At 67.6% G+C, this 55,111-nt stretch carries 58 protein-coding genes (1 of these 58 cut by a window edge); 29 read left to right on the top strand and 29 right to left on the bottom strand.

Annotation, left to right across the window (positions count from 1 at the left end; translation table 11 throughout):
• A protein-coding gene (locus QZ588_RS06065; RefSeq protein ID WP_295540881.1) for a bifunctional (p)ppGpp synthetase/guanosine-3',5'-bis(diphosphate) 3'-pyrophosphohydrolase crosses the window boundary here: on the top strand, window positions 1–899 show its end. It extends 1,402 nt beyond the left edge of the window; 899 of the gene's 2,301 nt are visible here — the last part of the coding sequence; its start codon lies beyond the left edge, outside the window; its stop codon occupies window positions 897–899.
• Between the two features lie 156 nt (window positions 900–1,055).
• Here the strand turns inward: QZ588_RS06065 and QZ588_RS06060 are convergent, their stop codons facing one another.
• Complete coding sequence (locus tag QZ588_RS06060) at window positions 1,056–1,910, bottom strand: pentapeptide repeat-containing protein (protein WP_295540879.1); 855 nt, start codon at window positions 1,908–1,910, stop codon at window positions 1,056–1,058.
• Between the two features lie 204 nt (window positions 1,911–2,114).
• On the opposite strand from QZ588_RS06060, the gene QZ588_RS06055 reads away from it, so the two are divergent.
• The 20 genes from QZ588_RS06055 (at window position 2,115) to sctU (ending at window position 20,357) form a co-directional block, all read left to right on the top strand.
• Window positions 2,115–3,392 (top strand): aminotransferase class I/II-fold pyridoxal phosphate-dependent enzyme, encoded by a 1,278-nt coding sequence (locus QZ588_RS06055; protein WP_295540877.1) that lies wholly within the window; start codon window positions 2,115–2,117, stop codon window positions 3,390–3,392.
• 133 nt (window positions 3,393–3,525) lie between these two features.
• Entirely contained in the window at window positions 3,526–4,218 is a 693-nt protein-coding gene (locus QZ588_RS06050; protein ID WP_295540875.1) for a type 1 glutamine amidotransferase, read from the top strand.
• Window positions 4,219–4,518: 300 nt separating this feature from the next.
• Entirely contained in the window at window positions 4,519–5,460 is a 942-nt protein-coding gene (locus QZ588_RS06045) for a PDZ domain-containing protein (protein ID WP_295540873.1), read from the top strand.
• A gap of 249 nt (window positions 5,461–5,709) precedes the next feature.
• The gene (locus QZ588_RS06040) at window positions 5,710–6,129 is read left to right on the top strand and encodes a DUF2384 domain-containing protein (RefSeq protein ID WP_295540871.1); all 420 of its coding nucleotides are present in this window, start codon (window positions 5,710–5,712) and stop codon (window positions 6,127–6,129) included.
• Window positions 6,130–6,230: 101 nt separating this feature from the next.
• Window positions 6,231–6,704, top strand: a complete 474-nt coding sequence (locus QZ588_RS06035; RefSeq protein ID WP_295540869.1) for a hypothetical protein — start codon at window positions 6,231–6,233, stop codon at window positions 6,702–6,704.
• 259 nt (window positions 6,705–6,963) lie between these two features.
• Complete coding sequence (locus QZ588_RS06030; RefSeq protein ID WP_295540867.1) at window positions 6,964–7,446, top strand: type III secretion system chaperone; 483 nt, start codon at window positions 6,964–6,966, stop codon at window positions 7,444–7,446.
• Window positions 7,447–7,461: 15 nt separating this feature from the next.
• The gene (locus QZ588_RS06025; RefSeq protein WP_295540865.1) at window positions 7,462–9,042 is read left to right on the top strand and encodes a hypothetical protein; all 1,581 of its coding nucleotides are present in this window, start codon (window positions 7,462–7,464) and stop codon (window positions 9,040–9,042) included.
• 122 nt (window positions 9,043–9,164) lie between these two features.
• On the top strand, window positions 9,165–10,178 hold the full coding sequence (locus QZ588_RS06020) for a TyeA family type III secretion system gatekeeper subunit (RefSeq protein WP_295540863.1): 1,014 nt from the start codon (window positions 9,165–9,167) through the stop codon (window positions 10,176–10,178).
• A gap of 9 nt (window positions 10,179–10,187) precedes the next feature.
• The gene (locus tag QZ588_RS06015) at window positions 10,188–10,586 is read left to right on the top strand and encodes a hypothetical protein (RefSeq protein WP_295540861.1); all 399 of its coding nucleotides are present in this window, start codon (window positions 10,188–10,190) and stop codon (window positions 10,584–10,586) included.
• A gap of 71 nt (window positions 10,587–10,657) precedes the next feature.
• Entirely contained in the window at window positions 10,658–11,050 is a 393-nt protein-coding gene (locus tag QZ588_RS06010; protein WP_295540860.1) for a hypothetical protein, read from the top strand.
• Between the two features lie 7 nt (window positions 11,051–11,057).
• On the top strand, window positions 11,058–11,384 hold the full coding sequence (locus QZ588_RS06005; protein ID WP_295540859.1) for a tetratricopeptide repeat protein: 327 nt from the start codon (window positions 11,058–11,060) through the stop codon (window positions 11,382–11,384).
• Between the two features lie 17 nt (window positions 11,385–11,401).
• Entirely contained in the window at window positions 11,402–13,501 is a 2,100-nt protein-coding gene (gene sctV, locus QZ588_RS06000) for a type III secretion system export apparatus subunit SctV (RefSeq protein WP_295540857.1), read from the top strand.
• Window positions 13,498–14,844: a type III secretion system ATPase SctN gene (gene sctN, locus QZ588_RS05995; RefSeq protein ID WP_295540855.1), complete on the top strand. Its 1,347-nt coding sequence runs from the start codon at window positions 13,498–13,500 to the stop codon at window positions 14,842–14,844. Before sctV ends, sctN begins: the two co-directional genes overlap by 4 nt.
• 33 nt (window positions 14,845–14,877) lie before the next feature.
• Window positions 14,878–15,399: a YscO family type III secretion system apparatus protein gene (locus tag QZ588_RS05990; protein WP_295540852.1), complete on the top strand. Its 522-nt coding sequence runs from the start codon at window positions 14,878–14,880 to the stop codon at window positions 15,397–15,399.
• Window positions 15,380–16,645: a hypothetical protein gene (locus tag QZ588_RS05985; RefSeq protein WP_295540851.1), complete on the top strand. Its 1,266-nt coding sequence runs from the start codon at window positions 15,380–15,382 to the stop codon at window positions 16,643–16,645. The genes QZ588_RS05990 and QZ588_RS05985 overlap by 20 nt, the downstream gene beginning before the upstream one ends.
• Complete coding sequence (locus QZ588_RS05980) at window positions 16,642–17,586, top strand: hypothetical protein (protein WP_295540849.1); 945 nt, start codon at window positions 16,642–16,644, stop codon at window positions 17,584–17,586. Before QZ588_RS05985 ends, QZ588_RS05980 begins: the two co-directional genes overlap by 4 nt.
• Entirely contained in the window at window positions 17,579–18,235 is a 657-nt protein-coding gene (gene sctR, locus QZ588_RS05975) for a type III secretion system export apparatus subunit SctR (protein ID WP_295540847.1), read from the top strand. Before QZ588_RS05980 ends, sctR begins: the two co-directional genes overlap by 8 nt.
• A gap of 17 nt (window positions 18,236–18,252) precedes the next feature.
• Window positions 18,253–18,516, top strand: coding sequence for a type III secretion system export apparatus subunit SctS (gene sctS, locus QZ588_RS05970; RefSeq protein ID WP_295540845.1), 264 nt, complete (start codon window positions 18,253–18,255; stop codon window positions 18,514–18,516).
• A 15-nt stretch (window positions 18,517–18,531) separates the two neighbouring features.
• Window positions 18,532–19,314, top strand: coding sequence for a type III secretion system export apparatus subunit SctT (gene sctT, locus QZ588_RS05965; RefSeq protein ID WP_295540843.1), 783 nt, complete (start codon window positions 18,532–18,534; stop codon window positions 19,312–19,314).
• Window positions 19,311–20,357 carry a type III secretion system export apparatus subunit SctU gene (sctU, locus tag QZ588_RS05960; protein WP_295540841.1) on the top strand — a complete coding sequence of 349 codons (1,047 nt, stop codon included), beginning with the start codon at window positions 19,311–19,313 and terminating at the stop codon, window positions 20,355–20,357. Before sctT ends, sctU begins: the two co-directional genes overlap by 4 nt.
• A 55-nt stretch (window positions 20,358–20,412) precedes the next feature.
• Here the strand turns inward: sctU and QZ588_RS05955 are convergent, their stop codons facing one another.
• The 17 genes from QZ588_RS05955 to fusA all read right to left on the bottom strand — a co-directional run bounded on the left by QZ588_RS05955 (window position 20,413) and on the right by fusA (window position 33,271).
• Window positions 20,413–21,036, bottom strand: coding sequence for an HrpE/YscL family type III secretion apparatus protein (locus QZ588_RS05955; protein ID WP_295540839.1), 624 nt, complete (start codon window positions 21,034–21,036; stop codon window positions 20,413–20,415).
• Window positions 20,934–21,665: a SctK family type III secretion system sorting platform protein gene (locus QZ588_RS05950; RefSeq protein ID WP_295540837.1), complete on the bottom strand. Its 732-nt coding sequence runs from the start codon at window positions 21,663–21,665 to the stop codon at window positions 20,934–20,936. The genes QZ588_RS05955 and QZ588_RS05950 overlap by 103 nt, the downstream gene beginning before the upstream one ends.
• 4 nt (window positions 21,666–21,669) lie before the next feature.
• Window positions 21,670–22,434 (bottom strand): type III secretion system inner membrane ring lipoprotein SctJ, encoded by a 765-nt coding sequence (gene sctJ / locus QZ588_RS05945; protein WP_295540835.1) that lies wholly within the window; start codon window positions 22,432–22,434, stop codon window positions 21,670–21,672.
• Window positions 22,431–22,922, bottom strand: coding sequence for a hypothetical protein (locus QZ588_RS05940; RefSeq protein WP_295540834.1), 492 nt, complete (start codon window positions 22,920–22,922; stop codon window positions 22,431–22,433). The genes sctJ and QZ588_RS05940 overlap by 4 nt, the downstream gene beginning before the upstream one ends.
• 35 nt (window positions 22,923–22,957) lie before the next feature.
• Window positions 22,958–23,338, bottom strand: coding sequence for an HrpB1 family type III secretion system apparatus protein (locus tag QZ588_RS05935; RefSeq protein ID WP_295540831.1), 381 nt, complete (start codon window positions 23,336–23,338; stop codon window positions 22,958–22,960).
• Window positions 23,339–23,365: 27 nt separating this feature from the next.
• Window positions 23,366–23,581 (bottom strand): EscF/YscF/HrpA family type III secretion system needle major subunit, encoded by a 216-nt coding sequence (locus tag QZ588_RS05930; protein WP_295540829.1) that lies wholly within the window; start codon window positions 23,579–23,581, stop codon window positions 23,366–23,368.
• 21 nt (window positions 23,582–23,602) lie between these two features.
• Entirely contained in the window at window positions 23,603–23,851 is a 249-nt protein-coding gene (locus QZ588_RS05925; protein ID WP_295540827.1) for a hypothetical protein, read from the bottom strand.
• 4 nt (window positions 23,852–23,855) lie between these two features.
• Complete coding sequence (locus QZ588_RS05920) at window positions 23,856–25,127, bottom strand: FHA domain-containing protein (protein WP_295540825.1); 1,272 nt, start codon at window positions 25,125–25,127, stop codon at window positions 23,856–23,858.
• Entirely contained in the window at window positions 25,124–25,810 is a 687-nt protein-coding gene (locus QZ588_RS05915; protein WP_295540823.1) for a DUF4124 domain-containing protein, read from the bottom strand. Before QZ588_RS05915 ends, QZ588_RS05920 begins: the two co-directional genes overlap by 4 nt.
• A complete protein-coding gene (locus tag QZ588_RS05910; RefSeq protein WP_295540821.1) occupies window positions 25,807–26,238 on the bottom strand; it encodes a CesT family type III secretion system chaperone in 432 nt (143 codons plus the stop codon). Before QZ588_RS05910 ends, QZ588_RS05915 begins: the two co-directional genes overlap by 4 nt.
• A 74-nt stretch (window positions 26,239–26,312) precedes the next feature.
• Window positions 26,313–27,473 carry a type III secretion system translocon subunit SctE gene (sctE, locus tag QZ588_RS05905; protein WP_295540819.1) on the bottom strand — a complete coding sequence of 387 codons (1,161 nt, stop codon included), beginning with the start codon at window positions 27,471–27,473 and terminating at the stop codon, window positions 26,313–26,315.
• Entirely contained in the window at window positions 27,470–27,997 is a 528-nt protein-coding gene (locus tag QZ588_RS05900; protein ID WP_295540817.1) for a SycD/LcrH family type III secretion system chaperone, read from the bottom strand. Before QZ588_RS05900 ends, sctE begins: the two co-directional genes overlap by 4 nt.
• Before the next feature lie 13 nt (window positions 27,998–28,010).
• Complete coding sequence (gene sctB / locus QZ588_RS05895; RefSeq protein ID WP_295540815.1) at window positions 28,011–28,898, bottom strand: type III secretion system translocon subunit SctB; 888 nt, start codon at window positions 28,896–28,898, stop codon at window positions 28,011–28,013.
• Window positions 28,899–29,060: 162 nt separating this feature from the next.
• Entirely contained in the window at window positions 29,061–29,591 is a 531-nt protein-coding gene (locus QZ588_RS05890) for a hypothetical protein (protein ID WP_295540813.1), read from the bottom strand.
• Between the two features lie 55 nt (window positions 29,592–29,646).
• Window positions 29,647–30,357 (bottom strand): hypothetical protein, encoded by a 711-nt coding sequence (locus QZ588_RS05885; RefSeq protein WP_295540811.1) that lies wholly within the window; start codon window positions 30,355–30,357, stop codon window positions 29,647–29,649.
• A gap of 54 nt (window positions 30,358–30,411) precedes the next feature.
• Window positions 30,412–30,726, bottom strand: coding sequence for a hypothetical protein (locus QZ588_RS05880; protein ID WP_295540809.1), 315 nt, complete (start codon window positions 30,724–30,726; stop codon window positions 30,412–30,414).
• A gap of 496 nt (window positions 30,727–31,222) precedes the next feature.
• On the bottom strand, window positions 31,223–33,271 hold the full coding sequence (gene fusA / locus QZ588_RS05875) for an elongation factor G (protein ID WP_295540807.1): 2,049 nt from the start codon (window positions 33,269–33,271) through the stop codon (window positions 31,223–31,225).
• A 230-nt stretch (window positions 33,272–33,501) separates the two neighbouring features.
• Between fusA and QZ588_RS05870 the strand changes: the two genes are divergently transcribed.
• Complete coding sequence (locus QZ588_RS05870; protein ID WP_295540806.1) at window positions 33,502–35,121, top strand: cation:proton antiporter family protein; 1,620 nt, start codon at window positions 33,502–33,504, stop codon at window positions 35,119–35,121.
• 806 nt (window positions 35,122–35,927) lie between these two features.
• On the top strand, window positions 35,928–36,335 hold the full coding sequence (locus QZ588_RS05865) for a hypothetical protein (RefSeq protein ID WP_295540805.1): 408 nt from the start codon (window positions 35,928–35,930) through the stop codon (window positions 36,333–36,335).
• A gap of 67 nt (window positions 36,336–36,402) precedes the next feature.
• On the opposite strand, the gene fdxB is transcribed toward QZ588_RS05865, so the two are convergent.
• The 7 genes from fdxB to nifE all read right to left on the bottom strand — a co-directional run bounded on the left by fdxB (window position 36,403) and on the right by nifE (window position 41,767).
• Complete coding sequence (gene fdxB / locus QZ588_RS05860) at window positions 36,403–36,711, bottom strand: ferredoxin III, nif-specific (RefSeq protein ID WP_295540803.1); 309 nt, start codon at window positions 36,709–36,711, stop codon at window positions 36,403–36,405.
• A gap of 69 nt (window positions 36,712–36,780) precedes the next feature.
• Window positions 36,781–36,993 carry a CCE_0567 family metalloprotein gene (locus QZ588_RS05855; RefSeq protein ID WP_295540801.1) on the bottom strand — a complete coding sequence of 71 codons (213 nt, stop codon included), beginning with the start codon at window positions 36,991–36,993 and terminating at the stop codon, window positions 36,781–36,783.
• Between the two features lie 120 nt (window positions 36,994–37,113).
• The gene (locus tag QZ588_RS05850) at window positions 37,114–37,590 is read right to left on the bottom strand and encodes a NifX-associated nitrogen fixation protein (RefSeq protein ID WP_295540800.1); all 477 of its coding nucleotides are present in this window, start codon (window positions 37,588–37,590) and stop codon (window positions 37,114–37,116) included.
• A 168-nt stretch (window positions 37,591–37,758) separates the two neighbouring features.
• Window positions 37,759–38,241 (bottom strand): SoxR reducing system RseC family protein, encoded by a 483-nt coding sequence (locus QZ588_RS05845; protein WP_295540799.1) that lies wholly within the window; start codon window positions 38,239–38,241, stop codon window positions 37,759–37,761.
• Window positions 38,242–38,344: 103 nt separating this feature from the next.
• Window positions 38,345–38,851, bottom strand: a complete 507-nt coding sequence (locus tag QZ588_RS05840; protein WP_295540798.1) for a NifB/NifX family molybdenum-iron cluster-binding protein — start codon at window positions 38,849–38,851, stop codon at window positions 38,345–38,347.
• A gap of 53 nt (window positions 38,852–38,904) precedes the next feature.
• Window positions 38,905–40,308 (bottom strand): nitrogenase iron-molybdenum cofactor biosynthesis protein NifN, encoded by a 1,404-nt coding sequence (gene nifN, locus QZ588_RS05835; protein ID WP_295540797.1) that lies wholly within the window; start codon window positions 40,306–40,308, stop codon window positions 38,905–38,907.
• Window positions 40,301–41,767, bottom strand: a complete 1,467-nt coding sequence (gene nifE / locus QZ588_RS05830) for a nitrogenase iron-molybdenum cofactor biosynthesis protein NifE (protein ID WP_295540796.1) — start codon at window positions 41,765–41,767, stop codon at window positions 40,301–40,303. Before nifE ends, nifN begins: the two co-directional genes overlap by 8 nt.
• Before the next feature lie 384 nt (window positions 41,768–42,151).
• On the opposite strand from nifE, the gene QZ588_RS05825 reads away from it, so the two are divergent.
• The 3 genes from QZ588_RS05825 (at window position 42,152) to moaB (ending at window position 44,479) form a co-directional block, all read left to right on the top strand.
• Window positions 42,152–43,030 (top strand): SIR2 family protein, encoded by an 879-nt coding sequence (locus tag QZ588_RS05825; protein ID WP_295540795.1) that lies wholly within the window; start codon window positions 42,152–42,154, stop codon window positions 43,028–43,030.
• A 592-nt stretch (window positions 43,031–43,622) separates the two neighbouring features.
• Entirely contained in the window at window positions 43,623–43,964 is a 342-nt protein-coding gene (locus QZ588_RS05820; RefSeq protein ID WP_295540794.1) for a hypothetical protein, read from the top strand.
• A complete protein-coding gene (gene moaB / locus QZ588_RS05815) occupies window positions 43,961–44,479 on the top strand; it encodes a molybdenum cofactor biosynthesis protein B (protein WP_295540792.1) in 519 nt (172 codons plus the stop codon). Before QZ588_RS05820 ends, moaB begins: the two co-directional genes overlap by 4 nt.
• Before the next feature lie 19 nt (window positions 44,480–44,498).
• Here moaB and QZ588_RS05810 read toward each other — a convergent pair whose 3' ends face one another.
• Together QZ588_RS05810 and QZ588_RS05805 are read right to left on the bottom strand one after the other, a co-directional pair.
• Window positions 44,499–46,718 (bottom strand): molybdopterin biosynthesis protein, encoded by a 2,220-nt coding sequence (locus tag QZ588_RS05810; protein ID WP_295540790.1) that lies wholly within the window; start codon window positions 46,716–46,718, stop codon window positions 44,499–44,501.
• A gap of 45 nt (window positions 46,719–46,763) precedes the next feature.
• Complete coding sequence (locus tag QZ588_RS05805; RefSeq protein WP_295540788.1) at window positions 46,764–47,966, bottom strand: molybdopterin-binding protein; 1,203 nt, start codon at window positions 47,964–47,966, stop codon at window positions 46,764–46,766.
• 345 nt (window positions 47,967–48,311) lie between these two features.
• On the opposite strand from QZ588_RS05805, the gene glp reads away from it, so the two are divergent.
• Entirely contained in the window at window positions 48,312–49,559 is a 1,248-nt protein-coding gene (gene glp, locus QZ588_RS05800) for a gephyrin-like molybdotransferase Glp (RefSeq protein WP_295540785.1), read from the top strand.
• Between the two features lie 85 nt (window positions 49,560–49,644).
• Here the strand turns inward: glp and mobB are convergent, their stop codons facing one another.
• Window positions 49,645–50,196: a molybdopterin-guanine dinucleotide biosynthesis protein B gene (gene mobB / locus QZ588_RS05795; protein WP_295540783.1), complete on the bottom strand. Its 552-nt coding sequence runs from the start codon at window positions 50,194–50,196 to the stop codon at window positions 49,645–49,647.
• 34 nt (window positions 50,197–50,230) lie between these two features.
• On the bottom strand, window positions 50,231–50,839 hold the full coding sequence (gene mobA / locus QZ588_RS05790; RefSeq protein ID WP_295540781.1) for a molybdenum cofactor guanylyltransferase MobA: 609 nt from the start codon (window positions 50,837–50,839) through the stop codon (window positions 50,231–50,233).
• A 517-nt stretch (window positions 50,840–51,356) separates the two neighbouring features.
• On the opposite strand from mobA, the gene QZ588_RS05785 reads away from it, so the two are divergent.
• Together QZ588_RS05785 and QZ588_RS05780 are read left to right on the top strand one after the other, a co-directional pair.
• A complete protein-coding gene (locus QZ588_RS05785; protein WP_295540779.1) occupies window positions 51,357–52,793 on the top strand; it encodes a sigma-54 dependent transcriptional regulator in 1,437 nt (478 codons plus the stop codon).
• A 61-nt stretch (window positions 52,794–52,854) separates the two neighbouring features.
• Window positions 52,855–55,014 (top strand): cache domain-containing protein, encoded by a 2,160-nt coding sequence (locus QZ588_RS05780; RefSeq protein WP_295540777.1) that lies wholly within the window; start codon window positions 52,855–52,857, stop codon window positions 55,012–55,014.
• The last annotated feature ends 97 nt before the right edge of the window (window positions 55,015–55,111 follow it).

Below are 55,111 nucleotides of genomic sequence, written 5' to 3'. Positions count from 1 at the left end.
TCGCCTATGCCATCCACTCCGATGTGGGCAACACCTGTGTCGCCGCGCGCATCGATCGCCGGCTCTCCCCCCTGCGCACGCCCCTGCGCAGCGGCCAGACGGTGGAGATCATCAACGCGCCCGGTGCCAAGCCCAATGCCGCGTGGCTGAACTTCGTGGTGACCGGGAAGGCGCGGGCCAATGTGCGCAGCTACTTGAAGAATCTGCAGGCGCAGGAGGCCGAGGTGCTGGGCCGGCGCATGCTGAACGCCGAGCTGGCGCGCTTTGGACTGGACGTCGACGACGTCGGCGAATCCGTCATCGGTGTCTACGCCCGGGAGGTTCAGCTGGACTCGCCGGCGGCGCTGTTTACCGAGATCGGTCTCGGCAACCGCCTGCCCCTGTTGGTGGCGCGCCGTCTCGCCGGCGTCGATAACACCGGCGCCGAGACCGCAGTGTCCGAGGAGGGCAGTCCCCGACGGCTCGCCATCCGTGGCACCGAGGGCATGGTGGTGAACCTGGCGCGCTGCTGCCGGCCCATCCCCGGTGATGCCATCACTGGCTTGTTCAGCCCCGGCAAGGGCATCGTCATCCATCGCTGCGAATGCCGAAACCTCGGCGAGTTCCAGTCCAAGCGTGACAAATGGCTGGACGTGGAGTGGTCGGATGATCCCAAGGCGGAGTTCCAGACCGAAATCCGCGTGGAGGTCGGCAATCGCCGCGGCGCCTTGGCCACCATCGCCGCCGCCATCGCCGAGCAGGGCTCCAACATCGAGTACGTGAATTCCCGCGAAAAGGACGGTATAACCTCGACGCTGGATTTCACCATCAACGTCCATAGCCGCGCGCATCTCGCCAACATCATGCGCCGGCTGCGGCAAATCCCGCTGGTGGTGCGCATCTCGCGCCTCGCGCGCTGAGCCTTCATTTGTCCTGCGGGCCGAGCGCTTGCGGCTCGTCGTTGCCTGCAACAACGGCGCTCCCACCGGCCTGGGATCCCGCCTCAGGCGGGGTCGGCGGGCACACCGACCCGCGTTCGCCGGCTGCGGTGGCGCCCGGTCCGCCGCCCAACCGGTTCAGCGCAGGTGTTTCTTGTAACTTGGAATCGTCGCGTTGAGCGCCTTCGAGAAGTTCGCGAACTCCATGGTGACGCTCGCGAGCTCCACACCGCGGAAATCCGCCCCCGCCACGTTCGCCCCCCGCAGGATGGCACCACCGAGGACGGCACCGGTGAAGTCGACGTCGGTGAGATTGGCGTTGCGGAAGTTCGCGTCCTGCACAACGGCTTTACTGAAACGGGCATTGCGCAGATCCGCGCCCTCGAAATTGGCCAGATTGGCCACGGTGAAGCCGCCGGGCTGCACGCTGGTGAGGTCGGCGTCGTGCATGCTGGCGCGCACCAGGTTGGCATCGTTCAGGTGACATTCGCGCAGGTCGGCGCCGCACAGGTTGGCCTCGCGCAGACTGGCCTTGATGAACAGCGCCTTGGTGGCTGTGATGTGGCACAGGTTGCTGCCGGAGAAATCCGTGCCGCGCATGTCCGCCGCCGTGAGCTTGGCCTGCTGCAGGTTGGCGCCGCGGACCTCGGCGTTGCGCAGGTCCGCCCCTTCCAGATTGGCGCTGCGCAGGCTCGCACCGGACAGCACCGCCGCCTGTGCCGGGCGCTCGGAGCCCGCGCGTACCCGCGTCAAGTCGGCGCCGGTGAGGTCTGCATCGTTCAGGTGCGCACTCAGCAGCACCGCACCGCGCAGGCTGGCCCCCGAGAGATCCGCGCCCACGAGGTCGCTGAACTCCAGATTGGCGCCGCTGAGGTCGGCGCCCGTCAGGTCCGCGCCGTTCAAGCGCATGTCGCGCAGATCGGCGCCCGCAAACTCGCCAGCATCGATGCTGGCGAGGACTTCACCCGTCTCTTTGTGCTTAATGTCGATCATCGTCAGCGTCCCCGTGGTGCTCTCCCCTGACCCTAAATCTAGCACAACGCTCCGTGTGTGCGAGGCGCCTGAGCGCGCGGGCGCCATGCGCTATGCTTAGCGCCCGTTGCGCCGGGGCAGCGGGCGGCCCGGATGGCCGCGCCGACACGAGCGCGCTGACGACAACACTGTAACCGCCCCACGATCACACCAGAGGAGTGCAGCATGAAAATCGAGACCAAGGCCATCCACGCCGGCTACCAGCCGGACCCCACCACCAAGGCCGTCGCCACCCCCATCTACCAGACCACCAGCTACGCCTTCGACGACACCCAGCACGGCGCGGACCTGTTCGATCTCAAGGTGCAGGGCAATATTTACACCCGCATCATGAATCCCACCAGCGATGTGCTGGAACAGCGGGTGGCGGCCATGGAGGGCGGCGTCGGCGGGCTGGCCCTCGCCTCCGGCATGGCGGCGGTGACCTATGCGATCTTCACCATCGCCGAGGCGGGCGACAACATCGTCGCCACCAGCACGCTGTACGGCGGCACCTACAACCTCTTTGCCCACACCTTGCCGCGGCTCGGCATCGAGGTGCGTATGGTCGCCCCCAACGCCATCGATGCCATGGCGGCGAAGATCGACGCCCGCACCAAGGCCGTGTTTTGCGAGTCCATTGGCAATCCGGCCGGCAACGTCGCCGATCTCACGGCCATTGCGGACATGGCCCACGGCCATGGCGTGCCGGTCATCGTCGACAACACCGTGCCGAGCCCCTACCTGTGCCGGCCCTTCGAGCACGGCTGCGACATCGTCGTGCATGCGCTCACCAAATACATGGGCGGCCACGGCACCACCATCGGCGGCGTGCTGGTGGACTCCGGCCATTTTCCCTGGGCCGAGCATGCCGAGCGCTTCGGGATGCTGAACGAGCCGGATGTCTCCTACCACGGCGTGGTCTACACCGAGGCGCTGGGGCCGGCGGCCTATATCGGCCGGGCCCGCGTCGTGCCGCTGCGCAACATGGGCAGCGCCATCTCACCGTTCAACAGCTTCCTGGTGCTGCAGGGTATCGAAACCCTGCCCGTGCGCATGGATCGCCATTGCGAGAACGCCGTTGCCGTGGCGCAATATCTACAAAGTCATGACAAGGTGGAATGGGTGCGCTACGCGGGCCTGCCGGACAGCCCGGATTATCCGCTGGTGCAAAAGTACATGGACGGCGGCAAGGCCAGCGCCATCCTGTCCTTCGGCATCAAGGGCGGGCGCGCGGCGGGCGCGCAGTTCATCGATGCGCTGCAGCTGGCGGTGCGGCTGGTGAACATCGGCGATGCCAAGACCCTGGCCTGCCATCCCGCCACCACCACCCACCGCCAGCTCTCGCCCGAGGAGCTCGCCAGCGCCGGCGTGTCCGAGGATCTGGTGCGGCTATCCATCGGCATCGAGCATGTCGACGACATCATCGCCGATCTGGATCAGGCACTGGCGGCGGCCGGGTGAGGCCCGGCTGGCGTCGCTGCGGCGTTGAAGCAGCGTCCGGAGCACCCTCGGGACAGAGTCACGCCAGCGCCAGCGCCGGCGCTGGACCTGGCAGGGGCCGGGACAGACCCGGTGCCGGCGGCGGAGGCAATTGATGCGTATACAAGTCCTGCAGCACGTGCCCTTCGAAGGCCCGGCCCGCATCGCCGATTGGGCCGGGCGCCGGGGTCACTCCCTCGCGGTGACGCGTCTCGACGCCGGCGACAGCTTGCCGGCGTTGAGCACGTTCGATCGCCTCGTGGTGATGGGCGGGCCCATGGGGGTGGGCGATAGGGATGCCCATCCCTGGCTCGTGCCGGAGCAGGCGTTCATCGCCGCCGCCGTGGCCGCGGGCAAGTCCGTCGTCGGCGTCTGCCTGGGTGCCCAGCTCATCGCCGCGGCGCTCGGCGCACGGGTGTTTCGCAACCCCCACAAAGAGATCGGCTGGTTCCCCGTGCGGCTCACGTCCCAGGCCCGAGGCCTGGGGCTGTGGGATGATCTGCCGGATTCGCTGCCGGCCTTCCATTGGCACGGCGACACCTTCGAGCTGCCCGACGGTGCGGTGCATTTGGCCACCAGCGCCGCCTGCCGCCAGCAAGCCTTCCTGCTCCACGGCCGGGTCCTGGGCCTGCAGTTCCATCTGGAGTCCACCCCCGCGAGCGTTGCGGCGCTGTGCCGCGCATGCGCGCACGAGCTGGTGGCGGCGCGCTGGGTGCAGACCGCCGCCGAGATCCGAGGCGTCGATCCAGGCCTGTACGCCGCCGTCGGCCGCACCCTGGAGCTGCTGCTGGACCGGCTGCCGGCCTGAGGGGCGCAGGCGCACCACGCCCGGGCTCGTGACCTGGGGCGAAGCGGCCGTGTGCTGCCCCCGCGGTGTCCCGCAGAGAACCGCTGGATCGCGACACCGGGGCGCAGGCGGGACACCAGCGCACATCGTGTGTCACGCCGCCAGCCCCGGACCGGGGCGCGGCGGGCTGCGGAACGCAAGCCCCGGACGATGGCCTAAAGGGCTGCCGGCAGTCAGGCCAGCCCATAGCAGCAACACGCAGACATTGATTTGCGCCGAGTCTCGAGACACTTTCTCAACTTCGGCCACGAATGCTCCTTCATGATGCAACCACGTAACCGACTGATCCTCACTGCGACCACCACTTTCTTCGTCGGCCTGCTCACCGGCGCCGCCGTCTTCTCCGACGTCCTGCGCGAGCAGCCGAGCACGCCGTCGCCGCCGCAACAGACGCCGGAGCCGGTGCCAGCGCCGCCACCGGCGCCGCCGCCCGATGTCGCGGCGGTGAGCATTGTGGACGCCGAGCCCGAGCCAGAGCCTGCGCTCGAGCCAGAGCCTGCGCCTGAGCCGACGCCACCCGCCGTCTCCCCGGAAGTCACCGCGGCACTGGCGGTTCGCATCGATGAGCTCACCGACGGCTGGGGCCGCATGCAGGCGGAGCTTGCGGAACTGCGCCAGCGCGTCGCACTGATGGAGCGGCGCAAGCCGGAAGCGGCGGACACCGACGAGCCGGCGCAGCCGCGGCGTCCGGCATCACCCGTCGAGCAGCGGGATGCGCTGCTGCGAGCCGGTGTGACACCGGATCTGGCCGACGATCTCGTCTGGCGGCGCTCGCAGCTCTCCCTCGCACGCTTGGAACTGCGCGACGAGGCGGCCCGCGACGGTTGGCTCGGCTCCGCCCGTTACCAGGAAGAGCTACGCCGCATCAACGAGCAGCAGGTGTCCATCGAGGATGAGATCGGCGTCGACGCCTACGACCGCTACCTCTACGCCACCGGGCAGCCGAATCGCGTGGCCGTGGACTCGGTGATCCCCGGCTCCGCCGGCGAGGACGGCGGCCTGCAGCCGGGGGATGTCATCGAGCGCTATGGTGATGCACAGGTTCTGGACTTCCGGGATCTGCGTGCGGCGACCAGCGCCGGCGCCCGCGGCGAGCTGGTGCCCGTGAGCGTGCGCCGCGGCGGGGAGCTGCTGGAGGTCTGGCTGCCGCGCGGCCCCATCGGCATCGGGCTGGACACCACGCGTGTGAATCCGGGCGGCTGACGGGCGGCGGCTTCGCGCTGAGGCGCTGAGGCGCTGCGCGGTGCGGCGGCCATTTCCGGGTTGTATACTAGGTTTTCGCCTGCATGTCGGTCGCAGCATCGAAGGCCCCGCGATCGCCGCAGGCCCGTCGGACCAAGCACAGGCGCCCGGCGGGTCCGTCGCGCTGCGCACCCGCCGCCATCGCCGCCATCGTCGGCTGCACCCGGCCGCGCCTGCCCCACCGCCCATCGCCAACCAAGGTCAAAGCCCATGACAGAGCTCACCGCCGAAGAACGCCATACCATGACGCGCAAGGTCATGAGCATGCTGGAGAGCTGGAACCTCAGCGCACAGGACATGATCCGGCTGCTGCAGCTGCCCGACAGCGTCAAGCCGCGTAATCTCGCCCGCTTCCGTGACGAAGAGGCCTTCCCGGTCGACGCCACCGTCGATCGCCGGGTCGCCTACCTGCTGCGCATCGAAGATGCGTTGCACACCTATTTTCCGCGCAACCCGGAAATGCGCGACATGTGGGTGAAGCGGGGTAACAAGCAGTTCGGCAAGCGCGCGCCCGTCGCCGTCATGGTCGAAGACGGTGAGAGCGGGCTCATCTCCGTGCTCTCGCATCTCGACTGCACCTTCGCCTGGGATCTCACCGGCTCCAAGAGCGAGTACAGCGCGGCGGGCTGAAGGCCGGCACGGGCGGCCGGCCACGGCCGGCGCGGCGCAGCCGTCCGGACGGGGGCATTGCAGTATGATCTGGGGCCCAACCCCAGATCGAGGTCTCAAACATGCTTGATGGCGACCGCAGCCAGCGGCCATCCAACCGGGCGCGCGTGGCGTACCTGTCCTTCGGTATCCCCCTGATCGTCCTCCTGCTCACCAGCTGCGCCGCTCCCCCCGAGAATGCCCGCACCGAGGTCCTGAGCACCGACCCCGGCCGCGCCCCATTCCAGCCCCTGCCTCTGCCCGCCGGTGACACCACCAGCGCCGATCCCCTGGCACTGGCCCCGCGCCTCTACGGCATCGACGGGCCGGTGGAAGGCAATTATTCCCAAGGCGTGGAGCTGCTGTCGGAGACCGCCGGCCGGCAGGTGGTGCTGTTCACCCAAGTCGGGCTGCCGGACGATGCCGTGCGCGGCCAACGCTATCGCCTGGAACTCGTGCCGGCCGCCGCCGGCTGGCGGCTGACCTGGGTCGGCCGCCAGGTGCAATGCCGCTCCGGTCGGGGGCATCAGGACTGGGGCAGCGCTCCCTGCCGTTGAGACGCGTCGCGATGTGCCGCCCCGGGTAACCATCCCCGGGGGCGTGCCATCGATCCGCGGTACAGATGCACCGACGCCGAGCCGGCCGGGGAGACACGCCGAAACCGCCCATTGCTGGACGCTCAGTCAAGCAAGTTGGACGCTGGGATAAGTCGCAGTCCGCGCGTAGGTTTATGCTCCCCTGCCGGGGCTGAGCCCGGGCCGTGGTGACGGCGCCGATCGTTACCTGTTCAACATCAGCAGCATCAGGGTACGGAAGATGAGCAAGCTTACACACGTCAACCAACTGCTAGCGGATTTCGGTCGCCAGCTGACCCTCAACGATCTTAGCATCGGTGAAGAGACCAACAGCTGCCTCCTCGTGTTCGAAGATGACATCGTGCTCAACATCGAATATGACGACGTGCAGGAACGCCTGGTCTTTTCGGTCTATCTGGGGGAGATTCCTGACACTGGCTGCGAGCCACTCCTGCGCGAGCTGCTGGCCGCCAACCTCTACTGGCACCGCACCCGCGGGGCGACGTTGTCGCTGGAGACAGGCACCAACGGCATCATCCTGGCTTATGCCCACACCCTGGTAGGCCTCGACACCGCCGCCCTCGCCACCATCGTGGAAAATCTGGTCGCCGAAGCCGAGTCGTGGCGCGCGCGCATCCGCGAGCGGGCAGATGGCGCACAGGCGTCAAACGCCTCCCAGCCCGCCGCCGACGGCGTCAACCACGCGCAAATCATCTTCGGCTAATCAGGAGCTCACGACATGCCGAGCATCGACAGTTTCCGCCAGATCGTGCAGCAGGCACAGCAGCAGCAGCAGCTGGATCATACGATAGGTGCTGCCGACCAGCAGTTGCAGCTCGAGACACCCACGGCGCCGCCCAGCGCTTGGACCAATTTGAAGGCCGGGCTGTCAAAGGTGCCCTTGCTGGGACGATTGGGTGCACTGCAAAGCGCACGCGCGGAAGTGAACCAGTATCAGCAGCAGCTCGACAACCTCTCGGTCTCCAACCGCCAGGTGCGCGCCGGTTTCGTCAAAGCACTGCACCATGACCTTGGCGAAGGCGCTGCCGATATGGCGACGAAGCGTATTGACGTAAACGCTCCGACCCCGCTCACTGCGCGGGCCGTCAAGAACGTACTGTCGGACATCGATCAGGCCCGCGATCAGGCCCGCGACATCAGTAATAGGCGAATAACACTATTTGTAGACAGTCCGGTGCAGGGTGGACACCGCGGCCCTGGGGAGACGGATATCATCAACTTGTGCTTGGACAAGGGCTTCAAGCTCAACGACGCAGCGGACTTGTCAGGCATTGTCGGCGAAGACGGCGCCAAAGCCATCAAAGACGCGATCCGCCAAGGCTGTAAAGGACTGGATAATTACAGCAACGGCAACGGCATACTGACGAACCAAGACATCGCCGATGTCGCCGGGCGCGTGCTTGACCTTTACGCTGACATGAAGCACCTGCCGGGCATGGATCAGGACGCACTGAGCACGATTCTGCAGCGTGCGTCGACCAAGCCAACCGTCAAGGCGATCGAGAATACGGCGCGGGAGGGAGCGTTGATGCACCTGTTGAAACCGAAGCTTGACCTCAAAAACCCAGCATCGAGTCTCTCACAAGCCGCTAACGTGCAGCAGAATCCGACCCTTGAAGCAGCGGCCAAGGACATCGCGAAAGGGATGACTGAGTATGTGGAAGGGAATTGGCGCGCAGCGCCCGAGCATTTCGGGTGCGGCTCTGATCTGCAGTCTATTCGCTATACCCTCGATAAGCACTTGAGCCAGAAAATCACCGATGCGATTGAACGGCATCAAGATGCTGTCCAGGCAATCAATAAAAGCGCGACACTGACAGATGCGCAAAAAGCGCTGCTCACCGACATCGCTCAATCACGGCGGATGGATCCGGAGCAAGTTAAGCAGTACGAAAGCATGAGCAGCGTCATGCAAAGTGGTCTGCAGACGCTGCTTGAACACGCGCAGAGGCAAGACACTGACGGCATGATTACCACGCTTCATCATCTCGATCGCGCGGCGGCGGAGGCGCTGACCAAGATGCGACAGTCCGGCGCTGATCTATGGGAGATTACGAGCCTGTATGGCGGCGATACCCGGCTTGATGTCTTTAGTGAATTCGTGCGGGTTGCTGGCACGCATCAGGATGTGAGCGAGCCGGTGGTGGGGCATTTGACTGCCTCCTCACTCAAACAATCAATTGACGACGCACTGCTATCGGCAATGGATCAGGGCAATAAGGAAATGCTGGAAAAAGCCGGTGGTGCTAACGAAATGCGCCCTGTGCTGGTACAAACTCTGAAATCCCAGCGACAATAACCTGTCCGCATAGGTCGAGGTCGCCAATGGACGTTACTGGTATCGGGAAAACGCCGCAGGGTCCGGACGCAGGGCGGGGCGCCGATTCGGGACGCAGGGAATCCCGCTATCAGGGCGAGCGCGTGTCCCTCGACCCCGGTGCGACCTCCCTGGTGCAGGAACTGGCGGAGGGGCTGGATCAGGCCGAAGAGGAGCGGCCGGCGCGGCGGCTGCAGGATCGGCGTGTGGGTGTTGGCCAGCGGGCGAGCCGTGCGCCGTCGGATGCGGCCTCCTCCGAGCAACAACGCGGGGAGCAGCAGGCCCGGCGGCTGTTGGCGCTGACCAAACTGCTGCGGGCGTTTCTGGATGATGTGAGCAGCAAGCCGCCCGTCTCCGCCAGCGCCCTGGTCGAGCGCGCCGCGGCCCACCTGCAAGACCCCAGCGACCAGTTCGCCGCCTTGGCGCGCCTGAAGGCGGAGCCGCCCCCGGGCATGGATGCCGACACGGTGAGTGCGGCCATGGCGTTATCGCTGGCGGCGGCGGGGCCGGCCATTCGGGCGGGCCTGAACATCGTGCCGGCGCTGGACGCCGCCGGCGGCGCCGATTACGACACCGAGACCGCGCTCAAGGCGCTTTACCGCGCCGTGGTGTTGGAGCAATCCACCCTCGCCGGCATGTACGGCGCGGCGGTGCAGCTGCGGGGCGAGGCGGCCCTGCGCGAAACGGTGGATTTTCTCCTGCGCGCCGCCGCGCAGGACCTGGCGGCGGCGCGCCCGTCGCGCCAGCCCGAGGCCTTGCGCGGTGTGGTGGACGATTTGTATCGTCTGGAAGTGCTCGGTGGGCTGCACGAGGCCTGTAACGCCTTGGCGGCCCGCTTCGTGGCCCGCGGACTGGCGCCGGCGGGCACCGACGGGCATCGGCTGTTGCAAGGGTTATTGGAGCTCACCGATGCAGACTGGATGCCGCAGCAACGTCTGCACAATCTGACCCAGACCCTGGGACTGGCCGACGGCCGCGGCGAGATTCGCTTCTTCCACGAGCTGCGCGAGCTGGTCTGGCAAATCCCACCCAAGGCCTACGCCGAGCCCGAGCGTCGCGACAAGTTCGTACGCGCCGTGCAGGATGCCCTCGACACCTTGATCGCAGACGAGGCCTGAGCCGCCGCCATGGCTGATCCCGACCCCCTACAAAGTGCCGCCGTCGACGAGTTTCTCGGTCTGCTCGGGTTTACGCCGCCGGTCGCGGGGGGTGAGGTGCAGTGGCCCCTGCGGCTGGCATTCGAGCATCGCGGCCGGCTGTATCTGGACCGCCAGTCCACGGGGCTGCTCATGTATCTTGCGGCACCCATGGCCGACGACGGGCTGCCGCACTGGCGGCTGGCCCTCGATCTGTGCCACCCGCGTCACCGGTATCCGTACGACGTTCGCGCCGGCTTGCACAGCGGCCCGGAGGGCGACGAGCTGGTCTTTGGGCTACTGCTGCCGAGCGGCGTACGGGCGACGGACTTGACGCAGGGGCTCGATCTGCTCACCCGCCTGCACGCGCGGATGCGCGATGGCGCTTGAAGCGCAGTGAGGGCCGACGGCACGGATGACCATCATCCGGCGTGGTATTCGCAGCAGCATTGGAGAACGGCATGCAGATGCAAAATGAGGTGGCTGATGCCTATCGACTCGATGTGGGCATCGAGCGCCTGGTGCGACTCGAGGGCCCCGAGACGACCCTGCCCAACAGCCAGGATCTCTCGCCGGCGGAGCTGCCGCCACTGAGCCGCCTCGGCGATCTGCTGCCGGCGGGGCTCGATCAGCGCATCGAGGCGATGGTGATGCCCCATCCAGCGGATCGCAGTATCCTCGGCAGCCGCCGCTACCCGGCACTGCTGAGCGCGGCGCAGCAGTATCTCGCCGGCGTTGCCGAGCAGCCGGGTCCACACCAGCAGGCTTGCCGCGAAGCGCTCGCCGTGCTCGAGGAGCAGGCCACCCTGAAACGCCTGTTCGACACCTATCGGGGCCTGTTGCTGCGGGCCTGAGGGCGCGATGTCACCCGAGCTCGAGGCGTTGCAGATGCTGGCCTTCGTACAATTGCGCCAGGGCCGTTTCGACGATGCGCGTCGCCTCTACGCCGCCTTACATGCCCTTGCGCCCAACGAGCATACCTGTCGTCTGGCGCTCGCGTATTGTCAGCTGCGCACCGGGCAGCCAGCGGCGGCGTTGGCGGTGCTGAGCGTCGAGGCGGCGGACGCGCCGGCGGGGGCGCATCTGCTGCGTGCCCAGGCGCTCCTCGCCCAGGGCGAGCATGCCGCCGCCCGGCGGGCGCTCGAGCGCTTCCTGGAGCTCGACAGACTGTATCCGCGGCCGGACTGAGTGTGGCGGGATCGCGCGTGGAGCAGCTCCAGCACCGTCTTACGTTTCTCGCGCAGCGCACCGATCTGCTGCTGTCGGTGTTCGTCGTCGCCATCATTTTCATGATGATCCTGCCGATGCCCACGGGCATCGTCGATGTGCTCATCGCCGGCAACATGACCATCGCCGTCATCCTGCTGATGGTGGCGGTGTATCTCGCCACGCCGCTGGCGTTCTCCGCCTTCCCGGCGGTGCTGTTGCTGACCACCCTGTTTCGCCTGGCGCTGTCGGTCACCACCACCCGCCTGATTCTGCTGCAGGCCGACGCCGGCGCCATCGTCACCACCTTCGGCAATTTCGTGGTCGGTGGCAACCTCGTCGTCGGTCTGGTGGTCTTCCTGATCATCACCATTGTCCAGTTCATCGTCATCACCAAAGGCTCGGAGCGCGTCGCCGAGGTGAGCGCGCGCTTTTCGCTGGACGCCATGCCCGGCAAGCAAATGAGTATCGACGGCGACATGCGCGCCGGTGTCATCGATATGGACGAGGCCCGGCGGCGGCGTTCTTTGGTGGAAAAGGAGAGTCAGCTCTACGGCTCCATGGACGGCGCCATGAAGTTCGTCAAGGGCGATGCCATCGCCGGTTTGGTGATCATCGTGGTGAACATCCTGGGCGGGCTCTCCATCGGCACCCTGCAGGAGGGCATGAGCGGCGGTGAGGCTCTGCAGCTGTATGCCACGCTCACCGTGGGTGATGGCCTGGTGGCGCAGATCCCCGCGCTGTTCATCGCCATGACGGCGGGTATCATCGTCACCCGTGTCACCACCGAGGACTCCGACAATCTCGGCCGTGACATCGGTACCCAGGTGGGGCAGGAGCCCAAGGCGCTGCTGGTGGCGGCCGCCATGCTGATCGGTTTCGCACTGGTGCCGGGCTTCCCGGCGTTGGTATTCCTGATCCTGGCGCTGTTGCTCGCCGGCCTGGGCTTTTGGCTGCTGCGCGCCCGTGCGCGGGAAGCCACAGGCCAGGCCGGCGTCGCCGCGCTGCCCGCCACGCGCGCCGCCAGTCAGCCCCAGCAGCGCCGCGGCGGCGACAGCAAGAAGCTCTCCGAGCCCGAGGACTTCTCGCTGACCGTGCCGTTGCTCATCGATCTCGCCGGTGCGTTGCAGGCGCGGCTGCCGGTGGCGGAGCTCAACGACGAATTGGTACGGGTCCGCCGCGCCCTGTATCTGGATCTGGGGGTGCCCTTTCCGGGCATCCACGTGCGCGCCAACGAGGCCCTGGATGCCGATGATTATCACATTTACTTCCAGGAGATCCCGGTGGCGCAGGGCCGCGTGCGCGCCGACCGGCTGTTGGTCCGGGATCGTGTGGACAACCTCGAGCTGTTCGCCATCCCATACACGCCGGATGACCCGTTTCTGCCGGGAGTGAAAACGCTCTGGGTGGAGTCGCGCCATCAGCCGCTGTTGGCGCAGGGCGGTCTCGCCTATCTGGACGGCAGCGGCATCCTGGGCTATCACCTCTCCGTGATCCTGCGTAAGTATGCCGATAGCTTCATCGACATCCAGGAGACCCGCTTTCTGATGGATCAGCTGGAGCCGCGCTGCGGTGAGCTGGTGAAAGAGGCCCAGCGGATTCTCTCCATTCAAAAGATCACCGAGATTCTCCAGCGCCTGGTGTCGGAGGATATTTCCATCCGGAATCTGCGCGCGGTGCTGCAGGCGCTCATCGAGTGGGGACAAAAGGAGAAGGACACGGTCTTGCTGACCGAATATGTACGCGGCAGTCTGCGCCGTTACATCAGCTATAAGTACAGTGCCGGACACAATATTCTGCCCGCCTATCTGCTCGACCCGGACGTGGAGGAGACCATTCGCAACGCGGTGCGGCAGACATCCTCCGGCAGCTATCTGGCGTTGGAGCCCGCCGCGAGCCAGCGTTTCGTCGCCAGGGTCAAAGACAGCGTCGGCGACCTGACGCAGCAGACGAGCCGGCCGGTGCTGATCACGTCCATGGATATTCGCCGCTATGTGCGCAAGCTGATCGAGCCCGAGCTGTTCGAGCTGCCGGTGCTGAGCTATCAGGAATTGACCCAGGAGATCAATATTCAGCCACTGGCGCGGGTGTCGCTATGAAGCTGGATTACATCACACGGCTGCTCGAGGATGCCGTGCGGGGGATACAACCACTGGCGGTGCGCGGGCGGGTGCTGCAGGTGGTGGGAACCATCATCCGGGCAATGGTGCCGCGGGCGCGCATCGGCGAGCTTTGTGTGCTGCGCGAGCCGGACGGCACCGGCGAGCTGCTGGCGGAGGTCGTCGGTTTCTCACAGGATGTGGCGCTGCTGACGCCGCTGGGGGACATGTTCGGGGTCTCGCCCCTCACCGAGGTACTGCCCACGGGGCGGATGCAGCAGGTGCCCGTGGGCCGCGGGCTGCTCGGGCGGGTGCTCGATGGCATGGGGCGTCCCCTCGACCAGGCGGAGCATGGACCGCTCGACCCGGAGCGCTACTATCCGGTCTACGCCGATGCCCCGGAGCCCTTGCGGCGGCGCGTCATCGCGACACCGCTGCCGCTGGGCCTGCGCGCCATCGACGGCCTGCTGACCTGCGGCGAGGGGCAGCGCATGGGCATCTTCGCCGCCGCCGGCGGCGGCAAATCCACGCTGCTGGGGATGCTGGTGAAGGGGGCTGACGTCGACGTCACCGTGGTGGCGCTCATCGGCGAGCGCGGCCGCGAGGTGCGGGAATTCGTGGAACGGGAATTGGGCGCCGCGGGCCTGGCGCGCTCGGTGGTCGTGGTGGCCACCAGTGATCGACCGGCCATGGAGCGCGTGAAAGCCGCCTATGTGGCCACGGCCATCGCCGAGTACTTTCGCGACCAGGGCCAGCGCGTGCTGCTGCTGATGGACTCGGTGACCCGCTTCGGGCGGGCGCTGCGCGAGATCGGTCTGGCGGCGGGCGAGCCCCCCACCCGGCGCGGCTTTCCGCCATCGGTATTCGCGACCCTGCCAAAGCTGATGGAGCGTGCGGGCATGGGGGCGAGTGGCTCGATCACGGCCCTGTATACCGTGCTGGTGGAGGGTGACGACATGACCGAGCCCATCGCCGACGAGACCCGCTCCATACTGGATGGTCATATCATTCTCTCGCGCAAGCTGGCCGCCGCCGGTCATTACCCGGCCATCGATGTGCTCGCATCGGCGAGCCGCGTCATGGGCGCCATCACGCATGCTGACCATCGCCGAGCGGCGCAGCGGGTGCGGAGCTTGCTGGCCAAGTACGACGAGGTGGAGCTGTTGGTGCGCCTGGGCGAGTACGAGCGCGGCAGCGATGCCGAAGCCGATGTGGCGTTGCAGCGTATCGACGCCATCCGCGGCTTCCTGCGCCAGGGTATCGACGAGCAGGCGGCCTTCGCCGATACCGCGGCCGCGCTCGCGGCGCTCGCCGAGGATGCCGCGCCCGCCGCGGCGGCCTGATGCCCTGTGCGGAGGTGACCGGTGCGATCGCAGTTGCCCGAACAGGGTGTGATTGATGCGCTGCTCGCCGTCAAGCGCCACCGTGAACACTCGGCGGCGGCGGCGCGTCACCGCCGCATGAAGCGTCTGGAGCAGATGACGCGTGAGCGCGATTCGGCGCGCGAGCGCCTGCGGGCGTTCAAGGCGTGGCGACCCCGTGAGGTCCAGCGCCTGTTCGATGATTTGCCGCGACCGGCGTCGCCGCAGGATTTGCGACGCTACCGCGATGCGTGTGCGTCCCTGCGGACCGAGGAGCTGGGGCTGGCGGAGGCCCTGGACGCCAGTCAGGCGCGTTGGCAACAGGCGCACGCCGACTACCAACAGGCGGTGGACCGCCATCGCGTGACGATGCGCAGTCGGGAGAAATTTGATGAACAGGCCGACCTTTGGCGTGATGAACAGCGACGCGCCGGCGAGCGCAGCGCAGAGCACGCCGTCGAGGACCTCGGCCCAACGCGCGCCGGACCAGGACTACCGCCACCCGAAGGTGACCTGAATGTCGAAGATTGGCGCTGATCCCAAGGCGTCGCCCGCGCCGCCGGCGCGGCACACCGGCGATACGCCGGTGGCGCAGACGCTGCATACCGATGCACAGCGACTGCGGCGGCTGCTGGCGAAGGACACCGAACAGACCATCGCCCATGAGCCCGCGTCGGCCGATGGCGGAATGATGGATGAAGCGGACGAAGCCGGCGCCGACGGCCGTTTCGATGCGGCCCGGCCGACCGTCCATGCGCCGGTGACAGACACCCGTGGCACCGCCGCAGCGGATGCCGGGCCGCTCGCAGCCAAGCCCGCCGCGGCGGCCGACGGCCGAGCGTCGCCGGCGGCGCGTGCCCAGGCGGATGCTTCCGCCCGGCGCCCGGGGGCCCGAGTCCCCACGCCCCCGGCGGCTGCGCCTGCGGCGCCTGCGCAGGCGCGTGCGCACCATGTCGACGCGCCTCCCGATATCGGTCACAACCACCGCCCGGAGCGCCCGGCGATGGCGCCGGATACGCCGCCGGCGCCACCGCCGACCAAGCCGCAGGTCATGGCGGTGATACGCGACGGCGCGGCGCCCGGCGACGCGCATCCGGCGGCGCCCGCCATGCCAGGCGCGAGCACCCCGCAACAGACGGCCCGTGCGGCCGCCCCCCCGGCGGCCGCGACCTCGCCTGCACCGCCGGCGCGGGCGCCCGACGCCAATGCGCTTCCCGGCGTCGGCCGCAGCGATCACCCGGAGCACGCAGAGACACCGTCGGACAGGCCGACCGTGACCGCCGCGGCGGAGCCCATGCCGTCGGCGGATTTCGGCTTCGACGGGGCGCGTATCCTCGATCGGCTGCACGCCGAGACCCAGCCGCCGTCGGCGCCGGCACAGCAGACGGCGGGCACGTCCGCGGCTGCGGGTGAGCCCTTCGCGCGCATCGCCCGGGACCTGCTCAGCCAATTGCTGGTGGATGCGCCCGGACAGGATCAGGCGCGGGTGCGAATGACCTTGCAGATACCGGGTCTGGAAGGCTCCGAAATCCAAATCGAGCGCCAGGGCGGTGAGCTGCGACTGCAGATCATCCCCGGCGACGGTGGCAGCCAACAATGGTTCCAGGGGCGCCAGGAGCAGCTGGCCGAGCATCTGAGCAAGCGCTTCGATCAGGGCGTGACGGTCCAGCTACAGGGTGGCCCCGGCGGGCATGGAGCGGGCACCGGCGATGGCAGCGGCGATGAACGCCGGCGCTCACGCGGTCAGGTGCTGCCAGGACCCGAAGACGAGCCTGGTCCATGAGCGCCGCCGCCTATGCCGAGCAGCTCGCGCGCTGCGCACCGCTGCGCCTGCCGCTGGAGCCGCCGCGCTACCTGCATGGTCTGGCGCAAGCCGACTGGCCCGAGCCGGCACTGCGCATTGGGCTGCGCGTTGGCGACGCCCCCGCCGAGCTGGAGCTGGACGCGGCGGCGACGACACAATTACTGGCCGCGGCGTTGCCGGAGGCCGAGCGTTGGCACGACCTGCCCCAGGCCCTGCAGGAAGCAGCGCTGGCCTGTGTGCTGGACCCGGTCCTCGGTGTTTGGGAGCAGGCCTGGGGCACCGCCGTGCGCATCGACCACCTGACGATGACGCCGGCGAGCGGTGGGCCGGATGCCGCGCTCACGGACACGGCAGACGGCGCAGACGTGCGGCTGGTCGCGGCCATCGGCGGTGCCCACGACCCTCTCGGTCGCGTCGGCCTGCGCTTGCACGAGCGCCTCACCGGGAGCCTGCTGCAATCGCTGCAGCGCCTGCCCCTGCGCGACGACTGCCCGGTGGCGGCGACGCTGACGCTGGGCACCCTGCCGCTCGCAGTGGATGCGCTCGGGACGCTGGGCGGCGATGATCTGATCCTCACCGGCTGGACGGCCCTACCGGCGCCGGTGCTCGTCCTGGACGACGGCCACTGGACCTTACAACAGGACGACCCGGCGGATATGCACAGCGTGGCGTTGGTGGATTGGCATCCCGGGGCCGATGCACGGGCCGGTGGTGTGTGTCTCGACTACGCGCCGGTGCCACTGGATGCGGCGACGGCGGCGGCGCTGCACCCGGGGAGTCGTCTGCACGTTGGCCAATCGCTCGGCGGACCGCTCCGGGTGACCCACGACGGCGACGTGCTGGTGCTGGCTCAGGCCATGGAGATCGATGAGCAGGTGGTGCTGCGGGTGCTCGGCGCGGGGCAGGACGCCCATGGCTAACGGGCTGCCGGATCCCCTGCTGCTGATCGTCGGGCTGGGTCTGCTCGGCCTGGCGCCGTTTCTTGGCATGATGGTCACGGCCTTTATCAAGCTGGTGGTGGTGATGCACCTGTTGCGCAACGCCTTGGGCATCCAGCAGGTCCCCCCGAACATCGTGCTCAATGCCCTGGCGCTGGTGCTGACTTTGTTCATCATGGCACCCGTCGCCACCGAGTCCTACGACGCCGTTGTCGCCTTGGAGCAGGTGGATACCAGCGATCCGGCCTCGCTGGCGGAGGTCTTCCGGGCGGGTATCGCGCCATTTCGGGAGTTCATGGTGCGCCATACCGACGGCCACGAGCAGGAGATGTTCATCACCGCCGCACGACGCATCTGGCCGCCGGATTTCCAGCCCGAGATCGCGTCTGATCATCTCGCGATCCTGATTCCTTCGTTCGTCGTCAGCGAGCTGACCACGGCCTTCGAGATCGGTCTGCTCATCTACCTGCCCTTCATCGCCATCGATCTCGTGGTGTCGAACATCCTGTTGGCCATGGGCATGATGATGGTCTCGCCCATGACCATCTCCCTGCCTTTCAAGCTGCTTTTGTTCGTGTACCTGGATGGCTGGACGCGGCTGTTGCAGGGATTGATACTGACGTATCAGTAGCGGGGCGGCAGGGGCTTATGTCACAGCAAAGCGTCATCGAGCTCGCGATCCAGCTGCTGACCCTGGTGCTGCTGCTGTCGCTGCCACCCATCATCGTGGCGGCCGTGGTGGGTACCCTGGTGAGCTTGCTGCAGGCGCTGACGCAGGTACAGGAGCAAACCCTGTCTTTCGCCTTCAAGCTGATCGCGGTGTCCATCACCATTGCCCTCACCGTCACCTGGGTCGGGGGCGAGCTGTACCAATACGCGCTGCGCACCTTCGACAGCATTCGCAACTTGTGAGCAGACGGCGACGGCATGGAGCTGGTGGACGTCATCAAGCCTTGGCTGCTGGCATTGGTGCTGGCGGTGCCGCGACTGACCGGCTTGCTGCTGATGCTGCCGTTCATGAGCCAGCAGATGCTGCCGGGACAGGTGCGCAACACGCTCATCGTGGTACTGGCCCTGCCGCTGCTGCCGTCCATGCGCGAGCATGTGCCGACAGAGCCCGTGTTTTTGCATCTGCTGGGCCTGGTGGCGAAGGAGCTGCTGTTGGGGGTGGCCATTGGCTTTTCGGTGGCGATCCTGTTCTGGGCCATCGAAGGGCTGGGCTTTTTCATCGATAACCAACGCGGCACGACCATGGCCAGCAGCGTCAGCCCCATGACCGGCGAGCAAACGTCACCGCTGGGATTGTTCCTGAGTCAGACCCTGAGCGTTTTCTTCCTGGTCGGCGGCGGTTTACTGGCATTGTTGCTGTTGGTGTACGAGAGCTATGATTTCTGGCCCGTCACTGCCTTTACGCCGCAGGTGTCGTCGAGCACGGCGCTATACTTCCTGGGTCTCCTCGACGAGCTCATGGTCGCGACCGTGTTCTATGCCGCGCCTGTGGTCATCGCCATGTTTCTCGCCGAGCTGGCGCTGGGGCTCATCAGCCGCTTCACGCCGCAGCTCAACGTGTTCTTTCTGGCCATGCCCATCAAGAGTGGCATCGCTTTCTTCGTGCTGATTCTCTACCTCGGCGTACTGCTGCAGGTCTTCGCCGAAGGTTTGGGCGCGCTCGATGCACGTCTGCTAATGCTGCGCAAGGTACTGGAATGAGCGAGAAAAGCGAGCAGCCGACGCCGAAAAAGCGTCGCGATGCGCGTCAGAAAGGGCAGGTTGCGCAGAGCAAGGATCTCACGTCTGTGGTGGTATTGGCGGGGCTGTTCGCGGTGTTGTACGCCTATCTGCCATTTATGCTGCGACGGCTGGAGGCGTTGTTGCTCGCGCCCACCCGACTCGTGGACGTGCCCATTGCACAGGCCATGAGCGAGCTGGGAACGACACTGTTCGTGCAGGTCTCGTTGCTGGTCCTGCCGGTGGTGCTCGCCGCGGCGCTGCTGGGCATTATCGGCAACATCATGCAGGTGGGCTTTCTGCTCAGCTTCCAGCCCGTCAAGCCGGATCTGAAGAAGCTCAATCCCGGCCAGGGCATCAAGAAGATCTTTTCACTCAAGAATCTGGTGGAGCTGCTGAAATCAGTGGTGAAGATTATATTCCTGGGCGTGCTCAGCACGATCGTTATCATGGAATCGCTCGAGCCGCTGCTGAAGTTACCGTACTGCGGCCAGGGCTGCCTGCTGCCGATCCTGAGGCAGTCGCTGTTGGCCGTCGCCGCCTATACCGGTGTCGCCTTTCTGGTGATCGCCGGCTTCGATCTGGCGTTCCAGCGTTTTCAGCATACCAAGGAGCTGAAAATGACCAAGGATGAAGTCAAGCGCGAGTACAAGGAGATGGAGGGGGATCCGCTCATCAAGGGCAAGCGTCGACAGCTGCACCAGCAAATGGCGATGAGTGCGGCGGAGCACAACGTCCGCCATGCCTCCGTGGTCATTACCAATCCCACGCGCATCGCCGTTGCGCTGTACTACGAAGACGGCGAGACACCGCTGCCGCTGGTGGTGGCGAAGGGGGAGCAGTTACGGGCGCAGCGGATCATTGCCATTGCCCGGGAGGCGGGTGTGCCGATCATGGAAAACGTGCCGTTGGCACGCAGCCTCTATGCGGACGTGGACATCGATCAGTACATTCCCCGAGACCTGGTCGAGCCCGTCGCGGAGGTGCTGCGCTGGGTCCGTGAGCAGCGCAGGGCCGAGGACTAGACGAGGACTCGGCTGGCACCGCGGTGGCGATGCCATGGGTGCTGTTGCGAGCCGTTCAGCGCTCGCCGTGCCCCATCTGCCTGTGTAATGCCTGTTCGATGGCGGCGAGTTGTACATCGACACTGGCGTCGACCACGCCCGCCGCGCTTTCGAGCACCGCGTCGCGCGCAGACAGCCCGGGATCGGCGACAACGTCGACATGGCTGGGGGTGCCGCGGTGGCGAGCCAAGGTCTGTAACCGTTCCTGGACACCGGCCTTGCGCTCGGGGTGCACGCGCAGCGTCACCTGGCGGTGGGCGCCGAGTGCGTCGAGGCCCCGGCGGACGGCGTCGAGCACCAGCGCGTCGTCGTCGTGGTGGGACAGGACCCGGCGCACGGCCTCGGAGACGATGCGCGCGAGGTCTTTCTCGAGGGTGTTGAGGTAGTCCACGGTTTCCGCGGCGAGACGCAGGCGTTGCTCCACGGCCTCTGCGCCCGCCTGCGCCAGGCCCGCCTCATAACCGCGCTGCTTTTCCGCCTCGAAGGCCTCGGCAGCCTGCTGGCGCAGCGCATCGGCATCGCGCTGCGCGGCTTCGATCAGCTTTCGGGCGTCGACGAGCGCCCGGTAGTCGTCTGCGCGGACGATGCCAGGTCCGGGGGGGCAGGTGAAGTCCCGTGTGAGGCGAGGAAGTCTTGCCATGGGCGGTCGAGCTCGTACAGCAACTTGGGCCAGAGCCACGCGGGCGGTGGCGTGTCGGGACGGCCGGGGGCTGCGGGCAGTGCGGCGGGCAATTTCCATCGCACGCGGCCGTGCCAGTCGGCATCGCAGTCGGCCCACGCAAGCCGTGCCCAGGCGTAGCCCAGCGCCAGGGCGTGTTGTGGCCAGGGTTGCGCATCATGCGGCACCGGTGGCGTCATGTCGACCGTAACGCCCAGCAAGGGCACCCGCTGCCGGGCGAAGACAAAGTCCGCTCCCAACTGCTGTCGGATGTGCTCGAGGTGGGGGCGGCGGATTTCAGCGATGATTGCCGGGGCGGCCAGCACCAGGCCCAGACGCCGCAGCAGCGCCTGGAGCAGCGCCGGTGGGAGCAGGCCGTAGCACGCCGGCACATCCCGGCACTCATGCCAGGCGTCCGGATTCAGCCCCTGTTGCTGATAGAGGTGTACCGAGACGGCACGCCGGGCGCGCTCGCAGTCCGCGAGCCGGCGGGCAAGGTGGCCGTGGCGCAGGGATGGCCACCAGCTCGGATCCATGTCGCCGCAGGCGAGGCGGTTGAAGCGATAGTGGGCGCGCCACCAGGCCAGTGATGCACGAGCGGTCTCGGGCATGGGCTCAGGCGGCCGCGTCGTGGTCGTGCCGGCGCCACTTGCGCAGGTAGGCCCAGGTCAGGCTGCCGGTCAGGGCACCGCCGACTGCCATGCCGGCGAGGGTGAGCAGCCAGAAGGGCAGGATCGAGTCGGTCGTGAGCCGCAGGGGGCCGATACTGTGCAGAGGCGGTTGCGGGCGCATCATCGGGACCTTGGCTGGAAACAGGGTCACCGACACGTTGGCGTAGTCCAGCCCTTCGATGCTGTTGCTGACCAGCGATTTGATGTTCGGCGCCATGGCGCTCAGGCTGGCATCCTCGCGATGCTTGATGAAGACCGCCGCCGACGCCGGCGTGGCTTCTTCGGCCAGCGGATCGTTATCCGGCAGCACCACATGCACCCGCGCGGTGGTGACGCCATCGATGCGCGAGAGCGTGTCCGAGAGGTCCTGGGAGAGGGCGTAGATGAAGCGCACGCGTTCTTCGAGCGGTGACGACACCAGCCCGGAATTGCGGAACACCTTGCCAATGCTCTCGAATTGCTCTCGCGGCAGGCCATGACTCTCGAGCAGCTGAATCGCATCGCTGACACTGCGCTCGGGCACGCTGACCGCCGCCCGGTTGTCGCGGTCCGAGCGCTTTTCGGCATCGATGCCATGCTGTAACAGCAGGGCCAGCATGGCATTGGCCTCCTTCGGCGGTAGATCGTCGTAGAGCGGAACCTTACCGCAGCCAGCTAGCAGCAGTAGCAACAGCCAGGGGAGCAGCAATCGCAGCCGGCGGCGCGTCATTGCGCCTTGAGCAGGGTTTCGAGGTCCTGCTTGGAGACCGATGCGGCCTTGCCGGTGACCTCGATGTCGAACTGCGCGCGCAGCCATTGCGCCTGGTACTGCAGCAGCCCCGGCGTGTCGAGCGCAGCCTCTGACGACGGCGGCGCGGGCCATTGTGTTGCGCTGCGCAGCCGCTCCAAGCCTGCGATGAGTCGATCGCCCGGCGCCTCGACGGGGGCTGCGGCCATGGGGGGGCCATCGGGGCCGACCGGTGCGGACGGTTGTGTGGCGGGGGTCGGTTGTGCCGCTGTTGGCTGTTGTGCGCCGGCGGCGGCTTCGATGCCCTCCGGGGCCGCTGTGCCGCTATCCTCCGGCTGCTGTGCGTCTTGGTGCAGGGCTTGCTCGAAGGCCGCCTGATCTCCGGCTGCGGGAGCGATGGGTACGCCGGTGCCGGCGCCGGCGTCGGCCGCCGGCGGCGCGATCGGGGTGGCGTTGGGATCGATGGTCATGGGTGCTCCCTCATGAGTGTGTGTGGGCTCGGGCCTCAGGCGGCGTCGAGCAACGAGCGGGCCAGCGCCGCCGCCTGCTCATCGGCGCCGCTGCGCGCTTGTTCCCAGGCATGGCGTGCGGCCTGCCTCTGGCCGTCGAGCTGTAGCGCCAGGCCGAGGAAGCACAGGGCCATGCCGCTCTCCGGCGCAATTTTCAAAGCCTGCTCGCGCAGCAGATATTGTGCTTGCGGATATTGCCCCTGCTGCAGCAGCGCGAGCGCTTGCCCGATGGCCGGCACCTCGCTGTCGGGGCGCAGATGTGCAAGACCCGAGAAGATGGTCTCCGCCTGGGTGCGCAGGCCATGGCCGGCCGCCATGAACCCGACTTCGGTAAGTGTTTTGACCAGCTCCGGCTCGGTTGCTGCGATGGCCTGCATGGTGTTGGCTCCTCCGTGTGATCCGGCTCAGCCCATTTTCTGCACGATGCCGCGCAGGGCGTCGCTGATGGACTTGGCCACGGTACTCTGGGTGCTGACCGCAAGGGACCACTGCTGCATCTCCATCTGCATGGCGAACATGTCGCTGGCGTTATTCATATCGTGATCTGCACTGAGCTTTTGTTCCATCTCGGCGACGCGGCTGCCGATGCTGTTCTGGATGGCGGTGTAGTCGTAAGCCATGGTCGTTCTCCTGGGTGTATGTTATCGATCAGCTTGGGTCGGATGAAAGCGCGCCCACACCCGCTGCACGGTCTCGTGGGCAGCCTGGTAGGCGCCGATCAGCGTCTTGAGGGCTTCGGCATGGGCCGGCGGCGCACCTTGGTCGAGTAGGCGGCTGAGGCGTTGGCGCTCCGTGTCCAGGTCGTCGCACAGGCGCTGGCGCATCTCACCGTCGGCGTCGTCGCGCAGCCGCTCTTCCAGATCCAGCATCAGCATGGGTTGTTGGGACATGGTGTTAGCCTCCGGCGAGGTCCCCGAGTGAGAAGCGGCGCTCTTCGTCGCCGCGCATGAACAACAGATGGTCCAGGGTGATGGCGGTCAAGCGATAGCCGCCATCGAATTCGGCGCCGACCAGATAGTAGTGGCCATTGGTATCGACGACATGTGGCACGGGCTGCAGGCCAATGCGGCGGATGCGCAGGTCCGGCGGGGTGGGCGCCCGCGGTGCCGCGGTGTCGATGCCCGTGGTGTCGGTGCTGGTGGTGGTCTGGTCCTCGATCTGGAAGGCGCCCGGCAGGTCCGTTCGCAGCCGTGCTGCGATGGCCTGGAAGCCGAGGTCCGCCGGCGGCTCGCCGCGAACGGCCAGGGTGCCATCACCGATGGCGACGGCGTCGAGCCCGGCGCCGAAGCTGTCGAGCACCGTCTGCGCCGCCGCCAGCACGGCGTCCTCGGCGACGACACGGTTCTGCGCAACCAGGCCGTTGCTGCGCAGGGCCTCTGCCAGGGCGCGTCGATCGACCCGCGTCGCCACGACGCCCGTGAGGATTGGCGGCGTCCCCGGCTCGACTTGCAGCTGCGAGAAGCCGTTCTCATCCAGCCAGCGCGAGAGCACGGCCGGATCGGCGCTGATGCTGACCGCCCCCCCGGCATCGGCGGTCGTCGCGCGGTTCGTGAGCTGGAGCGCGAGCAAGCCGCCCCCCAAGACCACGGCGCTGAGTGCAAAGGCCCAGAAGGGCGGTCCCCCGTTGCCTCGCGCCGGTCCACGGATATCCTCGTCCGCCTGCGCCATGGACACCGACGGCAGGGGCGTATCCCCGTCCGTGGCGGTGCTCGGCGATGGTGCCGGCGGCGCCGCGGCACCGTCTGATGCGGCGTCCGCCGCCGCCTGGTGTGGCTCGCTGGGCTGCGGCGCTTCGCCGGCTGCTGGTGCCGTGGTCGCCTGCGCCGCGGGCATCTCCGCGGGAATCGCCAACTGTGGCCAGGGCGCATCGGCGGGGCCAAAGGCACACCAGCACGCGCCGCAGGCGACCAGCGAAAAGGGGCCGAGGTCGAGGGTCGTGCCCCGGGCGAGGCGGGCGCCGTCGTGGCCCAGGCCGTCGTCGAGCACCTCCAGACGCATGCCGTCGGGCGTCAGTCGTGCCCGTGCCAGGTGCCGCGGGACCCGGGAATCGCGCAGCACGATGTCCGCCTGGTCGTCCGCGCCGATGAGGTAGCTGACGTCGGGCGCGATTTCTGCGGCGGCGCCGGCCTGGGCGCCGGTGAGGACTTTGAACAGCCATGCGTTCATGGCCGGGCCTCCGTCGCCGGGCGCGACTGCGCCAACGCGCCTGCGGCGCCGGATCGCGAGCGCGGCGATGTGCCCACCGCCTGCAGCGTCGAGGGTGCATCGGGATGGCTGGAGCTGTAATGGAGCACCCCCTGCTCGTCCACCCAATGATAGATACGCTCGCCGGCGGGCGCGGCCACCGCGGCCAGCTCGTCGTTGAGGGTGTCGATGGTGCGCTTGGCGAGGGTCCGGAACAGCGCCGGACCCGACAGATAGACCGTGCCGTCGCCGCCGAGGGAGCGCCAGCGGATGTGGCCGCCGACGCCGATGGCGGCCAGGGCCTGCTCGAGGCGCCCGCTCGGGACGCGGTTCAAGGCCACGATCTCGCCGGCCACGTCAGTCAGCGGAAAGACATGGAGGCGGCTGCCATCGTAGAACCAGCCAAGGTCGAACAGCGCCGTGAGTGTTTCGAGAAACTGCCTCGGCGCCCGCGGCGGGAAGGTGCCGCTGATGCGGTGCTGCGGCACGGCGGCGGCGATGTCCAGGGGCAGACCCTGGGAGGCCGCGAAGCCGCGCAGCAGGGCGTGTAGGGCTTCGTCGTCGCAATGCACGGCATAGGGCTCCGGGCGCCAGGGCGGCTCGGCCGCCGCGGTGCCGGAGACGACGCAGAGCAGCACATACAGCGACACGATCCGCCCCATCATGGCCGTAGAAACCCTGCAGACCAGGCCAGTAGGTCCGCAGGCGAGCTTGCTTCGGTGCCGCTCTGCCATCGCTCGGTTGTGGCGATCAGGGTTTCCAGGCTGGCGATCAGCGCGCTGGGCTCCAAGCCTGGCATGTCAATTGCGGAATAAAGCTGGAGGGTATCGGTGGCGGCATCGAGACAAAGCGCCGGCGCTTGCGCGAAGTGGCCCAGGCTCTGTTGCAGCATTGCACGCAGTTGTGGGGCTTGGTCTCGGGTGGTGGCCGCGAGTGGCTCGAGCTCCGCCAATAGGAGCAGGCGTTGCCCCTGCGCCTGCAGTCGTAGGCGGACGTCATCGATGGTGAGCACCTGCTCGCCCGTGTCTGCGAGGCCGCAGGCATCCAGGCCGAGCTCCCGTGCTAGCAGCGTATCGATCTCACTCAGTGTCATGCGCCGTCCCCCCGGTGCGCGACGGCGTCTGCCCGGCCCGGTAGCGGGCAGCGCCGATCATGGCTGTGCGCCGGTTATACCATCTGTCGCGCAATCAGGCTGTTGGTCTCGGCGTCGGCACGCATGCTCGCGATTACCCGGGCAACGGTGGCGTCCAACTGCTCCATCATCTCCTGTATGCGCTCCGACTCTTCTTCGAGGAGGGCGGACAGTTTTTGGATCAGCACTTTGTCCGCCGCGGCGTCGGCTTTTTCGTTGTCCGCCTCAAACCGTTTGATCGACTGTACGATTTCGGTGGCGCCTATACCCGTTTGCGCAGCACCTTGTACAAACTGTGTTATGCCGGTCGCGATCAGCTTGGGGGCCGCTTTGGCCATCCCTTGGACGAGCCCTTTGACGGCTGCGGCTATCGCGTCGGCGATTTTCGCGCAGAAGCCGCTGACTTTGGTGACCGCAGCAGCGGCGCCCACGCCCGTGGACATGACTGAGCCCACCATGCCAACGGTGGTGATGGCCAACTGCATGGCTATTTTCACACCAAGCTTTATCCATTCTCGATCCTGCTCACTCATGTCCTTATTGGTCTTGTCCAGGAACTCATCAATGGCGGCATCGATGGCTTTGTCCGTCAGACCGGTTCTGTTGCTGGCTTCAAGACCGATCGCCGCAGCCGTGCTGAGCGCGGCGATGCCGAGTCCGATGGCGCCGACGGTCAGAAAGCCAATTTGTATCCAGCTCAGGCTTCCGGCGGAAACGGCGCTGACGATGGTCATTGTGCCGCCGATCAAGGCGGCGGCGCTACCCACCGCGCCGGCGACGCCGCCTACGAACGCCGCGATCTTGGAGAGCCGGGACAGGTTGTTGGCAATGTTTTGCCACTTCTCGGCCTCTTTCAGTTTGTCGATGGCCTTCTCGAGCTTCTGCGCCGCTTCCTCGTAGCGGGCTTTCCGCTCCGCCTGGTTGCTCTCGATCTGTTGCTTGCTTTGCTTGATTTGCTCTCCGGCCAGTAGACTCTGGAGCTCCAGCATGGCGGTGGACAGGTTGGCGTTGTCCGCGCCCGGTTTCGCCAGCCGTGGAGCGCCGTTGGCGTTGCGCAGCGTATCACCGGCACTGGGGCCGGGAGGTGTCATGGTGCTGTTGTCGACCGTCGCCGCCGGCCGGGCGTCGCCCGCCACGCCACCGGGGCCCGGCACGCTCGACGGTGATGGTGGATTGGAGGTGCTGATGCTGGTCATGCTTCCATCCCCGTGCTGTCTTGGCTGCTGACCGTCGCCAGGAGCGCCTGCGCGCGCTGGGCGACGGCGGTGTTGATGCCCCCGGTGCCGGCACCGGCTGTGGTCAGGGCATCGTTGAGGGCGTCGGCCGCCTCGGTGTGCTGTCCGGATGCCAGCAGGCATTCACCCGCGTGTAACGCCGATCGGGGATCGTCCACGTCGAGCAGGTTGGCGAAGGCATAGGCGGTGGTGGCTTGATCGTGCAGGCCGAGCATCTGCTGGCAGGCGCCCAGCCCCAGCCAAAAGCGCTGCTCGAGATGATTGCGGCTGCAGAGATAGCAAAATAGCTCGCGTGCGTCGCGGTAGCGCTCGGCCTCGTACAGGTTGTAGGCCATGCCATACAGGGCTTCGTAATGGTGCTTGCTCAGGCCTTCGAAATCGCCGAGAACGGCACCTTCGCGGCTGAACGCCTCAAGGAGTGCGTCCAGGTCCATCTGGTCCTCGGCGGGGGTCCGCGCCGCTGCGTCATGGGTGGGCTCGCTCATGCTCGCCTCCGCATCAGACCCGCACCACGGCCACCGCCGTGTCGTGCTCGGATTGCTGCATGGCGGCCAGGCGCTGCTGGATGTCCTGCAGGGTATCGCGCATGCTCTGGATGAATTCGCTGCTGCGTTCGATGCCCGCCTGTAGGCGCTCAGCCTCGGCTTCCTTGGCCTTCTGGTCGGCCTCTTTCTGTTTCGATTTGTAGTTGAAGCCTGCGGCTACGGCATCCGCGATACCGCTGACCACGCCGCCTGAGCCGCTGACACCATCGGCGGCACCCGAGGCGGCGTTGCCGGCGCCTTCGGCGACCTTGCCATAGCCACTCCACTGTTGCGCCACGAGTTCTGCTCCCGTGGGATTCGTACTCATCATACCCTGCCCCTTGATCCCGCCGGCTGCACTCAAGCCACCACCGAGCGCCGCCAGCCCGCCAGCCCCGGTTTTTATGGCACCGGCCCCCATGCTCGCAAAGCCCTGCACCACTTTGCCGGCGGCGGCGACCACACCCGCGGCGAGTGCCCATTTGGCGGCCTCGCGAAGATCATCGACGCCGGATTGCAGCAGGTTGAAGCGTGTCTCCCGTTCGGCGGCGCGGACTTCCGCGGCGGACTTGCGCGTTTCGCGGCTCACCTCATGCATAAGACTCAGCATTGCAGTCACATCGGTGTGCAGGTTTGCGGTGAGCGCATTGATGCGCGCGTTGGTTTGTGTGGTATCAGCGCCACTCGGGGGGCGAGGGCTGGGCAGGCCGTCGAGGTCACGGGGCTTGGGTGCCGGAGGGGCAGGCACACCAGCGTCTCCGGCGACCGCCGTTTTTCCGCCGGCGGTAGACTCGGCGGCTTCCGGCGTGTAGCCAAGCGGCAGGGGGGGATGTTGTTGCGCATTGATGGGTGTGTTGGACATGCTTGTGATCTCCTGCATGAGGATCTTGGCGAGGGACGGGGATCTAGCTGGGCACTCCTGGGCCGTGCAGGCTGGGCTGAGCAGGCTGGGCTGAGTCAGCTGGGGCCGGGCCCTCGGCATTGGCCACCCGGGCAGCCTGACCAGGGCAGGCGCCGACCGGCGTCATTGTTGCAGGCGTTGCACCAGTAACTGCGCCTGCTCACGCACGGTGGTGGCGGTGCTCGCCGCCGCAGGTGAGAACTGGGTCTCCGCAACGGACGCCTGCTCAGTCACGGCGAGCAGATGCTCCAGGTAGTCGCGGGCCTGCCCGGTGGCGCCGGCCGTGATCAGGCACTGCGCCGCCTTCAGGGCATCGTCCAGATCCGGATCATCGCTGGTGAGTGCCATGTCAAAGGCCTCGAAGGCGCCCGGCAGATCACCGCGCTCACGTCGGCACAGCCCCAGGCCACGCCAGCCGCGGGCCGCCCGATGCTGATAGAAGCACAGACAGCGAAACAGCGGCTCGGCCTGATGCCACTGTGCCCGCCCAGCGAGCTGGTAGGCGAGGGTGTAAATGCGTTCGAGATCGGCGTCCGTGAGCCCGCGCAGGGCACCGAGATTGCCGCCGGCCTGCGCGAGCCCGGTGGCGAAGGCGGCGAGATCGGTGTTTGCGAACGCGTCGATCTGATCGCGGGTGATGGCGTCGGCGGTCATGGGGCGTCCTTTGAGTGGGTCTTGTGGCGGTAGCCGGGGCGTGGCGGCGAAGACCTCAGCGCATGTTTGCGATGATGCCGTCGAGTGTCTTGCCGAGCTTTTGAATGGTATTGGTCATGAGCTGGAAGGCTTGATCGCGCTTCTGCATCAGGCCCTGCATGCGGATCATGTCCAGTTGCGATTGGCTGTTGAGCGCGTCTTTATATGCCTTCAGTCGGGTGATGTTGGTATCCCAGGCTTCCTTGCTGTTATCTTTGTGGAGCTCCAAGCCAATTTTTTTGCAATAATTAACCAGTTCAGCAGGGGCATGCTTCTGAGAATTTTTGCAGTCTTGCATCTGCGCCATCATATCTCTAGCCTCGCGCAGACGAGCAGTGGTCTGCTTGATTTCGTTCCCTTGAGCGGCGAGCTGTGCTTCCAGATTATTGGCCCGTTCCGCTTGCAGGGTCATGATCAGGGTTTGCAGATCCAGGGTGCTGCCGTCCATTGCGAAGCGGTCACTGCCCAGGGATTCGACGCCTGACGTGGCGGATGATTGCACTGTTGTCATCACGTTCTCCGAATGCTGGTTATTGTTCTTCACCGGCGTGGAATGCCGAAGCAGGTCTTTTTGCCACGACGGCATGCGGTCCTGGTCCGGCGTCCAAACGACCGGTTCCTTTGGCGCGTAATCGTTCGTTCGATAGTTTGCGGTGTGGGAATCTGGGATCTTGGCTGTCATCACCTGCTCCGAATACGTGGTGGGATGGTGCCGCGTCACGGTCATGGCATCTCAGCCGTCGGGGCTTGTGGGCGGCGGTTGGCTCGCACGGGCTCGGCGTCACACGCTGAGATGGCCGGGTCGGGGTGCACGCCGCTGTTGCGGACGCGGGCGATGCTGCTCGACGGCGGCCTCGAGATCACGCGCGATCTCCGCTTCCATCGCGGCGAGCTCCGCGTCGATCTGCTGGCGTTGTTCGGGCGTGCGGCGCGCACTGGTGAGAAATTGCCGGGGCGCGTCGCGGGGGATACCGTGCTCGGCGTAGAACGCCTCGGTCTCGGCGAGGGCGGCCTGCCCGCGCTCGAGGAGCTGCTCCATCTGGGCGCACAGGCGATCGGAAAGCTCGAGTGTCTGTTGTAGCTCGTCGTCGGTCATTGCATTGGGCCTCCGGGCTTGGTTCTGGGCACGCGGTGGGCACACCGGGGCGCGGGCAACCGGCACGGCGCACCCGCTCGGTGGTGTTGGGCTCGATGGGCTGGCGCCGCCGTGTCGTCCCTCCCTAATACCTTAGTGCCTTGCTCAGGATAAGGCTACGCCAGGATTGGCGCGCATACTTTGCAGAGCGTCTACATTACTTGTCTGTGCGTCCATGGCATTCGAAGGATGCCGGCGCGCCGGGCAGGCCCTTGGGTGGGCGTCGACGGTTGCGGGGTTGCAGGCCTTGGGGAGGTCGGCGGGCGGGGAGATGTTAGCGGCGGCGGGGCCGCTCGGCCGGGGCGTCGGCCTGCGGGCCCCGGCCGTCGGCGCTCAGGCCTCAGCAGCCCTTGTCATCGCGCGCACCAGACGCTGCGCCGGCGCCGTCGGTGCCCAGCCCGCCGAAGGCTGTCCGGCGTGGCGCTCTACGCCGGATCTGTGGCCCCGGGCTGCATCGTCAGTCATCACTCGAGCGCTGGAAGGCATCCGCCAGCTGCTTTTGGATGTGGGCGGGCACCGCTTCGTAGTGGCTGAGCTCGATGGTATAGCTGCCTTCGCCGCCGGTGATGGACTTGAGCCGGGACTCGTAGCCTTCCAGCTCAGCGAGCGGCACCTCGCCGTCGATGATGATGCGCCCGCGGCTCTTGGACTCGCTGCCCTGGATGCGCCCGCGACGGCCGGAGAGATCGCCGGCGAGGTCGCCCATGTGGCTGTCCGAGGCGGTGATGCGGATCTTGACGATGGGCTCCAGGACGGCGGGCCTGGCTTTCTCGACGGCATCCAGGAAGGCCTTCTTGCCGGCGGTGGCGAAGGCGATGTCCTTGGAGTCCACCGGGTGGGACTTGCCGTCGTAGACCGCCACGCGCACGTCCTGTATGGGATAGCCGGCGATGGCGCCTTCCTCCAGCACCTGGCGCACGCCCTTCTCGATGGAGGGGATGAACTGGTTGGGGATGCAGCCGCCGACGGTCTCATCGACGAACTCGAAGCCCGCGCCCTGCTCGCGCGGCTCGATGCGCAGATACACCTCGCCGAACTGCCCCGCGCCGCCGGTCTGCTTCTTGTGCCTGTGATGGCCCTCGGCCTTGGCGGTGATGGTTTCCCGGTAGGGGATGCTCGGCGGCTTGGTCTCGATGTCGACGTGGAACTGCTCTGACAGGCGGCGCATCAGCACTTTCAGATGCAGCTCGCCGAGGCCGCGCATGACGGTCTCGTTGGCGGCGGCATTGTGCTCGACATGGAAGCAGGGGTCTTCGGACTCGAGCTTGTGCAGCGCGTCGGTGAGCTTCTGCTCATCACCGCGCTTGGCGACGTTCACCGCCAGGCCGAACAGCGGCAGGGGGCACTCGATGCTGGTGAGATGGTAGTGGTCCTCGTCGTGCGAGTCGTGCAGCACGGCATCGAAATGGATGTCGTCCACCCGGGTGACGGCGAGGATGTCGCCGGGCACGCCCGCGTCCACCTCGATGAGGTCGTTGCCGTGCATGCGGTAGAGGTGGGTCACCTTGAAGGGCTTGCGTGCATCGCCGATGTAGAGCTGGCTGTTGGTGGCGATACGCCCCTGATGGATGCGGAAGATGCTGATCTTGCCCCGAAACGGGTCATTGATCACCTTGAACACATGCGCGACGGCGTGCTGATCCGGCTCCGGCACGACGCTCACCGGCCGCTGGTTGGCGCCTTCGCCCTTCATGAAGGGCGGCGGGTTGCCTTCGGCGGGGTTCGGCATGAGCCGCACCAGGATTTCCAGCAGCTCTGGCATGCCGGCGCCGGTTTCGGCGGAGCAGAAGCAGATGGGCACCAGGTGCGCCTCGCGCAGGGCCGCCTCGAAGGCGTCGTGCAGTTGCTCGGGCTTCAGCGCCTGGCCCTGCTCCAGGTAGCGCTCCATCAGGTCTTCGTCGACTTCCACCACCTGGTCGATGATCTGGCTATGGGCCGCTTCCACACTGGAGAAGTCGGCGCCGTCACCGGCCGGATTGAAGAAGCAGTCGATGACGCGCTTGCCCCCGTCCGCCGGCAGGTTGATGGGCAGACATTCGGCGCCGAAGGCCTCGCGGATCTGCGCCGTGAGCGCCTGCGCATCGACGCCGTCCGCGTCGATGCGATTGACGATGAACAGGCGGCAGTGGTTGCGCTTGTCTGCGGCTTTCCACATGCGCTGGGTGAGCGGCTCGATGCCGTTCTCGGCATTGACCACGATGGCCGTGGTCTCCACCGCGCTCAGCACCGAGAGGGCGCGGCCGAGGAAGTCCGGATACCCCGGGGTGTCCAGCAGGTTGATGTGCTTGCCGTGGGTGGTGAAGCCGGTGATGCCGACGTCCAGCGAGTGCTTGAGCGTCTTTTCCATGTCGTCCCAGTCGCAGACCGCGGTGCCCTTGTCCACGCTGCCCGGCTCCTTGATGGCCCCGGCGGCGGCGAGCAGCGCCTCCACCAGCGTGGTCTTGCCGGCGCCGGCATGGCCGACGAGGGCGACGTTGCGGACGTCCTCCGCGTTGTATTCGGACATGGATTGACCCTTGATCGTTGAGCGGTTTTCAGGGAAGGCGATGGGCGTTGTCCTGCACAGGAGCCAACGCAGGGCGAGTATATCGTAACGGTCCCGTCACGCGGGGCAGCCCACCGGGGCGAATCGGCACAGGTCGTGCTTTGCGTCAAGTCGCGCTGTAGCATGGGCGCTGCGCTCGGCGGCGGCTCGCCGCGGCGCACCCCCCTGCGTGGTCACCGAGGAGCCCATCGATGTTCGACGCCATCACCTGGATCGCCGTCGCCTTTGCCGCCGGTGTGGTCGCCAAGCACACGGGGCTGCCGCCCCTGGTGGGCTATCTGGTGGCCGGATTCGTGCTCAATGCCCTGGGTGCGCAAGAAGACCCGGTCATCGACACCCTCTCGGAGCTCGGCGTCACACTGCTGCTGTTCACCATCGGGCTCAAGCTCAAGCTGAAGAGCCTCGCGGCACCGCAGGTGTGGGGCGTCGCGTCACTGCATATGGTGGCGGTGGTGGCGGTGTTCGCGCCGCTGCTGCTCGCCCTCGGCCATCTGGGCCTGCCGTACCTGGCCGGCGTGGACTATGGCCCGGCGCTGGTGCTGGCCTTCGCGCTCAGCTTCTCGAGCACCGTCTTCGCGGTGAAGGTGCTGGAGGAGAAGGGAGAAATGGGCTCGCTCTACGGCACCATCGCCATCGGTATCCTGATCATGCAGGATCTGGCGGCGGTGGTCTTCCTGGTTTTCTCCGCCGGTAAGGTGCCGAGCCTGTGGGCGCTGTTGCTGCTCGGACTGCTGTTGGCGCGCCCTCTGGTGCATTGGCTGCTGGAGCGGGCCGGGCATGGTGAGCTGCTGCTGCTGTTCGGCCTGACGCTGGGTCTGGGTGGCGCCGAGGTGTTCGAGCTCGTCGATGTGAAGGGCGATTTGGGGGCCTTGTTGCTGGGGGTGATGGTGGCGTCGCACCCCAAATCCGGCGAGCTCGCCGATGTGCTGCTCGGGCTCAAAGATCTCTTCCTGGTGGGATTCTTCCTCAGCATCGGGCTGGCGGTGACGCCGAGTCTGGAGATGGTGCCGGTGGTGATCCTGTTGCTGCTGCTCTTGCCGCTGAAGGGCTTTCTCTTCGAGCAGCTGATGCTCGCCTTGCGGTTGCGGGCACGCACTGCGCTCCTGGGCGCACTCGCCTTATTCAACTACAGCGAGTTCGGACTCATCGTCGCCGCCATCGCCGCCAAGAACGGCTGGCTGTCACCGGACTGGCTGGCCATCATCGCCATCACCCTGGCCCTGTCCTTTGTGCTCGCCTCGCCGCTCAACAGCCAGTCGCATGTGATCTATGAGCTCTTCAGTGGTCGTCTGCGCCGCCAGGAGCGCAAGCGTCGCATCACCGCTGAGCTGGAGATCGACCCCGGGGATGCCAACGCGATGATCGTCGGCATGGGGCGCATCGGCGGCGGCGCCTACGATTTCCTGGTGCGGGAGCGGGGCCTGCGTCCGGTGGGCGTCGACGCCGATCCGGACGGCGTCGCCAGGCAGAAAGCCGGCGGTCGCAACGTGGTGCAGGGCTCGGCGACGGACGCGGACTTCTGGCATCGGCTGCATCTCGACGACGGCCACATCAAGTTGGTGCTGCTGGCCATGCCGAAGGCGTCCGAGAATGTGTTCGCCGCGGAGCATTTGCTCAAGGAGGGCTTTGCGGGGACCATTGGCGCCATCGCGAAATTTCCCGACGATGAGGCGGCATTGCGCGCCGCTGGTGTGCATCAGGTGTTCAATCTGTACGCCGAAGCCGGGGCGGGGCTGGCGCAGCATGTGTGCTCGGAGGCCATGCTCGCGCCGACAGCGCCGGGCGGCATTGACACGCAACCGCAGCGGTGATTGCATACACGTAGATAACGGGCCGCATCACCCGCATGGCACACAGCTGCCATTGTTGCGGGCAAAAAAAAGCGGCCGGGGTTGGCCGCTAAAGGACGCACAGCTAGGGATCGATGGTCAGATCGCTGAGCCCATTGGCTGACTGCCCGCGATAGCCGCAGTGGCATTTACCAACGGTTGCTCTCGACAGGGGGGTTGAGCGTGCTGTTATGACCGATGGGCAAACGACCGACGGGCAAGCGATGTCGAGGTGAAAAGCGATTTCATGCAGGCACACCGCGAGCGGCTTTTGGATGACGGATGTTGCGATCACTGGTGCGCATTGATGCCGTTGCAGATAGCTGCGTCTTCACCGTATTGACCAATGCCAATAGATTAGCCGCAGTGCTTGGAGTTCGTGAACCCTGCTCGTCGGTCTCGACGCTACGTCCGTCGGTACCAGCGGGCGACTATGAGACCTGCCGGGCGCCGGTGCCCGAGCCCGATACCTGATCCCCGCGCCCGAGCCCGATGCCCGAACGGCGCAGCGAGCGATTGGCCCGGCGGTGAGTCGACGCGTGGGTCTCAGGACGGCCCCGCGGGCGGCCGCGGCCGGGCGTGTGGGGCCGCGCCTGCGCGCGGGAGTGGCTGCCCGACGGGCGGGCGCGGCCGCAGTGGCGGATCGCGGGTGTTAGCATGCCCACCCACGGCGGCGGTCTTACCAGCGCGCTCGCCCGAGGAAGAGTCGTGGCGGCACCCGGTGTCGCCGCGCAGCCACACAATCATCGCCAGCCGCCGCTCGGGCGGCACAGCATATGAGGGCTAGCATGTTCAAGCAGATCAAGGAGATGGTGGAAGAACTGTTCGGCATGGGGCCCAAGAAAAGACCCCGGGCCCAGACGCCGCCTTCGCAGCCCGCGGCGGCGGCCCCCACTCAGGATGCTGCGGCCGAGTCGGTGCCCAACACGGTGCCCAACGAAGCCCAAGGCCCGACCCCCAGCCCTACGGAAACTCCGGCCCAGAGCGGCATCCCGACGAAGGCGCCGGCCAAGAAGGCGACGGCCAAAAAGGCCGCCAGCAAACCAGCGGCGGCGAAGAAGACGGCCCGCAAGAAGGCGACTGGCCGCACGGCAACCAAGCAAGGAGCGGCGACGCAGGGCGGCTCCAGAAAGACCGCCGCGAAGAAAGCGGTGGCGAAGACGGCCACACCCAAGGGCGACGAGGCCGACGCCTGAGCCGGCCGCGTCCGCGGCACCACCGCCTGCCCTGCGTCGTTGACGAGGCGGTCGCTGTGTCCCCGTGCTAGGCGGCCAGCGCCTGCGGCTCGTGGGCGAGGCAGCCCTTGGGGCAAACCCGCGAGCAGGACTCGCAGCCGATGCAATCCATGGCGTTTTTCAGGTTCATGACCATCCCGGGCGCTTCGTCGAAGTCGTCGTCGAGGTCGTCGTCCTCATCGAGCTCGAGGTCGTCGCGATCGATCAGCTCGAAGACATCCCGCGGGCAGACCTTGAAACAGCGTCCGCAACCGATGCAGATGGTCTGATTGAGGGCGACGACGAAGGCCGGCGTCCATTCGACGCCGCCGCGGGTCAGGCCGGTGATGGTGCTCATGTCGGTCTCCGGTGATGGGCTTGAGCGGCGTGGCTCGGGTCGGGCCGGCGGCGCCGCAAGGGGTGGGTCTCAGCGTGTTGCTTGCGCGGCCTCGAGTGTGGCGGTGGCCTCTGCCCAGGCCTGGCAGGCCTCATAGGCCGCCTGTGTCGTGGACGGGAGCTCTTCGTAGGCCGCCGGCAGGCGGTCTTCCACCAAGTCGTGGAGCGCGCTGGCGCGCTCGTTGGCGATGCGCTTGGCCTTCTTCACGGCCTTCTCCAGGGCTTTCAGATCGGTGTCGTTCATTGTTGCTGTGCTCCGGGGGCTGGGAGGTTGGGACTGGGGGCTGGGGGCTGGGGGCGAGGAAGGCTGGATCGTGGACCATCCATGCTCGACACGCGCCCCCCGAGGCTCGAACCCGATGGCCTACAACCCGGCCACCTCCGAATGCTCGCCCACCAGGCCGAGCGCTACCGACAGGTACTTGTCCGCCTCGTCCTTCATCTTGCCGAGGCTCGGGAAGCCGAAGCGGTGCACGTCGCGGAGGCTGCGGTCGAGCACCACCAGCTTGCCGACGGTGATGAGCACGCGGCCGAAGCCCTCATGGGTCAGGTTCACCAGCGGCACGGCCATGCGGCCGCATTCCTGCTCGATGAGCGTGGCGATGGCGTTGTAGAAGACCTTGATGCGGGCGATGACGATCTCGTCCGGATCGCCCACGATGGGTAGCTCACGCTTTTCTTCCTTGGTGAGCACGAAGGGCTCGAGGATCTCCGCCGCGGACTGCGCGTCGGTGCTGCCGTAGACGTCGATGGCGCGCATCTGGCGCACCATCTCCTGGCCAAAGGCGGTGGCGAGCACCGGGTCGTCTGCGGCGATTTTCGGGGCGGCTGTCGTAGTCATGGCGCTGTTGGCTCTCCTGTCGGTGTGTGTTGCACGGGGCCTGTTGGTTGGCTGGGGGGGCGGCCTGCGCAAGTGCGGCGAGCGTCATCGCCGAGCGCGTGCGGTGCGGCGGCTGTTGCGTTGTGCCGTTGCGCCGTCGCGCCCTGCGCACCTGCGCGTTGCCGTCAATCACCCCGCCACCGTCGGATGGGGCGGCTCGATGGTGACGTGACCGGCGCATGCCACACGGCGCAGCAGCAAGGGCCGAAAGCGTGCCCGCGCGCCGCCGCCGCCGGTGATGAGACCGGCGAGCCAGAGCCCGGCGAGCAGGCCGCCGAAACCGCTGGCGGCGCCGGCCATGTCGCCCAGGCCCGCGGCATCGGCACCGCCGGCGGCGCCGACCAGCGCCAGCAGCGGCAGCAGATAGGCGCTCAGCGAGGCGCGCACCAACAGCGGGCTGCGAATGCCGATGACCACGCGCTCGCCGGCGGCGAGTCCCAGGTGGTCGACGACCCGCAGCCGGGTGGCGCTGCCCTGGCCGAACAGCTTGGCGACGGTAGCGGTCCCGCAACTGCTGCCATGTCCGCAGCCCGAGCAGCTGCTCCGCCGCGGCACCTCCACCAGCGCGGCACCGTCAGCGACGGCGATCACGGATGCGTCTTGTTCAATCACGATCGAGCCCCCCCAGTGAACGGCTCCGCAGGCAGCGGCCGATGGCACCTGCGCCACGCCATGACCCCCGGCGGTATCAACCAATAACCAATAGCCAACCCCCTCACTCCGTCCACCCCTCCGCCTCCATCGCCTCGAACCGATCGGCCCGGCGCGGCGCACGGCGCTCCAGGGCCCGGGCGAGCCAGGCGCTCGGCCCCTCACGGAGCTCGCGCCGCAGGCCCCGCAGCAGGTCGCTGATGGCGGTGTCCGCGGGGACCTTGATGGGCTGGATACCGCGGGTCTTGAGCTGGCCAATGGCGGCGGCGCCCACCGCCTGGCAGTACACGGCCACACAGTCGCCGAGGGCGTCGATCTTGGCGGCGAGCTTGTCTTCGTTGCCGTCCATGTCGAGCCGGCCGAACTGGGCCGCCTCCAACAGCTCGGCTTGGTGGGCATCGACGCGGTAGATGACGAAGCCCGCGGCGGCGCCGAAGTGCTGGTCCACGTGCTTGCGGTCGGCGCTGGCGAAGGCCACGCAGACCTGTGCGTGCGTCTGGTCCGCCGCGGCGCCCGCCGCGCCGGGCGTGGTTCCGCCGTCGATGAGCCTGAGCTTGCGTTCGAAGGTCATGGTCGTCTTCCGCGGTGGCGATGATCGAAGGGCGGCGTCGGCGGGGTGGGCCGCTAGGCGGCGTTGCGCTCCGCCGCCGGCCATTGCTTGAGGCTGGAACGATAGGCGGGGATCACGCCTTTGTGCCGGCCGAGCAGGATATTGGCGAGCTCGAACAGGGTTGCGCGTGTGCCCGTGTAGCCGATCCACTGGCGTTGGTAGCCGCCGAGGATGTCGAACTGCGGGAAGCCGGCGCGCAGCAGCGGGATGCCCAGGCGCTCGGCGGTGTGCACGCCGTGGCTGTTGGTGATGAGCACCTCGGCGCCGCCGGCGCGGGCGCGCTGCTCCAGGTCTTCGAGATCGCCGATCTTCACCGTGGCCGCCGCGACGTGCTTCAGCGCCGGGGCGTTGGTGGGCGCCACGGCAGCGCAGGTTTCCGCGCCCATGGCGGCCAGCAGCTGGGTCAGCGCCGCCAGCAGGTCGCCGTCGGCGGCCACGGCAAAGCGCGCCTGCCCGAGGGAGAAGTGGGCGTCCAGCATGGCATCCTGGAGCTGACTGCGCTGGCGGGCGATGCGCTCGGGCACCGGCTCGGCGCTGATGGCCGCCAGCGTGGTGATGAAGGCGTCCATGGCCTCGAGTCCCATGAGATGCGGAAAGCGGTGGTCGGGCACACCAGTGCGGGCGGCCAGCGCATCGGCGGCGCCATCGAGGGACTTGCCGATGACCAGGGTCGCCGCCGCGTCACCCAGGTGCGCAAGCTCGTCGAGTCGTGTTCCGCCGATGGTGAGCGCGCTGTAGTCGGTGTCCGCCAGGTGCCCATCCAGGGAGTCAGACAGGTCCGGCAGCAACATCGGGCGCAGCCGGAAGCGCTCCAGCAGATCTTTGATGTGCTCGAGGTCACCCACCGTCAGGTGTGCGCCGGCGAGCACGTTCACCTGCCGCCGGCGGCGCCCGGGCCGGGTGCCGGCGATGCTGGCCTTGGGCACCAGGCGTTCGATCATGGCCTTGAGGGCGGCGTTGAAGCCGGACTCCAGGCTGCCGCTGTAGTCGGGCGTGCTGACCGGCACCACGGCGATATGATCGTATTCCGGGTGCTTGGCCCGGAACATGGCCACGGCGCGCTCGATGTCGGCGCCCTGGGTCTCGGTGAGACCGGTGGTGGGCAGGCCGATGAGGGCCGGCGCATGCTTGGTGGCGATGGTGGCGAGCCCCGCCACCACGGCATCGTCGCTGCCCATGATGGTGCTGACCTGGTCCAGCGCCGTGGTCTGCATCGGCATGGGCTCGCGGAAGTGCTGGATGAAGAAGATCTTGCCGAAGGCGGTGCAGCCCTGGCTGCCGTGCAGCATGGGCAGGCAGCGGTCCATGCCGAGGAAGGCCAGGGTGGCGCCCAGGGTCGCGCTGGCCTTCAGCGGGCTCACCGCCAACGCCTTGTGACGCTTGACGATCTCGGGGGGCTGGACGGTCGTCTCAGGCATGGCTGGCGGCCTCGTGCTCGGCGGTTGGCCGCGCGCTCGACGGCGCCGCAGCGGGCGCCTGCGCGGTGTCCGGGGCGCCCGCGGGCAGCGCCCAGGGCGGCGCGCTGCGCACGGCGGCCCAGATGGGGCTCTCCAGGGTCACGCAGAGCTGACGTGCCAGCTCCAGCATGCCGGCGTAGCCGGCGTAGCCGAATTCGCGCTCCTGGTTGATGTCCAGGAACGGAATACGCGCCTTGAGGGCGGTGTACATGTTGCGCCCGCCGGCGATCATCACGTCGGCGTCATGGCGCTTGTACAAGTCCAGCAGCGCGCGCGGGTTGCCGTCTTCGATCATGGGCGCGTCCTCGCCCATGAGGGCGCGGATGCGTGCCTTGTCGTCTTCGGTGGACTTCTTGGTGCCGGTGGCCACCACGGTCAGCCCCAGATCCTGCAGGGCCGAGACGATGGACCAGGACTTGACGCCGCCGGTGTAGAGCAGGGCGCGCTTGCCCGCCAGGCGCTCGCGCCAGGGGGCCAGGGCCGCCCGCAGACGCGCCTCCTCGCGGGCGATGAGCGCCTCGGTGCGGGCGCCGAGCGCCGGGTCGTCGATGCGCCGGGCGAAGTCGCGCAGGGCCTGGGACATGTCGGCGACGCCGTAGAAGCTGCCCTCGAACCAGGGAGTGCCATAGCGCTCCTGCAGCTGGCGGGCGACGTTGATCATGGCCTTGGAGCAGACCATCATGTTGACGTCCGCGCGGTGCATGGTTTGCACCTCGCGGAAGCGGGCATCGCCGGAGAGGGTGCACAGCACCCGCAGCCCCAGCTCATCGAGCAGCGGCAGCACGTGCCAGAGCTCGCCGGCGATGTTGTACTCGCCGATGAGATTGACGTTGTGCACCGTGAAGCCGTCGCCCTCGACGCCCGCCGGCACCGGGTCCGGCTCGCGGCCGCCGCACACCTGCTTCACCATGGTCTCGCCGGCGATGCGGTTGCCGAGGTTCTTGGTGCCGTAGAAGCCGGCGGCGTCCACCGGGATCACCGGCGTGCCCCAGCGCTCGGCCGCCGCCTTGCACACGGCGCCGATGTCGTCGCCGATGAGCGCCGGCACGCAGGTGTTGTAGACGAACACCGCCGCCGGCTGGTAAGTCTCGATGGCCTGCTTGATGCCGTGAAAGAGCCGCTTCTCGCCGCGGCCCATGATCACGTCCTGCTCGGTGAGGTCCGTGGTCATGCCGAGCTTGAACAGCTCAGGGCCGGTGGAGCGGGTGCCGCGATTGTCCCAGGCGCTGCCGGCGCAGGCGATGGACCCGTGCACGATGTGCGCCACGTCGACGATGGGCAGCAGTGCGATCTGCGCGCCGTCGAAGGCGCAGCCGCCGGCGGTGGCCCCGGGCTTGGGCTTGGCGCAGCCGGACTTGGCCTTCTGGTTGTGCTCGCAGGCCGGCTCGTCTAAGAGCGCGGCGATGTCTTTCTGCTTCATGCTCGGTCCTGCGCAAGGGTGTCGGCGGGGATGAAGCAGAAGCCATGCCAGCGCGCGGGCAGTCGTCGTCGCCGCCGCCCGATGTGCACTAAGTCCTTGTTTTGGAAATTTTGGATGGCCCGGCTAACCGCCTCTGCCGGCCTGCGCGGGTGTTGTCAGGAAATCGACAAGCTGCAGTGCGTGAGGGGTTTGGCACAGGCCCGAGGCCAACGGCAGCCGTGGCCGACGACGGCCGTGGCAGGGTTGCGCGGGCGGGCAGTGCGCCGTGTCGGCTTGGCACCGGGATTGCTAACGGCCTTGAGACCGGGAGTGCCCATCCCCGGCGCCGGGGTTGCTGACCAGCCTCGGATGAACCTCGACCCGATAACGACGGAAGCCCCGCCCATGCCGATCTCCCTTTCCGACCTCGCCCAAGCCGTGCAGCGCGGCGATCTGGTGCCCTACCTCGGCCCCGGTGTGCTCGCCGACGTGCGCGACGGCGCATCCGGCGAGCCCATGCCGGCGCTGAGCGATGACCTGATCCTGGCCATGAACCAGGGGCGGCCCATGGCACCGCGGCTCATGTGGGAGTTCCCGCGCGCGGCCATGGACGTGGAGCTGAAGCGCGGACGCAGCGCCGTCAATCGCTTCCTGGACCAGCTCTACGGGCAGCGCGACTGGACGCGGGCCGCGCTGCACGACTGGCTCGCCGCCATGGCGCCGCCCTACGTCATCGACATCAACCGCGATACCCAGCTCCAGGATTCTTACGCCGGGCGCCCGCACACGCTCATCCGGGGCATCGCCCGCGTGGGCGGCACGGACTATCGGTTCAAGCTGCACACCTACGACGGTGAGGCGTACCGGGAGGCGAGCCAGGCCAGCGTGGACCCGCGGCTGCCGATCCTGTTCAAGCCGCTGGGCAGCCCGCGTCCCGATGCCACATACATCGCCTCCGATGCCGACTTCGTGGACTACATCACCGAGCTCATGGGGGGGTTCGGGCTGCCCGAGTTCCTGAAGCGGTATCGGGTGGGCCGGCAGTATCTCTTCCTCGGCATGCGCTTCACCCGCGACACCGAGCGCATGGTGATGGCGGACGTGGTCTACGGCGCCGGCGAGCCCGCAGGCTATGCACTGATTCCTGAGCCCACCGAGAAGGAATTGCGCTTTTGCGCCAACAAGGGCATCGAGGTCATCGAAGCGGACTCGAGAGACCTGCTTGCGGCGACGGGCGGTGTCGACGAAGCGTTGGTACCGTCGGTCTATGAAGTCGGCTGCTGAGCCACAGCGGCGCAGAGATCCTCAATACACGGCGATGCGGACAGCGCAAAGGCGCTCCCGGTTGCCGCCTGCGCCGGCGGCGGGCGGGCAGTTCTGCGGCATGCCGTGCATGCGTCGGTCACGGCCGGTGGGTACGGTCGGTCCCCGAGCCCGGTATCCGTCCGGATGCCAGTCCGGGCCAGGGCGCTGAACGCCTGCGGGCGCCGCCGTATGGAACGGCCTCGGGCCGCGGTGGACGCTGGCAATGGCCGACGGATGTGGCGCTTCACACGGGTCCTCAGCGCTCGGATTCACGACGCAGTCTGGGAGTTTCGTTGCCGCCGCCGGAGCGGATAGACCGCGTGCCTGGGCACGAACGCCCGTTCCCCGGGCATAAGCAAGCGGTAGTCCTTGAGTGTCGTAGTTTCGATCGCCTCGATGCGATACCACCACAGTAAACGACCGACGATCTTGACGGTGTATTCATTCGTCCCGTACCACGACCGCAGAATGAGTCTGCCGAGCTCTGCGTCCGTTGAGCTGCTGCTCATCGATTGAACCTCGCGAATCTCAAAACATGGTTTGTACCCGACAGCATGGAAAGACTCCGGACATGCTGTCGCAAGCCCCCATCTCCGTGGGGTTAGGCTACCCAGGGGATGACGCGCATGCTTTGCAGAGCGTCTACGATACTTGTCTGTGCGTCTACGGCCTTTTCAGGATGCCGGTGCGCGACCTGATCCCGGGCTTTGTCCCCGACGCCTGGCCGCACCGGCTCGACGACAGCACGCTGGAGAAGGTCTCCAACGCCTGGCCGCCGCCATCATCGGCTGCGGGCACCCGCGCGAAGACCGCGACCTGCTGCGCCGGCCCGTTGAACATCCACTGCCGCCGCCCCGATATGCCCATCGGGCGCGACGACATGCGCTGCCCGCCGCCAGGAGTCCTCGCGTGAACCAGACCGTATTCATCCCGCTCGCTGTCGCCGTGCTGACCGTGTCCGACAGCCGTACCGAAGCCGACGACAAATCCGGCCAGTTCCTACACGATGCGCTCAGCCGGGCAGGCCACAGCGTCGTCGCCAAGGACATCGTCATCGATGATGTCTACCAACTGCGCGCGGTCGTTTCGCGCTGGATCGCCGATCCCGGTGTGCGCGTCATCATCAGCACCGGCGGCACCGGCATCACCGGCCGTGACAGCACCCCGGAGGCGATGCGGCCGCTGTTCGACAAGGAGATCGCGGGCTTCAGCGAGCTGTTTCGGCAAGTGTCCTACGAGGAGATCGGGGCCAGCACCATCCAGTCGCGCTGCCTCGCCGGCCTCGCCAATGGCACCCTGATCTTTTGCCTGCCGGGCTCGAGCGGCGCCTGCCGCACCGCCTGGAACAAGATCCTTGAGCCGCAACTCGACAGCCGCACCAAGCCCTGCAACTTCGCGCAACTGATCGAGCGCTTCGGCGAGCGCTGAGCGGCCCCGCCACCGGCCCTCAGAGGCGGAACCCGAGCACGCGCAGATCGTCCCTGGTGTGCGCTTCGGCGAGCAGCCCGAGCAGGTGCGCCACCGCCGGTCGCTGCATGCGATCCTGCGGCAGTACCAGGTCGTAATGCTCTTCCCTAAGCGGCAGAAAGCCGAGTCCGTACAGGCGTGCGACCGTGTCGATGGCGACCCCCCAATCGGCGCGGCGATTGGCGACGGCGCTCGCGACCGCGTTGTGCGACTTGCTCTGGATGGCATAGCCGGCCGGCCGCGCCGAACCGAGCAGGTCGTCGATGAGGATGCGCGTGCCACTGCCGAGGTTGCGGTTGATCATGACGCAATCGGCGTCGGCGAGCGCCCGGGCAACCGCCTCGGAGGCGTCCCGGCAGGCGCCGAAACGGGGGTCGTCGAGGCGGAAGACCAGGCCTTGCAGGCGCCGATAGCCGGTCACCAGCGTCATGCCCGGACCGAGGTAGTCCTGGTTGTAGCGTCCCGTCTGCGGGTGGAGCAGATGGCAGCCGGCGAGATCGCACTCGCCGCGCCGCACCGCCGAGAGCCCGCCCTGGCTGCCGACGTGCAGTGATTTGGTGGTGAAGCCGGCGCGCTGCAGCCGTCCGAGCAGGTAGTCGAGGCCGACGCAATGGCTGCCGATGGTGACCAGATCGGCCGGCTGCAGGCGCTCGGTGATGAGTTGCACGCGAACCGGCGTACCGGCGGCGACGACTTCGGTCTGTGCCGGAATGATGATGAAGCCGTCGGCATGACTGAAGGCGGTCACCGCCCCCGAGCCCTTGCCGGTCGGATAGGCGGCCAGACCTTGTGCGCCTGGCATCAGACCGACCAGCAGGAACTCGGTGCGCCCACGCTCGGAGTCGGCCCGGGTCGCGAGCGTCGCCGACACGCTGGCGCCATCGGCGCCCGCGGTCGGTTCGCCGCTCCCGGTCGCGATGGCCGACGGCTGGAGCGGCTCCTGTCGCCCGGGTGCGAACGCCGTCCCCTCTCCCGGCACGCCGGATGCGTCCGGCGGCGACGACGGGAGCAGGCCGGCGCCGCCGGCGGCGCCGACCAGGCGCGCCAGCACGGGGGCGACGAAGCGGTGGAAGGTGAAGATGGCGGAGGTCGGAAATCCTGGCAGGATGACGACCGCTTTGCCAGCAGTGGCGGCCAGGCACAGCGGCTTGCCGGGTTTGATGGCGACGCCGTGGACGACGATGCCGGGATCGGTCAGTCGGGCGATGACCTCGTAGGAGAGGTCGCCGGCACCCTTCGACGTACCGCCGGACAATAACACGGCGTCGTATTCGAGCGCGGACGCGAGCACGCCTTCCAGCGCCTCGCGATCGTCACCGACGGCGCCGAGGCGGATCGGCTCGCAGCCCAACTCCTCGACCGCGGCCGCGAGAATCGCGCCATTGGAGTCGTAGACACCGCCGGCGCGCGGCGGCATACCCGGCGCCAGGATCTCGTCGCCGGTCGAGATGATGGCGACCCGGGGGCGCCGGTTGACCGCGACCTCGGCCAGACCGAGCGCCGCAATCACACCGATCTCGCGCGAACCGAGTCGTTGCCCGGCGCGCAGCACCGTCTCGCCACGCCCGATGTCCGTCCCGGCGAAGGCGATGAAGGCGCCGGGGGCGATCGGCCGGTGGATGCACACCGCATCGACCGCATCGGACGGCTCGCCGGCGTCACCATCGGCTAAGGCCCCGGCGGCGCCAGGAGCCGCATCCACGGCATCCGCCGCGGGTGCAACCGCCAACTCGGTGTCCTCGATCAGCACGACCGCATCGGCGCCGCGCGGCAGCATGCCGCCCGTCGCGATCAGACTGGCCTGGCCTGCGCCCACCGGCACCCGCGGCACCACCCCGGGCGTCAGCAGGTCCTCGGTGAGGCACAAACGCACCGGTACCGCCGGCGAGGCGCCGGCCGTGTCCTCGGCACGCACCGCAAAGCCATCGACATTGGCCCGATCGAACCCCGGCACATCCACCGGCGCCACGAGATCCTGCGCCAGCACCCGGCCCAGGGCCGCCGCCAGCGGCACCGCCTCGACCCCGACCGGCTCCAGCCGCACGGCCGCGGCGAAACGCCGGCTGGCCTCCTCGGCGGTGACCACCTCGAGGAACTGTCGCTGGCTCGCGGCCGCGCGGCGCGATGCGAGCAGCTGCGCCCGCTGCCGTTTATTGGTTGCGTCCGCGCTCGCGGGCGCATCCGAGCGCGCCTCGCTCATGCGTCCACCGTCCACAGGATTCGAAACATCAGCATCTCCATCGATTCATATGCGCGTCAAGTACACATCCACCCAGGCGCCACTCGCATAGCCTTCGCGCTGCAGCGGTACCGGCACCCAGCCATCGGCGTCCACCGCCGCCCGCAAGCAGGGCTCGCCGGCCACCTGCAGTGGCTCCGCGCAGGGCCCGTCGGTGGTCTCGCACAGCCGCACCCAGCACAGTTGCAGGCTGCCCAGTGCCGCCGCGATCTTGCGCGTCAGGCGCGCCCTGCAGCGCTGATGCGGCCAGCCCGGGTCAAGTCCCGCGAGCCGCCGCACCAGGCGTCCGACCACCAATTCGTAGGCGCCCAGACAGGCCATGGGCGACCTTGGCAGCAGGCAGACCGGGCGGTCTGCGAGCTGTCCCAGACTCAGGCTGTCGCCGGGTGCGATCGCCACCCCCCGCAGCTGCAATCCGCCCGCCGCCGCCAGGGCGGCGGCCGCCCCATCGTTGTGGCCGAGGCCGGTACCACCGATGCAAAGCGCCACGTCGACCCCATCCAGACCTTGCAGGCGCCGCACCAGCGACTCGCCATCGGCATGCACCTCGAGCAGGCAAGGCTGTCCGCCGTCGGCGGTGACCAGGCTCTGGAGCATTTCGGCATCGACATCGTCCGCCCGCGGCCGGCAGCACATGACCGCGACCCGCGGCCGGCCGATCACCTGCACCCCGGTTGCTCCGAGCAGCCGCAGGAGCGCGAGATCCGGCGCCCGCAAGCGGCGGCCGGCGTCGAGCAGTGTTTCGCCGTCGCGGCAGTCCTCGCCGCGCGCGCGCACCCCCTCGCCGACCGCGACCGGCCGACACACCAACAGCCCGGCGCCGTCGGCTGCGGCTGGATCGGGCTCGGGCGCGTCCGCCGCCAAGACGGCGTCGACCCCCGGTGGCAGCGGCTCACCGATGGCGATCGGCTGCGCCGCCGCGGCCTCGAGGACGCCGTTGATGGTCGTCGAGTGCAGCCGAAACGGTAGGGGGTTGTAGCCGCTGGCGCCGAGGGTCGAGGCGGCGTTCACCGCAAAGCCGTCGATGCCGGCGGTTGGTCGCGATGGCAGCGCATGACGCGCCGGCACGGGCGCGGCCAGACAGCGCCCCGACGCCCGGGCCAGCGGCACCCGTTCGATCGCCACCGGTGCCGTTTGCCGATCCACCCAGGCCCAGGCCTCCTCAGGTAGGCAACGGTGCAGGGGCGGTGGCGGTGCTGGCGGCGGCATGGCGAGGCTCTGTGGGCGTACGGGCCGGGTTGGCGACCGGGTCGGCCAGGAACACCGATGTGCTGGCGTGCCGGGGTTCCATTCGGGGGTCCATGACGTGACAGACGGCATGCACATTGCATGCCGGGAGCGGGGGCGGGGCACATCGAGCCAGGTGACGCGAGCCGACCCTTGATGCGGGTTCCTGAACGGCCCGGCCTGGGTCATTTTGTCGCGGTGGATCGGCGAGGTTGTAGCGAAACATCCCGCCCCAATCACTGCGGACGCTCGCCAGACCGACCGGGCCGGTGCCGCTTGACCCTCGGTCCGTGTCCAATGCCAGTCACCCAATCCCGACGAGCCCACATGACCGCCCGCTCTGCCAGCTGCCTCGATCCTTGGGACAATGCCATGTCGGCCGACGAGGCGCTCGCGTCGATCCGCCGCGAAGTGGCGCCGATCGCGGCGGTCGAAACCGTCGCTCTGCACGACGCCCCGAATCGCGTCCTGGCCGAGGATCTGATCGCGAGCGCCCATGTGCCGCCGCATCGCAACTCGGCGATGGACGGCTATGCGCTGCGCGGCGCAGACCTCGGCCGCGGTCCCCTGCAACTGCACCTGTGCGGCGAGGCCTTCGCCGGCCATCCCTTCGTCGGCGAGGTACCGGCCGACGGCTGTATCCGGATCATGACCGGTGCCCCCATGCCGCCGGCGTTGGACACCGTGGTGATCCAGGAACGGGTCACGCGCGACGGCGACCGGGTGAGCATCCCCGCCGGCGAAATCGCCGGCGCCAACGTCCGCCAGGCCGGTGAGGACATCGCCGCGGGCAGTCTGGTGCTGGCGGCGGGCAGCCGATTGACGCCGGCGCGGCTGGGGCTCCTGGCCTCGCTCGGCATCGCGCGCGTGCCGGTGCGGCGACGGCCGCGGGTCGCCTTCTTCGCCAGCGGCGATGAGATCAGGCCGCTCGGCGCCGCCCTCGGCCCCGGCCAGATCTTCAACAGCAACAGCTACACACTGTTCGGGTCACTGAAGGCCCTCGGCGTCGAGACCATCGATCTCGGGCTGGTCCGCGACCAACCCGAGGCCATCGAACAGGCGCTGCGCGCCGGCGCCGGGCAGGCCGACCTGGTGCTGACCACCGGCGGCATCTCGGTGGGCGCGGCCGACCATATCGGCCGGCTGATCCCATCCCTCGGGCGCATCCACTTCCACAAGGTCGCCATCAAGCCGGGCCGGCCACTGACCTTTGCGTCCATCGACCAGGCCCTGTTCTTCGGGCTGCCGGGCAATCCGGTTGCGGTGCTGACCTGCTTTCAGCAGTTCGTACGGCCGGCGCTGCGGCTGCTGAGCGGCGAAGACGACGCCGCGCCGCTGCGGTTTCCGGCGCGCAGCCTGACCGGGCTCCGGCACAAGCCGGGGCGGACCGAATACCGCCGGGGCCTGCTCTCATGCGACGCCGATGGCCATCCGGTGGTCGACGGCAGTGGCCGTCAGGGCTCGGGCATCCTGACCTCCATGAGTCACGGCAATTGCTTCATCGTCCTGCCACCCGATCGCGGCGCCGTCGAGCCGGGCGAGTGGGTCATGGTCGAGCCCTTCGCAATCGACTGACCGCGCCGAGGTCCCCGTCGGGCTGACGTGACCCGGGACCCGGTTCGCAGCCGCGTCCAGGAGAGCGCCAGACGACGGCGCGGCGTCAGCCTCGGTCGCGCAGCCAGCCCTGGATGAAGGCGAGGATCGCTTCCGGCCGATTCAGGTCCAGCAATGGCAGCGGCCGGGTCGGCGTCAGTGGTGCGTCGCTGGCGACGGCGATGACATTCGGATCCTGCGGATGCATCAGCGGGTGACCGAGCGATGGACGATGGAGCTCGATTTTCGGTAAAGGCGCGCGCTTGAAGCCCTCGACCAGGATCAGATCGAGCCCGGCGCCATCCAGATAGGGCAGCAGGTCGGACAGTGTCGGCTCGCGTCTGAGGTCATCGAGCTCGCGCATCAGCGCCAGACGCCGCCGCGACGCGATCAGCATCTGCTCGGCGCCGGCGTGTCGCAACCGATAGCTGTCCTTGCCGGGTTGGTCGACATCGAAGCTGTGGTGGGCATGTTTGATGACGCCGAGCCGCAGACCCCGCTCGCGCATCAGTGGAATGAGCTTGGTCAGCAGCGTCGTCTTGCCGGTGCCACTGAAGGCGCAGAATCCGAGCAAGGGGGTCTGGCCGGCGGTGGTGTCGGTCACGGCCGCTGTGGTCATGGCCTGGTGCATGCCCCGGCGGCAGCTTGTGGTGTCATGGGTGCATCCCTCCGCCGAGCAGGCGTTCGGCATCGACCAGCGAGTTGATGTTGGCGAAGGCGTCCGGACGATCGTCGAAGCGGGCGACGGCCAATCGATGCCGTGCATACCAGCGATCGATCTTGCGCTCGCCTTCGCCAAGAAAGGCATCGAGGCTCGGCGCCAGGTGCCGGGGGATCAGTGCATACACCGGTTGCAGGCGCTCGCCGTCGCTGGCGACGGCCAATTCCGCCTGCTGTTCGATGAGCGCCGCCGCCAGACGTGTGGCGAGGTCCGGCGCAGGATAGGGGCCATCGCAGGGCAGGCTCAGCATCCAGGGTGTAGCGATGCGCGCCAGGGCGCTCGAGAAACCCGCCAGGGGGCCTTGGAAGTCGGCCATGGCGTCGGCGAAGACGGGGTAGCCGTAGCGGGCGTAGTCGGTCTGACTGCGGTTGGCGTTGATCATGATGTGCCCGACCTGGGGCCGTAGCGCGTCGATGACCCATTCGATCAGGGGGCGGTTCCCAAAACTGGCCAGGCCTTTGTCGATGCCGCCCATGCGGCGCGCGCGACCACCGGCCAGAATGACACCGGTGATGTCCTCTGTTTGCGGTGCGCTCGTCACGGCAACGCCCCCCTGAGTTGTTCCCGTCCCCGCCGCAGCCGGATCCTTGTCAGTGATGACACGGGACAATCCGGCCGCCACCGGCCCTGCGCGAAAAAGTGTAGGCGAGCAGCCGAATGGCAAGGGCACCGTCCGGCCCGAGCCACGATCGTCGCATATCGGGCGCCTGCGTCATCAACGAGCATGCTGGTGTGCCGCGGCGCCGGACGCGATCGCGCTGCCGCGCACATTGCAATCCGCGCGCGGTCGGATCGATGCCATCTCCGACACATCCGACTGAGGGCCGGATTGGGGTTTCTCTCAATGGCAATTTGCATCATATTGACCCATGGTCTGTCGGTGGGTGTTTCGCCACAGCAACCCCCCACAGCGATGGTGTCAACGGTGGCCCCACCGAAGGCATCGATAACGACAACAAGAACAGGCCCGTCTGCCCCGCCATGCGCCAATGCATCGGCGAAACCAGGGCTGGCGCGCGCTGTCACCACCAAAACAAGAAACTGCAGGAGGAGACGTGATGGGCGCCATTCCCTGGACCTGGTCACGCCCCGGCGCGGTCGGGTCATCGCAGCATGACCGCGCCCACAGGCTATCCGCCGGTGACGCCGTGTTGATCGTCGACGACGAGCCCGGGATGCGCAGTTTTCTGCGCCGGGGTCTGTCCCGACAGTTCCAACTGGTGGAGACCGCCGCCGATGTCGAGGAAGCCCAGGCGCTGCTGAACCGCTGCCACTTCGACCTGCTGATCGCCGACATTCGCCTGCCCGGGCAGAGCGGCCTCGATTGGGTGCGTGGTCTGCGCGAACAGCATGGCAACCTCGACGTCATCTTCATCACCGCCAATGCCGATCTCGAGTCGGCCATCGGTGCCCTGCGCGCCGGCGCCGCCGATTTCATTCTCAAGCCGTTCCGGCTCGAGCAACTCCTCAGCGCGGCGCTGCGCTGCACCGAGCGTCGCAGCCTGGTGCGGGAGAACTTCCTGCTGCAGCGCGAGGCGGTGCAGCGCAATCGCATCGACGGCCTGGTCGGTCATTGTGACCCGATCAAGGAGGTCTGCAGCATCATCGAGCGCATCGCCCCCATGCGCTCGACGGTGCTGATCACCGGCGAGTCCGGCACCGGCAAGGAGCTCGCCGCCCGCGCCCTGCATGCCCGCAGCGGTCGACCGGGCAGTTTCGTACCGATCAATTGCGGTGCGGTGTCGGGCGAGTTGCTCGAGAGCGAGCTCTTCGGTCACGTCAAGGGCGCCTTCACGGGGGCGCACCAGTCACGCGAAGGGCTGTTCAGCTTTGCCCATGGCGGCAGCCTGTTCCTGGACGAAATCGGGGAATTGCCGCTGGGCATGCAGGCGAAGCTGCTGCGTGTGCTCGAGGAGAAAACCATCCGGCCGGTCGGCGGTAATCAGGAAACGCCCGTCGATGTACGCATCATCGCCGCCACCAATCGCGATCTGGCCAGCGAAGTGCAGGCGGGGCGCTTTCGCGAAGACCTGTTCTATCGATTGAATGTCGTCTCCGTCCGGCTGCCGGCGCTGCGCGAGCGTGTCGATGACATGCCGGACCTGATCGACTTCTTCCTCGATCATTTTTCGGCCGAGCTTGGCCTGCCGCGACCGCAGCTCGGTGTCGATGAGCTGGCGTTGCTGTCCCGTTACGACTGGCCCGGCAATATCCGCGAACTGCGCAACGTCATCGAGCGTTCCCTGTTGCTGGGACGTCCGCCCAGCCGCTGCATCGCCCAGGACCTGCCGGCGAGCGAACCGGCATCGGACCCGGCGCCGGACGACGCGTCTCTGGCCGCCATCGAGCAATGCCACATCCTGCGCGTGCTCGACAGTTGTCAGGGCAACAAATCGGCAGCCGCAAGACAGCTCGGCATCTCTCGCAAGACCCTGGAGCGCAAGCTCAAACGCTGGGACGACGGGGACGATCCCGACGCCGACGGATCGGATTGAGCGCCCGGTCGGCCCACAGCGCGTGCCGATGCACCCGAGTGCGGCCCGACCGAAATCAGCGATGCATGCCGCACCTGCTCCGGCGTCCGGGAATCACCCACGCAAGCGCCGGCGTTCCACCAAGGTTCGCAACAAACTGCTGACGCTTGTGCTGCTGCCGCAATTGATCGCGCTGCCCCTGGTGCTGACGCTGGTCGCGCACTGGGGGCGGCAGGCCGGCTACCAGCAACTCTTCATCAAGGTGAGCACCGACCTGTCGGTCGCGCAAAACCTCTTCGAGCGGATGCAAGACGCCTATCTCGACCGGCTCGCCGCGCTGGCCGACTCGCATCGCCTGCGCCTTGCACTCGCCGATGCCGATGCCGATGCCGACGCGATCCGGGCACTGCTGCGTCAGGCCAGTGACGCCGGCGGCTTCAGCTTCCTGCGGCTGCTCTACCCTGCGCAGGCCGCGGGCGCAGACGGGTCGCAGGCAGGCTCGATGCCGGATCTGGCGACACCGCTGCTCGCACGTGGCTGGCGCGGCACCCGCGGGGTCGGCATCGAGGTCCATCCGCTCGCGCAACTGGAACCCTTGACCGATATCTGGCTCGGCACACCACCCGGGCGCCTGGCGCTGGACTTGCTGCCCACGGAGCGGGCCGCCCCCAGTGGCCGCCAACGCGAGGACCGGGCCATGCTGATCCGTGTCGTGCAGCCGTTGCTCGATGCACAGCAACGGGTGCTGGCGCTCCTCGATGGTGGCGTGGTGCTGAACGGGGATTTCGGCGTCGTCGACGGGATTCGCGATCTGCTCTATGGTCCCGGTCGGTTACCCGACAGGAGTCTCGGCACCGTGACCCTGTTTCTGGACGATGTGCGCATCAGCACCAATGTCCCACTCGCGCCCGGCGAACGGGCACTGGGCACCCGGGTCTCACAGGCGGTCCGCGACCAGGTGCTCGGCCGCGGACAACCCTGGATCGATCGCGCCTTCGTGGTCAACGACTGGTACATCTCCGGCTATCTGCCGATCGAGGATCTGGCCGGCAACCGCATCGGCATGCTCTATGCCGGCTACCTCGAAGCGCCCTTCCGCAGCATGCTGTTCAACGCCTTCGTGGCGCTGTCCGGCGTATTGCTTGGCATCGCCCTGCTCAGCACCCTGCTCGGTATCCATGGCGCGCGCAGTATCTTCCGGCCGATCGAGCGCATCAGCGCCGTGATCCAGGCCACCCGCGCCGGTTGCGAGCAGCGGGTGGGCGCCGTCGACGCACGCGACGAGATCGGCGACCTGGCGCGCGAGTTCGACGCCATGCTCGACCTGCTCGCGCACAGCAACCGTCAGATCCGCGAAGCGAGCGAGTTGCTCGAGCGCAAGGTGGAGGAGCGCACCGCAGAATTGCGCCACCGTAATCTCGAGCTCGAACGGACCGTCGCCTTGCTGCGTGAGACCCGTCACGCGTTGGTCGAAGCCGAAAAGCTCGCCGCGCTCGGGGAGTTGTCGGCCGGTATGGCGCATGAAATCAACAATCCGATGGCCGTGATCCTTGGGAACCTGGATGTGCTGAGCGCAGAGCTCGGTGCCGCCGCAGCGCCGGTGCGCGGCGAGATCGAACTGATCGCGGCACAGGTGGAGCGGGTCCGCAGCATCATCGACAGCCTGCTGCAATTTGCCCGGCCGACCGGCCAGAGCACCGGACTCGAGACGCTCGACGTCAACCGCGTGGTGCGTGACACCCTGAAACTGGTCGAGCATCTGTCACGACAGGCTGCCGTCGACATCCACCTCGACCTGCAGGCGAGTACCCAGGTGCGCATCGGTCGCCAAGATCTGCAGCAGATCCTGGTGAACCTGCTGGTGAATGCGCTCCAGGCACTCGAGCATCGCGGCGGCGGCGGCGTCGTGTGTGTGGTCAGTCGAGATTGGGAGGAGCAAGGCGTCCGACTGCAGATACGCGACAACGGCCCGGGTATCCCGCCGGAGCGACTCGATCACGTCTTCCTACCCTTCTACAGCACCAAGCCCACACGCGAAGGCAGTGGACTCGGTCTGTTCGTCAGCCGGCTGTTGGCGCACCGCTACGGTGGCAGCATCCGTGTCTGGTCGCGCCCGGGCGAGGGCACCGAGTTCCGCCTCTGGCTGCTGCAATCTCCTTGTACCGAGACGGCCGACGCGCTGCTCGGCGGGCGCATCCAGGATGTCGATGGCGATGACGGTGGACGTGGTGCTCAGCCTTGATATACCCGGCGCATGTCAAGGTCCGGCGCAGGCGTCTGCGGGCTGGGTTGCGGCTGGCGGGGGTCTCGACAGCAGGGATGCTGTCGTGAAGCCTACA

Origin of the sequence: uncultured Thiohalocapsa sp., assembly GCF_913062725.1 — a bacterium.
GTDB lineage: Bacteria > Pseudomonadota > Gammaproteobacteria > Chromatiales > Chromatiaceae > Thiohalocapsa.
This window is presented reverse-complemented; position numbering and strand designations above follow the sequence as displayed.

What these genes read in the sequence shown, in the direction of transcription:
- QZ588_RS05920 (WP_295540825.1), bottom strand. Translation starts at nt 25,127, where the DNA reads ATGAACGCATGGCTGTTCAAAGTCCTCACCGGCGCCCAGGCCGGCGCC.
- QZ588_RS06050 (WP_295540875.1), top strand. Translation starts at nt 3,526, where the DNA reads ATGCGTATACAAGTCCTGCAGCACGTGCCCTTCGAAGGCCCGGCCCGC.
- glp (WP_295540785.1), top strand. Translation starts at nt 48,312, where the DNA reads ATGACCGCCCGCTCTGCCAGCTGCCTCGATCCTTGGGACAATGCCATG.
- QZ588_RS05935 (WP_295540831.1), bottom strand. Translation starts at nt 23,338, where the DNA reads ATGCAGGCCATCGCAGCAACCGAGCCGGAGCTGGTCAAAACACTTACC.
- sctU (WP_295540841.1), top strand. Translation starts at nt 19,311, where the DNA reads ATGAGCGAGAAAAGCGAGCAGCCGACGCCGAAAAAGCGTCGCGATGCG.
- QZ588_RS05930 (WP_295540829.1), bottom strand. Translation starts at nt 23,581, where the DNA reads ATGGCTTACGACTACACCGCCATCCAGAACAGCATCGGCAGCCGCGTC.
- QZ588_RS05870 (WP_295540806.1), top strand. Translation starts at nt 33,502, where the DNA reads ATGTTCGACGCCATCACCTGGATCGCCGTCGCCTTTGCCGCCGGTGTG.
- sctE (WP_295540819.1), bottom strand. Translation starts at nt 27,473, where the DNA reads ATGACCAGCATCAGCACCTCCAATCCACCATCACCGTCGAGCGTGCCG.
- QZ588_RS05825 (WP_295540795.1), top strand. Translation starts at nt 42,152, where the DNA reads ATGCCGATCTCCCTTTCCGACCTCGCCCAAGCCGTGCAGCGCGGCGAT.
- QZ588_RS05810 (WP_295540790.1), bottom strand. Translation starts at nt 46,718, where the DNA reads ATGAGCGAGGCGCGCTCGGATGCGCCCGCGAGCGCGGACGCAACCAAT.
- QZ588_RS05940 (WP_295540834.1), bottom strand. Translation starts at nt 22,922, where the DNA reads ATGACCATCGATCCCAACGCCACCCCGATCGCGCCGCCGGCGGCCGAC.
- QZ588_RS05855 (WP_295540801.1), bottom strand. Translation starts at nt 36,993, where the DNA reads ATGAACGACACCGATCTGAAAGCCCTGGAGAAGGCCGTGAAGAAGGCC.
- QZ588_RS05785 (WP_295540779.1), top strand. Translation starts at nt 51,357, where the DNA reads ATGGGCGCCATTCCCTGGACCTGGTCACGCCCCGGCGCGGTCGGGTCA.
- fusA (WP_295540807.1), bottom strand. Translation starts at nt 33,271, where the DNA reads ATGTCCGAATACAACGCGGAGGACGTCCGCAACGTCGCCCTCGTCGGC.
- sctN (WP_295540855.1), top strand. Translation starts at nt 13,498, where the DNA reads ATGAAGCTGGATTACATCACACGGCTGCTCGAGGATGCCGTGCGGGGG.
- QZ588_RS05950 (WP_295540837.1), bottom strand. Translation starts at nt 21,665, where the DNA reads ATGCCCGAGACCGCTCGTGCATCACTGGCCTGGTGGCGCGCCCACTAT.
- QZ588_RS06045 (WP_295540873.1), top strand. Translation starts at nt 4,519, where the DNA reads ATGATGCAACCACGTAACCGACTGATCCTCACTGCGACCACCACTTTC.
- QZ588_RS06025 (WP_295540865.1), top strand. Translation starts at nt 7,462, where the DNA reads ATGCCGAGCATCGACAGTTTCCGCCAGATCGTGCAGCAGGCACAGCAG.
- QZ588_RS05865 (WP_295540805.1), top strand. Translation starts at nt 35,928, where the DNA reads ATGTTCAAGCAGATCAAGGAGATGGTGGAAGAACTGTTCGGCATGGGG.
- QZ588_RS05880 (WP_295540809.1), bottom strand. Translation starts at nt 30,726, where the DNA reads ATGACCGACGACGAGCTACAACAGACACTCGAGCTTTCCGATCGCCTG.
- QZ588_RS05850 (WP_295540800.1), bottom strand. Translation starts at nt 37,590, where the DNA reads ATGACTACGACAGCCGCCCCGAAAATCGCCGCAGACGACCCGGTGCTC.
- QZ588_RS05885 (WP_295540811.1), bottom strand. Translation starts at nt 30,357, where the DNA reads ATGACCGTGACGCGGCACCATCCCACCACGTATTCGGAGCAGGTGATG.
- QZ588_RS05980 (WP_295540849.1), top strand. Translation starts at nt 16,642, where the DNA reads ATGAGCGCCGCCGCCTATGCCGAGCAGCTCGCGCGCTGCGCACCGCTG.
- nifE (WP_295540796.1), bottom strand. Translation starts at nt 41,767, where the DNA reads ATGAAGCAGAAAGACATCGCCGCGCTCTTAGACGAGCCGGCCTGCGAG.
- QZ588_RS06035 (WP_295540869.1), top strand. Translation starts at nt 6,231, where the DNA reads ATGCTTGATGGCGACCGCAGCCAGCGGCCATCCAACCGGGCGCGCGTG.
- QZ588_RS05805 (WP_295540788.1), bottom strand. Translation starts at nt 47,966, where the DNA reads ATGCCGCCGCCAGCACCGCCACCGCCCCTGCACCGTTGCCTACCTGAG.
- QZ588_RS06005 (WP_295540859.1), top strand. Translation starts at nt 11,058, where the DNA reads ATGTCACCCGAGCTCGAGGCGTTGCAGATGCTGGCCTTCGTACAATTG.
- QZ588_RS05985 (WP_295540851.1), top strand. Translation starts at nt 15,380, where the DNA reads ATGTCGAAGATTGGCGCTGATCCCAAGGCGTCGCCCGCGCCGCCGGCG.
- sctT (WP_295540843.1), top strand. Translation starts at nt 18,532, where the DNA reads ATGGAGCTGGTGGACGTCATCAAGCCTTGGCTGCTGGCATTGGTGCTG.
- QZ588_RS05900 (WP_295540817.1), bottom strand. Translation starts at nt 27,997, where the DNA reads ATGAGCGAGCCCACCCATGACGCAGCGGCGCGGACCCCCGCCGAGGAC.
- QZ588_RS05890 (WP_295540813.1), bottom strand. Translation starts at nt 29,591, where the DNA reads ATGACCGCCGACGCCATCACCCGCGATCAGATCGACGCGTTCGCAAAC.
- QZ588_RS05910 (WP_295540821.1), bottom strand. Translation starts at nt 26,238, where the DNA reads ATGACACTGAGTGAGATCGATACGCTGCTAGCACGGGAGCTCGGCCTG.
- QZ588_RS05840 (WP_295540798.1), bottom strand. Translation starts at nt 38,851, where the DNA reads ATGACCTTCGAACGCAAGCTCAGGCTCATCGACGGCGGAACCACGCCC.
- nifN (WP_295540797.1), bottom strand. Translation starts at nt 40,308, where the DNA reads ATGCCTGAGACGACCGTCCAGCCCCCCGAGATCGTCAAGCGTCACAAG.
- QZ588_RS06060 (WP_295540879.1), bottom strand. Translation starts at nt 1,910, where the DNA reads ATGATCGACATTAAGCACAAAGAGACGGGTGAAGTCCTCGCCAGCATC.
- QZ588_RS05915 (WP_295540823.1), bottom strand. Translation starts at nt 25,810, where the DNA reads ATGATGGGGCGGATCGTGTCGCTGTATGTGCTGCTCTGCGTCGTCTCC.
- fdxB (WP_295540803.1), bottom strand. Translation starts at nt 36,711, where the DNA reads ATGAGCACCATCACCGGCCTGACCCGCGGCGGCGTCGAATGGACGCCG.
- QZ588_RS05820 (WP_295540794.1), top strand. Translation starts at nt 43,623, where the DNA reads ATGCTGTCGCAAGCCCCCATCTCCGTGGGGTTAGGCTACCCAGGGGAT.
- sctB (WP_295540815.1), bottom strand. Translation starts at nt 28,898, where the DNA reads ATGTCCAACACACCCATCAATGCGCAACAACATCCCCCCCTGCCGCTT.
- QZ588_RS05780 (WP_295540777.1), top strand. Translation starts at nt 52,855, where the DNA reads ATGCATGCCGCACCTGCTCCGGCGTCCGGGAATCACCCACGCAAGCGC.
- sctJ (WP_295540835.1), bottom strand. Translation starts at nt 22,434, where the DNA reads ATGACGCGCCGCCGGCTGCGATTGCTGCTCCCCTGGCTGTTGCTACTG.
- QZ588_RS06015 (WP_295540861.1), top strand. Translation starts at nt 10,188, where the DNA reads ATGGCTGATCCCGACCCCCTACAAAGTGCCGCCGTCGACGAGTTTCTC.
- QZ588_RS05955 (WP_295540839.1), bottom strand. Translation starts at nt 21,036, where the DNA reads ATGGCAAGACTTCCTCGCCTCACACGGGACTTCACCTGCCCCCCCGGA.
- mobB (WP_295540783.1), bottom strand. Translation starts at nt 50,196, where the DNA reads ATGACCACAGCGGCCGTGACCGACACCACCGCCGGCCAGACCCCCTTG.
- sctS (WP_295540845.1), top strand. Translation starts at nt 18,253, where the DNA reads ATGTCACAGCAAAGCGTCATCGAGCTCGCGATCCAGCTGCTGACCCTG.
- QZ588_RS06010 (WP_295540860.1), top strand. Translation starts at nt 10,658, where the DNA reads ATGCAGATGCAAAATGAGGTGGCTGATGCCTATCGACTCGATGTGGGC.
- QZ588_RS05925 (WP_295540827.1), bottom strand. Translation starts at nt 23,851, where the DNA reads ATGTCCCAACAACCCATGCTGATGCTGGATCTGGAAGAGCGGCTGCGC.
- QZ588_RS06040 (WP_295540871.1), top strand. Translation starts at nt 5,710, where the DNA reads ATGACAGAGCTCACCGCCGAAGAACGCCATACCATGACGCGCAAGGTC.
- QZ588_RS06055 (WP_295540877.1), top strand. Translation starts at nt 2,115, where the DNA reads ATGAAAATCGAGACCAAGGCCATCCACGCCGGCTACCAGCCGGACCCC.
- QZ588_RS06030 (WP_295540867.1), top strand. Translation starts at nt 6,964, where the DNA reads ATGAGCAAGCTTACACACGTCAACCAACTGCTAGCGGATTTCGGTCGC.
- sctR (WP_295540847.1), top strand. Translation starts at nt 17,579, where the DNA reads ATGGCTAACGGGCTGCCGGATCCCCTGCTGCTGATCGTCGGGCTGGGT.